This is a genomic window from Herbaspirillum sp. C7C8, from assembly GCF_022627875.1.
Lineage (GTDB): Bacteria > Pseudomonadota > Gammaproteobacteria > Burkholderiales > Burkholderiaceae_D > Herbaspirillum.
Genome location: NZ_JABXGG010000006.1, coordinates 110686 through 168356, shown reverse-complemented (window position 1 = coordinate 168356; position 57671 = coordinate 110686). Strand labels below are relative to the sequence as shown.

General features: G+C 63.5%; 48 protein-coding genes and 2 tRNA genes (2 of these 50 only partly in view). 13 read left to right on the top strand and 37 right to left on the bottom strand.

The features are described from left to right. The 7 genes from hscA to iscR all read right to left on the bottom strand — a co-directional run. On the bottom strand, positions 1 to 1519 hold the 5' portion of the coding sequence (gene hscA / locus HWE01_RS10015; RefSeq protein ID WP_008330355.1) for a Fe-S protein assembly chaperone HscA. The gene continues 347 nt to the left of window position 1, outside the view; only the first 1519 of its 1866 coding nucleotides appear in the window; it begins with the start codon at positions 1517 to 1519; its stop codon lies beyond the left edge, outside the window. Between the two features lie 45 nt (positions 1520 to 1564). Next, a complete protein-coding gene (locus HWE01_RS10010; protein ID WP_008330356.1) occupies positions 1565 to 2191 on the bottom strand; it encodes a LysE family translocator in 627 nt (208 codons plus the stop codon). A gap of 13 nt (positions 2192 to 2204) precedes the next feature. Then, positions 2205 to 2720 (bottom strand): Fe-S protein assembly co-chaperone HscB, encoded by a 516-nt coding sequence (hscB, locus tag HWE01_RS10005; protein WP_175343651.1) that lies wholly within the window; start codon positions 2718 to 2720, stop codon positions 2205 to 2207. 177 nt (positions 2721 to 2897) lie between these two features. Next, positions 2898 to 3221, bottom strand: a complete 324-nt coding sequence (gene iscA / locus HWE01_RS10000) for an iron-sulfur cluster assembly protein IscA (protein WP_006712826.1) — start codon at positions 3219 to 3221, stop codon at positions 2898 to 2900. Between the two features lie 55 nt (positions 3222 to 3276). Beyond that, on the bottom strand, positions 3277 to 3675 hold the full coding sequence (gene iscU / locus HWE01_RS09995; RefSeq protein ID WP_008330359.1) for a Fe-S cluster assembly scaffold IscU: 399 nt from the start codon (positions 3673 to 3675) through the stop codon (positions 3277 to 3279). Between the two features lie 81 nt (positions 3676 to 3756). Then, positions 3757 to 5010, bottom strand: a complete 1254-nt coding sequence (locus HWE01_RS09990) for an IscS subfamily cysteine desulfurase (RefSeq protein ID WP_008330360.1) — start codon at positions 5008 to 5010, stop codon at positions 3757 to 3759. A gap of 17 nt (positions 5011 to 5027) precedes the next feature. Further along, positions 5028 to 5522, bottom strand: coding sequence for a Fe-S cluster assembly transcriptional regulator IscR (gene iscR / locus HWE01_RS09985; RefSeq protein ID WP_008330361.1), 495 nt, complete (start codon positions 5520 to 5522; stop codon positions 5028 to 5030). 338 nt (positions 5523 to 5860) lie between these two features. Between iscR and HWE01_RS09980 the strand changes: the two genes are divergently transcribed. Beyond that, complete coding sequence (locus tag HWE01_RS09980) at positions 5861 to 6628, top strand: FadR/GntR family transcriptional regulator (RefSeq protein WP_008330362.1); 768 nt, start codon at positions 5861 to 5863, stop codon at positions 6626 to 6628. Between the two features lie 303 nt (positions 6629 to 6931). Further along, positions 6932 to 7852, top strand: coding sequence for a 5-dehydro-4-deoxyglucarate dehydratase (kdgD, locus tag HWE01_RS09975; protein WP_241821721.1), 921 nt, complete (start codon positions 6932 to 6934; stop codon positions 7850 to 7852). A 159-nt stretch (positions 7853 to 8011) separates the two neighbouring features. Here the strand turns inward: kdgD and HWE01_RS09970 are convergent, their stop codons facing one another. From HWE01_RS09970 to HWE01_RS09955, 4 genes are all read right to left on the bottom strand, one after another. Then, positions 8012 to 9781, bottom strand: a complete 1770-nt coding sequence (locus HWE01_RS09970; RefSeq protein ID WP_008330364.1) for a methyl-accepting chemotaxis protein — start codon at positions 9779 to 9781, stop codon at positions 8012 to 8014. A 308-nt stretch (positions 9782 to 10089) separates the two neighbouring features. After that, a complete protein-coding gene (locus tag HWE01_RS09965) occupies positions 10090 to 11199 on the bottom strand; it encodes a lactonase family protein (RefSeq protein WP_241821720.1) in 1110 nt (369 codons plus the stop codon). Between the two features lie 84 nt (positions 11200 to 11283). Next, positions 11284 to 12852, bottom strand: coding sequence for a galactarate dehydratase (garD, locus tag HWE01_RS09960; RefSeq protein ID WP_008330366.1), 1569 nt, complete (start codon positions 12850 to 12852; stop codon positions 11284 to 11286). 78 nt (positions 12853 to 12930) lie between these two features. Then, on the bottom strand, positions 12931 to 14271 hold the full coding sequence (locus HWE01_RS09955; RefSeq protein WP_008330369.1) for an MFS transporter: 1341 nt from the start codon (positions 14269 to 14271) through the stop codon (positions 12931 to 12933). A 341-nt stretch (positions 14272 to 14612) separates the two neighbouring features. On the opposite strand from HWE01_RS09955, the gene HWE01_RS09950 reads away from it, so the two are divergent. Then, the gene (locus HWE01_RS09950) at positions 14613 to 15671 is read left to right on the top strand and encodes a permease (RefSeq protein WP_034350702.1); all 1059 of its coding nucleotides are present in this window, start codon (positions 14613 to 14615) and stop codon (positions 15669 to 15671) included. A gap of 14 nt (positions 15672 to 15685) precedes the next feature. On the opposite strand, the gene mnmH is transcribed toward HWE01_RS09950, so the two are convergent. The 8 genes from mnmH to HWE01_RS09910 all read right to left on the bottom strand — a co-directional run bounded on the left by mnmH (position 15686) and on the right by HWE01_RS09910 (position 23431). After that, positions 15686 to 16777: a tRNA 2-selenouridine(34) synthase MnmH gene (gene mnmH, locus HWE01_RS09945; protein ID WP_241821719.1), complete on the bottom strand. Its 1092-nt coding sequence runs from the start codon at positions 16775 to 16777 to the stop codon at positions 15686 to 15688. Further along, positions 16777 to 17811: a selenide, water dikinase SelD gene (selD, locus tag HWE01_RS09940; protein ID WP_241821718.1), complete on the bottom strand. Its 1035-nt coding sequence runs from the start codon at positions 17809 to 17811 to the stop codon at positions 16777 to 16779. Before selD ends, mnmH begins: the two co-directional genes overlap by 1 nt. Positions 17812 to 17928: 117 nt before the next feature. After that, a complete protein-coding gene (locus HWE01_RS09935) occupies positions 17929 to 18801 on the bottom strand; it encodes an NAD(P)-dependent oxidoreductase (protein WP_241821717.1) in 873 nt (290 codons plus the stop codon). A 2-nt stretch (positions 18802 to 18803) separates the two neighbouring features. Beyond that, a complete protein-coding gene (locus HWE01_RS09930; RefSeq protein ID WP_241821716.1) occupies positions 18804 to 19361 on the bottom strand; it encodes an SRPBCC family protein in 558 nt (185 codons plus the stop codon). A 182-nt stretch (positions 19362 to 19543) separates the two neighbouring features. Then, positions 19544 to 21403, bottom strand: coding sequence for a tannase/feruloyl esterase family alpha/beta hydrolase (locus tag HWE01_RS09925; RefSeq protein ID WP_241821715.1), 1860 nt, complete (start codon positions 21401 to 21403; stop codon positions 19544 to 19546). A 351-nt stretch (positions 21404 to 21754) separates the two neighbouring features. Further along, positions 21755 to 21830 (bottom strand) — tRNA-Asn (locus tag HWE01_RS09920). A 181-nt stretch (positions 21831 to 22011) separates the two neighbouring features. Continuing rightward, positions 22012 to 22087: transfer RNA gene (locus HWE01_RS09915), tRNA-Asn, on the bottom strand. A gap of 126 nt (positions 22088 to 22213) precedes the next feature. Then, positions 22214 to 23431: an amino acid aminotransferase gene (locus tag HWE01_RS09910; protein WP_008330389.1), complete on the bottom strand. Its 1218-nt coding sequence runs from the start codon at positions 23429 to 23431 to the stop codon at positions 22214 to 22216. Between the two features lie 421 nt (positions 23432 to 23852). Between HWE01_RS09910 and uvrB the strand changes: the two genes are divergently transcribed. Both uvrB and HWE01_RS09900 read left to right on the top strand, forming a co-directional pair. Continuing rightward, the gene (gene uvrB / locus HWE01_RS09905; RefSeq protein WP_241821714.1) at positions 23853 to 25934 is read left to right on the top strand and encodes an excinuclease ABC subunit UvrB; all 2082 of its coding nucleotides are present in this window, start codon (positions 23853 to 23855) and stop codon (positions 25932 to 25934) included. Between the two features lie 72 nt (positions 25935 to 26006). Then, complete coding sequence (locus tag HWE01_RS09900; RefSeq protein WP_241821713.1) at positions 26007 to 26804, top strand: uracil-DNA glycosylase family protein; 798 nt, start codon at positions 26007 to 26009, stop codon at positions 26802 to 26804. A 25-nt stretch (positions 26805 to 26829) separates the two neighbouring features. Here the strand turns inward: HWE01_RS09900 and HWE01_RS09895 are convergent, their stop codons facing one another. Both HWE01_RS09895 and HWE01_RS09890 read right to left on the bottom strand, forming a co-directional pair. Then, a complete protein-coding gene (locus HWE01_RS09895) occupies positions 26830 to 28833 on the bottom strand; it encodes a methyl-accepting chemotaxis protein (protein WP_241821712.1) in 2004 nt (667 codons plus the stop codon). Positions 28834 to 29305: 472 nt separating this feature from the next. Next, complete coding sequence (locus tag HWE01_RS09890; protein WP_034350705.1) at positions 29306 to 29560, bottom strand: hypothetical protein; 255 nt, start codon at positions 29558 to 29560, stop codon at positions 29306 to 29308. Positions 29561 to 29663: 103 nt separating this feature from the next. Here HWE01_RS09890 and HWE01_RS09885 point away from each other — a divergent pair, with 103 nt between their 5' ends. Beyond that, complete coding sequence (locus HWE01_RS09885) at positions 29664 to 30602, top strand: LysR substrate-binding domain-containing protein (protein WP_034350484.1); 939 nt, start codon at positions 29664 to 29666, stop codon at positions 30600 to 30602. 45 nt (positions 30603 to 30647) lie between these two features. Here HWE01_RS09885 and HWE01_RS09880 read toward each other — a convergent pair whose 3' ends face one another. The 4 genes from HWE01_RS09880 to HWE01_RS09865 form a co-directional block, all read right to left on the bottom strand. After that, entirely contained in the window at positions 30648 to 30965 is a 318-nt protein-coding gene (locus tag HWE01_RS09880; protein ID WP_241821711.1) for a putative quinol monooxygenase, read from the bottom strand. Positions 30966 to 31045: 80 nt separating this feature from the next. Then, a complete protein-coding gene (locus HWE01_RS09875; RefSeq protein WP_241821710.1) occupies positions 31046 to 31966 on the bottom strand; it encodes a metal ABC transporter substrate-binding protein in 921 nt (306 codons plus the stop codon). A gap of 58 nt (positions 31967 to 32024) precedes the next feature. Continuing rightward, positions 32025 to 32912 carry a metal ABC transporter permease gene (locus tag HWE01_RS09870; RefSeq protein WP_008330415.1) on the bottom strand — a complete coding sequence of 296 codons (888 nt, stop codon included), beginning with the start codon at positions 32910 to 32912 and terminating at the stop codon, positions 32025 to 32027. After that, a complete protein-coding gene (locus HWE01_RS09865; protein ID WP_008330417.1) occupies positions 32909 to 33745 on the bottom strand; it encodes a metal ABC transporter ATP-binding protein in 837 nt (278 codons plus the stop codon). Before HWE01_RS09865 ends, HWE01_RS09870 begins: the two co-directional genes overlap by 4 nt. Positions 33746 to 34168: 423 nt before the next feature. On the opposite strand from HWE01_RS09865, the gene HWE01_RS09860 reads away from it, so the two are divergent. From HWE01_RS09860 to HWE01_RS09840, 5 genes are all read left to right on the top strand, one after another. Beyond that, entirely contained in the window at positions 34169 to 34762 is a 594-nt protein-coding gene (locus HWE01_RS09860) for a DUF2796 domain-containing protein (protein WP_241821709.1), read from the top strand. Positions 34763 to 34881: 119 nt separating this feature from the next. After that, positions 34882 to 35616: an ABC transporter ATP-binding protein gene (locus HWE01_RS09855; RefSeq protein ID WP_008330423.1), complete on the top strand. Its 735-nt coding sequence runs from the start codon at positions 34882 to 34884 to the stop codon at positions 35614 to 35616. Next, positions 35613 to 36881, top strand: coding sequence for an ABC transporter permease (locus HWE01_RS09850; protein WP_008330430.1), 1269 nt, complete (start codon positions 35613 to 35615; stop codon positions 36879 to 36881). Before HWE01_RS09855 ends, HWE01_RS09850 begins: the two co-directional genes overlap by 4 nt. A 15-nt stretch (positions 36882 to 36896) precedes the next feature. Continuing rightward, the gene (locus HWE01_RS09845) at positions 36897 to 37667 is read left to right on the top strand and encodes a DUF3299 domain-containing protein (RefSeq protein WP_008330431.1); all 771 of its coding nucleotides are present in this window, start codon (positions 36897 to 36899) and stop codon (positions 37665 to 37667) included. Positions 37668 to 37884: 217 nt separating this feature from the next. After that, entirely contained in the window at positions 37885 to 38142 is a 258-nt protein-coding gene (locus tag HWE01_RS09840) for a hypothetical protein (RefSeq protein ID WP_241821708.1), read from the top strand. Positions 38143 to 39171: 1029 nt separating this feature from the next. Here HWE01_RS09840 and HWE01_RS09835 read toward each other — a convergent pair. The 9 genes from HWE01_RS09835 to HWE01_RS09795 all read right to left on the bottom strand — a co-directional run bounded on the left by HWE01_RS09835 (position 39172) and on the right by HWE01_RS09795 (position 48854). Beyond that, entirely contained in the window at positions 39172 to 39840 is a 669-nt protein-coding gene (locus HWE01_RS09835; RefSeq protein ID WP_034350488.1) for a DUF2026 family protein, read from the bottom strand. A 273-nt stretch (positions 39841 to 40113) separates the two neighbouring features. Then, entirely contained in the window at positions 40114 to 40425 is a 312-nt protein-coding gene (locus tag HWE01_RS09830) for a hypothetical protein (protein ID WP_008330434.1), read from the bottom strand. A 437-nt stretch (positions 40426 to 40862) separates the two neighbouring features. After that, the gene (locus HWE01_RS09825) at positions 40863 to 42062 is read right to left on the bottom strand and encodes a M20 aminoacylase family protein (RefSeq protein ID WP_241821707.1); all 1200 of its coding nucleotides are present in this window, start codon (positions 42060 to 42062) and stop codon (positions 40863 to 40865) included. Continuing rightward, positions 42059 to 43480, bottom strand: coding sequence for a M20 family metallopeptidase (locus tag HWE01_RS09820; protein WP_008330437.1), 1422 nt, complete (start codon positions 43478 to 43480; stop codon positions 42059 to 42061). The genes HWE01_RS09825 and HWE01_RS09820 overlap by 4 nt, the downstream gene beginning before the upstream one ends. 39 nt (positions 43481 to 43519) lie before the next feature. Then, positions 43520 to 44365 carry an ATP-binding cassette domain-containing protein gene (locus HWE01_RS09815; protein WP_008330445.1) on the bottom strand — a complete coding sequence of 282 codons (846 nt, stop codon included), beginning with the start codon at positions 44363 to 44365 and terminating at the stop codon, positions 43520 to 43522. Then, positions 44362 to 45366, bottom strand: coding sequence for an ABC transporter ATP-binding protein (locus HWE01_RS09810; RefSeq protein ID WP_008330451.1), 1005 nt, complete (start codon positions 45364 to 45366; stop codon positions 44362 to 44364). Before HWE01_RS09810 ends, HWE01_RS09815 begins: the two co-directional genes overlap by 4 nt. Before the next feature lie 22 nt (positions 45367 to 45388). Further along, on the bottom strand, positions 45389 to 46309 hold the full coding sequence (locus HWE01_RS09805; RefSeq protein WP_175343630.1) for an ABC transporter permease: 921 nt from the start codon (positions 46307 to 46309) through the stop codon (positions 45389 to 45391). 17 nt (positions 46310 to 46326) lie between these two features. Then, the gene (locus tag HWE01_RS09800) at positions 46327 to 47244 is read right to left on the bottom strand and encodes an ABC transporter permease (RefSeq protein ID WP_008330456.1); all 918 of its coding nucleotides are present in this window, start codon (positions 47242 to 47244) and stop codon (positions 46327 to 46329) included. Between the two features lie 71 nt (positions 47245 to 47315). Next, the gene (locus tag HWE01_RS09795) at positions 47316 to 48854 is read right to left on the bottom strand and encodes an ABC transporter substrate-binding protein (RefSeq protein ID WP_241821706.1); all 1539 of its coding nucleotides are present in this window, start codon (positions 48852 to 48854) and stop codon (positions 47316 to 47318) included. Positions 48855 to 49234: 380 nt separating this feature from the next. On the opposite strand from HWE01_RS09795, the gene HWE01_RS09790 reads away from it, so the two are divergent. Further along, a complete protein-coding gene (locus HWE01_RS09790; protein WP_175343628.1) occupies positions 49235 to 50146 on the top strand; it encodes a LysR family transcriptional regulator in 912 nt (303 codons plus the stop codon). Between the two features lie 204 nt (positions 50147 to 50350). On the opposite strand, the gene HWE01_RS09785 is transcribed toward HWE01_RS09790, so the two are convergent. After that, on the bottom strand, positions 50351 to 51394 hold the full coding sequence (locus HWE01_RS09785) for an autotransporter outer membrane beta-barrel domain-containing protein (RefSeq protein WP_237713554.1): 1044 nt from the start codon (positions 51392 to 51394) through the stop codon (positions 50351 to 50353). A 125-nt stretch (positions 51395 to 51519) separates the two neighbouring features. Here HWE01_RS09785 and HWE01_RS09780 point away from each other — a divergent pair, with 125 nt between their 5' ends. Then, positions 51520 to 52635: a hypothetical protein gene (locus HWE01_RS09780; RefSeq protein ID WP_241821705.1), complete on the top strand. Its 1116-nt coding sequence runs from the start codon at positions 51520 to 51522 to the stop codon at positions 52633 to 52635. A 288-nt stretch (positions 52636 to 52923) separates the two neighbouring features. On the opposite strand, the gene HWE01_RS09775 is transcribed toward HWE01_RS09780, so the two are convergent. Beyond that, positions 52924 to 57150: a S8 family serine peptidase gene (locus HWE01_RS09775; RefSeq protein WP_241821704.1), complete on the bottom strand. Its 4227-nt coding sequence runs from the start codon at positions 57148 to 57150 to the stop codon at positions 52924 to 52926. Between the two features lie 274 nt (positions 57151 to 57424). Further along, a protein-coding gene (locus HWE01_RS09770; protein WP_241821703.1) for a hypothetical protein crosses the window boundary here: on the bottom strand, positions 57425 to 57671 show its 3' portion. It continues 281 nt past the right edge of the window; only the last 247 of its 528 coding nucleotides appear in the window; its start codon lies off the right edge, out of view; its stop codon occupies positions 57425 to 57427.

Sequence of the window (57671 nt, the reverse complement as noted above, 5' to 3'; positions counted from 1 at the left end):
CGTACGAGGGCTTCACGGTGATGGAAGCTTCCACGCCCGAGGTCATCTCGCGCGCCGACACGGCCAGCAAGCCATCGGCATCGACCTGGTAAGTCACGCGGATACGCGCCGCACCGGCCGCCATGGGCGGAATGCCGCGCAGTTCGAAGCGCGCCAGCGAGCGGCAATCGGCCACCAGCTCGCGCTCGCCCTGCACCACGTGGATCGCCATGGCAGTCTGGCCATCCTTGAAGGTGGTGAATTCCTGGGCACGTGCGCAGGGGATGGTGGAGTTGCGCGGGATGACCTTCTCGGCCAGCCCGCCCATGGTTTCGATGCCCAGCGACAGCGGGATCACGTCCAGCAGCAGCCAGTCGTCCCCCGGTGCGCGGTTGCCGGCCAGCAGGTTGGCCTGCACGGCCGCGCCCAGTGCCACCACCTTGTCGGGGTCGATGTTGGACAGCGGATTGGTCTTGAAGAACTCGCCCACCGCACGGCGGATGTGCGGCATGCGGGTGGCACCACCGACCAGGACCACGCCGTCGACGTCTTCCACGGTCAGGCTGGCGTCGCGCAGTGCCTTGCGTACCGGGGCCATGGTCTTGGCCACCAGATGCTGGGTGATCTCGTTGAATTGCGCAGCGGTGATGGACAGGTGCACTTCCTCACCGGACTTCAGGACCGCATCGATCTGTACTTCTTCCTTGCTGGAGAGCAGCTCCTTGACTTCGCGCGCCTTGACCATCAAGAGGCGCGTGTCTTCATCCGACAGCGGCTGCAGCTGGGCTTCGTGGCTGATCCAGCAGAACAGGCGATGATCGAAATCGTCACCACCGAGCGCCGAATCGCCGCCCGTGGACAGGACTTCGAACACGCCGCGGGTGAGCTTGAGGATGGAAATATCGAAGGTGCCGCCGCCCAGGTCATAGACCGCGAAGATGCCTTCGGAGGCATTGTCCAGACCGTAGGCAATGGCGGCGGCCGTCGGTTCGTTGAGCAGACGCAGCACGTTCAGACCGGCCAGTTGCGCCGCATCCTTGGTGGCCTGGCGCTGGGCATCGTCGAAGTAGGCGGGCACGGTGATGACGGCGCCCACCAGATCGTCGCCCAGGGCATCCTCGGCGGTCTGGCGCAGCGTGGCCAGTATCTGGGCCGAGACTTCCACCGGGCTCTTCACGCCGGCCACGGTCTTGATCTGCACCATGCCGGGCTGGTCCTGGAAGTCGTAGGGCATGTTCTCGGCGTGGGCGATGTCCTTCAGGCCACGGCCCATGAAACGCTTGACCGACACGATGGTATTGCGCGGATCGATGGTTTGCGCAGCCTGGGCCTTGTAGCCGATGTGGGCATGGCCATTGGGCAGGTAGCGCACGATCGAGGGCAGCAACACGCGGCCATCGTCATCGGCCAGGACTTCGGGAATGCTGTTGCGCACGGTCGCCACCAGCGAATTGGTGGTACCCAGGTCGATGCCGACGGCCAGACGACGCTGGTGTGGCGCGGTGGACATGCCCGGTTCGGAAATCTGCAGTAAAGCCATAGGATGTGGACTCGTCGTGGAGCGTTGTAGCGATGTGACTCGCTGTTATTCGGGTAAGGCCATCCGGATGCCCAGGCCGATGAAGGCACAGCCTGCCAGGCGATTCAGATGGACGGAAGCGCGAGCGCGACGGCGGAACACGGCGCCGACCGCGCCGGAAAACAAGGCGATGGCGCTGAAGATGACGAAGGCCTGCGCAATGAAGACCAGCGCCAGGACCAGCATCTGCAAGGCTTCATGCCCGGCTTCGCGCTGTACGAATTGCGGCAGGAAGGCGATGAAGAACAGTGTCACCTTGGGATTGAGCATGTTGGCCAGCACGCTTTGCCAGTAGATGCGACGCAGCGGCACGGCGGCAGCGCCCTGCCCGTCGGCGGACAGTGCAATGCCGGCCGAGGCCGAGCGCAGCGTGCGCACGCCAAGATAGGCCAGGTAGGCCGCACCCGCATATTGCAGGGCGTGATAGGCCGGCGGATACGCCTTGATGAGCGCAGCAAAGCCCAGCACGGCCAGCAGCGTATGAAAGATCAGTCCGGAACAGAAACCGGCTGCAGCCACCAAGCCCGCCTTGCGCCCTTGGGCGATGCCGCGCGTGAGTACGTAGAGATTGTCCGGACCGGGGGCCAGGGTCAGCGTCATCGCCGCCAGCAGGAACAGGAACAGATCAGGCATGGAGCATCTCCGGTCAGCCTTCGATCAGGGCGAAGGCATCGCCGATCTCGGCACCAAACTTGTCGAGGAACATCAGCTGGCGCACCAGCTTGCCGGCAGCGACGTAGTCACCGGCATCGAGCAAGGCTTCGATGCGGGCGATCTCGGCCTTCTTCTCTGCCAGCAGTGCGGTATTGAGTTCTTCGAGGGCATCGATGTCCTTGCCGGCCTTGGCGTCATCGAGCGTCTCGCGCCATTCCATCTGCTGCATCAGGAAGGCCGGCGCCATGGCAGTATTGGATTCGGTCTGCAGATCCACGCCGTGCAGCTCGCACAGATAGCGGGCACGCTTCAAGGGATTCTTCAGCGTCTGGTAGGCCTCGTTGGCGCGGGTGGCCCACTGCATGGCCACGCGCTTTTCGGCATCGCTGGCGTGGGCGAACTTGTCCGGATGCGCCTGGCTCTGCACGCGATGGAAAGCCTGCTCCAGCGCCTTCAGGTCGATGGCGAAACGTTGCGGCAGCTGGAACAGGTCAAAGTGGTTTTGCATGTCTGAAAAATAAAAAGCCTGTCGAACTGCAACAGGCTTGGCACATCAGGGACGGCATACGCTGACAGGGTCAAGCCCGGGCGGGAGCAATCACACGGCTGTCACGGTATCGGCTAAGCACTGACCACGCACCGCAAAGCCGGTGCGACGGCATCGACAAGGATCCGACTCTGCAGATCAGATGCGGAAGCTTTCGCCGCAGCCGCACTCGTCCTTGACGTTGGGGTTCTGGAACTTGAAGCCTTCGTTCAATCCTTCGCGGGCGAAGTCCAGCTCGGTGCCGTCGATGTAGGGCAGGCTCTTGGGATCGACAAAGACGCGCACGCCATGCGACTCGAAGACGGTGTCTTCGGAGGATTGTTCATCCACATACTCCAGCTTGTAAGCCAGGCCGGAGCAGCCGGTGGTGCGCACACCCAGGCGCAGGCCGATGCCCTTGCCCCGGCGCTCCATGTAGCGGCTGATGTGTTTTGCTGCCTTCTCTGTCAACGTGATTGCCATGATGCTTGCCTTACGAAATCGAAAACCGCGAGTACCGCTGTCGGAAAAAGGCCGCTCAGGCAGCCTTCTGTTCCGCGCCGTGCTTGGCCTTGTAGTCCTGCACGGCAGCCTTGATGGCGTCTTCGGCCAGGATGGAGCAATGGATCTTCACCGGCGGCAGCGCCAGTTCTTCAGCGATCTGGGTGTTCTTGATGGACAGCGCTTCGTCCAGGGTCTTGCCCTTGACCCATTCGGTCACCAGCGAGGACGATGCGATGGCCGAACCGCAGCCATAGGTCTTGAACTTGGCATCCTGGATGACGCCATCGGCGCCGACCTTGATCTGCAGCTTCATCACGTCGCCGCAGGCCGGTGCACCCACCATGCCGGTGCCCACGGTCTCGTCGCCCTTTTCGAAGGCGCCGACGTTGCGGGGGTTTTCATAGTGGTCGAGTACTTTTTCGGAATAAGACATGTTCTTTGCTCCCTAGATGATGGTTTCGGCCATCGCCCCTGCCCTGCTGCGGCTGCTGGCGATGGCTGGCAGAATCCTGGTTTAGTGGGCCGCCCACTGGATGGTGGACAGGTCCACGCCGTCCTTGTACATGTCCCACAGCGGGGACAGCTCGCGCAGCTTGCCGACCTTGCTCTTGATCAGCTCGATGGTGAAATCGATGTCTTCCTCGGTGGTGAAGCGGCCGATGGTGAAGCGAATCGAGCTGTGCGCCAGTTCATCGCTGCGACCCAGGGCGCGCAGCACGTAGGACGGCTCCAGACTGGCCGAGGTGCAGGCCGAACCGGAGGAGACGGCGATGTCCTTGATGGCCATGATCAGCGATTCACCTTCCACGTAGTTGAAGCTCACGTTCAGGTTGTGCGGCACGCGATGATCCATGTCGCCGTTGATGTAGGTCTCTTCGATCTCTTGCAGGCCCTTGGCCAGGCGGTCGCGCAAAGCACGGATGTGCGCCAGTTCAGTGTCCATCTCTTCACGCGCCAGGCGGAAAGCTTCACCCATGCCGACGATCTGGTGCGTGGCCAGGGTGCCCGAACGCAGGCCGCGCTCGTGACCGCCGCCGTGCATCTGCGCTTCGATGCGCACGCGCGGCTTGCGGCGCACATACAAGGCACCGATACCCTTCGGACCGTAGCTCTTGTGAGCCGAGAAGCTCATCAGGTCGACCTTCCAGTTCTCCAGATCGATCTTGACCTTGCCGGTGGCTTGCGCCGCATCGCTGTGGAAGATGATGCCCTTGGAACGGCAGAACTCGCCGATTTCCGGCACCGGCTGGATCACGCCGATTTCATTGTTCACCAGCATGACCGAGACCAGGATGGTATCCGGACGCACGGCGGCAGCGATCTGCTCGACGGTGACCAGGCCATTGTCCTGCGGCTGCAGGTAAGTAGCCTCGAAGCCCACGCGCTCCAGCTCGCGGAAGGTGTCCAGCACCGCCTTGTGCTCGGTCTTGACGGTGATGATGTGCTTGCCCTTGGACTTGTAGAACTGCGCCGCACCCTTGATGGCCAGGTTGTTGCTCTCGGTGGCGCCGGAAGTCCAGATGATCTCGCGCGAATCCGCGTTGACCAGTTTGGCGACTTCTTCACGCGCTTCTTCCACGGCCTTTTCAGCGGTCCAGCCATACATGTGGCTGCGCGAAGCGGGATTGCCGAACTGCTCGCGCAGGTAGGGAATCATCTTGTCGGCCACGCGCGGATCGACCGGAGTGGTCGCCGAGTAGTCCATGTAGATCGGGAAGTGCGGAGCCTTGATGGTCTCCAGCAGGCTTTTTTCCAGGGGTGCGTTCATAAGGTCCTTGCTCCAAATCAGGCTGCGGCTTGCGGGCGGTGCATCACCACCACGCTCTGCGAGTCGGCGGCACGGTGTTCCGCCGGCTTGGGTTCTTTTTGCTGGTCGACCAGATCCTGGAGCGATACCGAATCCAGGTATTCGACCATCTTTTCGTTCAGGGTGGACCAGAGTTCATGTGTCATGCAGCGTGCGCCGCCGGGATGCGCGGCGCTGTGGCAGTTTTCCTTGCCACCGCACTGGGTTGCATCCAGCGGTTCGTCCACGGCGATGATAATGTCGGCAACCGACACGTCGGCCGCCTTGCGGGCGAGATTGTAACCACCGCCGGGACCCCTCACGGACTCGACGATCTGGTGACGCCGCAATTTGCCGAACAACTGCTCCAGATATGATAAAGAAATTTCCTGGCGCTCGCTGATGGCCGACAGCGTGACAGGACCCTTGCCCTGGCGCAGGGCCAGGTCAATCATCGCAGTCACGGCAAAACGGCCTTTGGTGGTAAGACGCATGAAGTTCGCTCCAGAAACAAATGCACCGGCGGGGCCGGTTACCCTGAATTCCCGAATATTTGAGTCAAGTATAGCAAACCCGAGTAATTCTGTCAGGTACCCTCCCTTTTCCTTCATATCGCCGAAAAGCTGGCCTGGCGCAAAGCGCATGAAAATTCCGCCGAAACTTGTCTGACCTCTTGCGTAAAGTGCGTTACCCTGAGGGCTACGGCTGGTCCTGGCGTCGTCGCTGCTTATCGATCTGGTAAGATGGCGCGACAATGTTCACCTCGCCTGATGCGGACCGACCACAAGCATTGACAAGCCGGTCCGCCAGCGCTCCCGAGAAATAAAACGATATGGATGTTAGCGACACCCCCAATCCGCTGCTGCGCCCTCGCCGCAAACCCCAGAGCCTGTCACAGGAAGTCGTGGCGGCGCTGTCGGCGATGATCAGCAGCGGCAGTCTCAAGCCCGGCGACAAGCTGCCCACCGAATCGGAGATCATGCAGACCCAGGGGGTCTCGCGTACCGTCGTGCGCGAAGCCATCTCGCGGCTACAAGCCGCCGGGCAGGTGGAGACGCGCCACGGCATCGGCACCTTCGTACTGGAGGCCAAGAAGGGCTCCAACATCAACATCGACCCGGCCACCATCACCACCATGCGTGACCTGCTGGCGCTGCTGGAGCTGCGCATCAGCCTGGAAACCGAAACTGCGGGCCTGGCCGCCTCCCGCCGCAGCGATGCCCAGTTGCAGGAGATCCGCGAGGCGCTGGACCTGTTCCACGCCAACCAGAAAAGCGGTGGCGATACCGTGGGACCGGACTTTCGCTTCCACTTCGCCATCGCCAATGCCACCGGCAATCGTTACTTCATCGAGATCATCAGCCATCTGGGCATGGGGGTGATCCCGCGCAAGCGCATCAATACCGCCGAGCTGGCCCATGACCAGCAGGCCAGCTACCTGGAGCGGGTCCAGCGCGAGCATGAAGACATCTTCGAGGCCATCGCCCGAAGCGATGCCGAAGCGGCGCGCGCGGCCATGCGCAATCACCTCACCAACAGCCGCGAGCGCCTGCGCCGCGCGCAGCAGGAAGCCGAATCGGGCAGCACCGGCAGCGCCTGACCTACCGGGCAAGGGCCGATCCGGGCATCTCCGGTCGGCCCGCTCCTTACCGCAGTCCCGTCCATCCTCCAGCCATCGTCCGGCAATACCGCCGACAGCGCCCGGCCGCGTCCTCTTCCGCGTCGGCAGCACCTGCCCTCTCTCTTCCTGCACCAGCGCAAAAGCTCAGAAGAAATTGCTGGCTTTCTGAAATCTTATGTTGTACGATGACTGATATCCTAATCGGATACAAGAAGATCAGAGACAACAATCAACACACTTGCCTCGTTTTCCAACCCATTCCTAACGGCGTCGAGCGAAACCATGTCCCAGTACACACCCCAAGACCTCAAACATATCCTCTCTTCCGGCCTGCTGTCGTTCCCGCTGACGGACTTCGACGAGCAAGGCGATTTCCGCCCCAAGACCTACATCGAGCGCCTGGAGTGGCTGGCGCCGTATGGCGCGAGCGCGCTGTTCGCCGCTGGCGGCACGGGTGAGTTCTTCTCGCTGGTTCCGGGTGAATATTCGGACATCATCCGCACCGCCGTCGACACCTGCCGCGGCAAGGTGCCCATCATTGCCGGTGCCGGCGGTTCCACCCGCGCCGCCATCGCCTATGCCCAGGAAGCCGAACGCCTGGGCGCGCACGGTATCCTCTTGATGCCGCACTACCTGACCGAAGCCAGCCAGGACGGCATCGCCGCCCACGTGGAAGCGGTCTGCAAGTCGGTCAACTTCGGCGTCATCATCTACAACCGCGCGGTCTGCAAGCTCAACGCCGAGACCCTGCAACGCCTGGCCGACCGCTGCCCCAACCTGATCGGTTTCAAGGATGGCATCGGCGAGATCGAACCGATGGTGCATATCCGTCGCAAGCTGGGTGACCGTTTCACCTACCTGGGCGGCCTGCCGACCGCTGAAGTCTATGCGGCCGCCTACAAGGCACTGGGCGTGCCGGTGTATTCCTCGGCCGTGTTCAACTTCATCCCCAAGACCGCCGTCGAGTTCTACGAAGCCATTGCCAAGGAAGACCACGACACCGTCGGCAAGCTCATCGACGACTTCTTCCTGCCCTACCTGGCCATCCGCAACCGCAAGGCGGGTTATGCGGTGTCCATCGTCAAGGCCGGTGCCAAGATCGTCGGCCACGACGCCGGTCCGGTCCGCACGCCCCTGACCGATTGCACCCCGGAAGAGCACGAAGAACTGGCCGCCCTGATCAAGAAGCTGGGTCCGCAATAAGACTCACCTGATCCGACCGGCAGCAACAAGGGAGGGGGCCGCAGGAAACTGCGGCCCCCTCCCCTTTTTACGTGAGATGAAGGAAAGTGCAGGCCCCTGCCGAAAAAAAACCTCCGTAGCCGAAGCGACGGAGGTTTTCGTGAAGGGAAATGCCAAAACTCAGAACTCTTCCCAATCCTGTGCATCGTCCTTGATGCGGCTGCCTGGCGCCGGTGGCGTGGCCTTGGCCGGTTTGGCGGGCGGCAACTTGGGCGCCGCCTTCGGTGTGGCTGCAGCGGACGGCGCGGCGGGCACGGCAGGCGCAACCGGTGCAACCGCAGCCGGAGGCGGCGCCATCGGCGCCGGACGCGGCTTGGCTACCGGGCTGGCAATCTGGTGCGCATCGATCTTGAAGATGCTCACCGCGCCCACCAGGTTGGTGGCCTGGGCCTGCAGCGATTGCGCCGCAGCCGCTGCCTGTTCCACCAGAGCGGCGTTCTGCTGGGTCACTTCATCCATCTGGGTGATGGCGCGATTGACCTGTTCGATGCCGGTGCTCTGCTCGCGGCTGGCCTCGGCGATCTCACCGACGATGTCGGTCACGCGCTGCACGCTGGTGACCACTTCGCTCATGGTGGCGCCGGCCTGCTCCACCAACTGGCTGCCGGCTTCGACCTTCTCCACCGAATCATCGATGAGCGACTTGATCTCCTTGGCCGCCGCCGCCGAACGCTGCGCCAGCGAACGCACTTCCGAGGCCACCACGGCAAAGCCGCGGCCCTGCTCACCGGCCCGGGCGGCTTCCACCGCTGCATTCAGGGCCAGGATATTGGTCTGGAAGGCGATGCCATCGATGACGCTGATGATGTCGACGATCTTGCGCGAGGAATCATTGATGGCCTGCATGGTGTCGACCACCTGCGAAACCACTTCCCCACCCTTGCTGGCGGTGGAGGAGGCCGAATGCGCCAGCTGGTTGGCCTGCAGGGCATTGTCGGCGTTCTGCTTGACGGTGCCGGTCAGCTGTTCCATGGAGGCGGCGGTCTCTTCCAGGGAGCTGGCCTGCTGCTCGGTGCGCGAAGACAGGTCCATGTTACCGGCGGCGATTTCCTTGGCACTGGTATCGATGCTGTCGGAACTGCTGCGCACGCGGCCCACGGTGGTCAACAGCGCCTGCTGCATGCTGCGGATGGCCGAGAACAGGCGGCCAATCTCGTTGTTGTTCTTGACATCCACCTTGGTCGTCAGGTCGCCATTGGCCACCAGGTCCAGCAGGTGAACGGCACGGTTGAGCGGCGTGAGGACGATGTTGCGCAGCATGAAATGCACCCCGATCACCAGGAACAGGGCGCCGATCAGACCGGCGACCACCAGCCAGACCACCATGTTGTATTCGTGCTGGCGCTCGCTGGCGGCGGTGTTATTGAGATCCATGGCCCGCTTCTGGAACTGGTCCAGCGCCTTGGAGAAGCGCGCTCCGGCCGGATTGATCTGCTTGTCGTTGAGCTCCGAATACGCGGCGGTATCGCCCGCCTTCAACTCACCGGCGGCCTTGAGCAGCAGGTCGGAGAGTGCGCGCGCCGATTCGATGAGTTCCTTCTTCACCGCCGGCTCCTCGCCGGCCAGCTCGGACATCTTGCTGAACTCCTCCACGTACTTGAGGCCACGGTCATAGCTGGTCTGGGCGCTCTTGAGGGCGCCCTCGGTGACGGCCGGATCGTTCTTTTCCTTCAGATTGGCATAGGCGCGCGTGAGCGCAGAGCGTGTGCGCGTGGTGTCCTTGTAGGCGTCATTGATGACGATGACATGCTCGGCGATCTCATGCACGTATTCCGTGGCCTGGTTGGCCCGACCCAGCGCAAAGATCCCCACGCCGGCCCCCACTACGATCATGCATGAAAACAGCGCAAGCGCGCTCATCAGGCTGAAGCGAACCGTCAGATTCCGCATTCCCTCTCTCCGCTTAATATTTGTACAACAACAAATGAAATGAACAACCTGGCGCAGACGATACAACAGCGAGGCACGCTTCATATCGGCGGCAAACTGACCAAAACGGCCCCAATTCCCGGTTAGGGCACTCGGCAAACAGGTGCTTGCGTATTGTGCAACGGCAACACCCGGCACTGGCTGTCCTGGATCAAGCCGGCTTCATATGTGACGGCAATCATGTGAAAAAGCTTGTCGGATTTACCTCCGACAAGCTCAAAAAACAACATATTGACGGTTTGAATGCTGAAGAAATCTGCAACCAGGAATCAGGGGGCTGCCGGCAGGTCGATGATCTCGACCCAGTTCGGGTTGCGCCCGAGGGTATAGCGGAAGAGCGGGGTCAGGGCGCCGCTGTCATGGTTGATGGCGTAGCTGGTCAGTCCGGCCTTCTGGCCGACCGCCAGCAGATAGCGCCCCTGCGGATCGATGTTGAAGCCACGCGGCTGGGTTTCAGTGGGAATGTTGAGGATGCGCGTGAGCTTGCCGCTGGCCAGGTCCACGCGATAGCCGGTGAGCGTATTGGAGGTACGCTCGCTGGCATAGAGGAAGCGGCCATCGGGGGTCAGGTGCAGGTCGGCCGCCGCCAGTTGCTCGCTGGTCTTGAAGCCTTCCGGCAAGGCCGAATCACTGCCCTGCAGGGTCAGGGTCCCGGCGCGACGGTCATAGGCGTAGGTGTTGACGGTGGCATCGAGCTCATTGGTCGAATAGACGAAACGCTGGTCCGGCGAAAACACGAAGTGGCGCGGCCCCGCACCGGCCCTGGTGGCCACGGAGGGCGGCGTATTGGGCGTGAGCGCACCGGTGGCCGCATCGAAGCGGTACTGCAGGATCACGTCACTGCCGAGGTTGCTGGCGAAGACGAAGGCATTGGCCGGATCGACCTGCACCGAGTGGGCGTTCTTCCCGGTCGGGATCACAGCCAGCGGCGGCGCCTGCACGGTGCCGTCGCTGGCGATCGCATTGACCGAGATCTTGTTGCCCGAGTAGGACGCCGCCAGCAGATAGCGGCCGCTGCGGTCGGTGGCGATGTTGGCCATGTTGTCGGCCAGCGGCGCCTTGGAAAGGACCTTGAGCTTGCCGCTGCGGGGATCGATGGCATAGCTGACGACCGAATAAGGCTGGCCTCGCAGGGAGGCATACAGGAAGCGGTGGTCCGGGCTGATGGCCAGCGGCATCACGGTGCTGCCGGTATCGACCTGCTCGATCAGATTGACGCTGCCGTCGCCATTGAGCCTGAGCACATAGATGTCCTGGCTGTCGGCGTTGGAGACATAGGCCACGGTGGCCGCATGGGCGTAGCCGGTGGCCAGACTGAGGGCGGAAGTGGCGATGAAGGTGGCAAGACGGGAAGAGGATGGGGAAACAGAGCTGCTCATGCGGTCTCCTGGCGGATCAACGTTGTTGTTGGTATGTGAACGGAAAAAAAAGGACCCGCAAGCAGGTCCCAAGGGAGGATGGCATCAGGTCACCGGCGCCGGGTTGAACAGGGTCAGTGCGTTGTGCAGCTTCCATTGTTCGGCCCAGGTGCGCTTCTTGCCGCTGGCCACGTCCAGCATCAGCTGGAACAGTTCCCAGCCGACCTGTTCGATGGTGGCTTCACCGCTGGCGATGCGCCCGGCATTGACATCCATCAGGTCATGCCAACGTCGCGCCAGATCGTTGCGGGTGGCGACCTTGATGACCGGCACGGCCGCCAGGCCATAGGGCGTACCACGGCCTGTGGTGAAGATATGAAGGTTCATGCCGGCGGCCAGCTGCAAGGTGCCGCAGATGAAGTCGGAGGCCGGGGTGGCGGCGTAGATCAGGCCCTTCTGCTGAAGTTTGTCGCCCGGCGCGAGCACGCCCGAAATCGGGCTGGAGCCGGACTTGACGATGGAACCCATGGCCTTCTCGACGATGTTGGCCAGACCGCCCTTCTTGTTGCCGGGGGTGGTGTTGGCGCTGCGGTCCACGCCGCCTTGCTTCAAGTAATTGTCGTACCAGTCCATCTCGCGGATCATGGCCTGGGCCACTTCCTCATTGACGGCGCGCGAGGTCAACTGGTCGATGCCGTCACGCACTTCGGTCACTTCCGAGAACATCACCGACGCCCCGGCGCGCACCAGCAGGTCGGTGGCAAAGCCCACCGCCGGATTGGCCGTCACACCGGAGAAGGCATCGCTGCCGCCACACTGCACACCGACCACCAGGTCCGAGGCCGGGCAGGTTTCGCGACGGCGCTTGTTCAGTTCGGTCAGGCGTGCCTCGGCCATGGTCATGATGGAGTCGATCATGGAGTTGAAACCGACGTGTTCCGCATCCTGCAGGCAGACCACATAGGGTTCGCCGGCCTTGTGGATGGGGATCATGTTTTCCGGCAGCAGGCGGTTGGGCTGGAGCTTTTCGCAGCCCAGGCTGACCACCATGGCCTGGCCGCCGAAGTTGGGGTTCAGGCTGATGTTGCGCAGGGTGCGGATGGGGATGCCGGCATTGGGCGCATCGATGGCCACGCCGCAACCGTAGGTGTGCTCCAGCGCCACCACATCTTCCACATTGGGATACTTGGGCAGCAGCTCGGCGCGGATGCGCTTGACCGCATGCTCCACCACGCCGGCCACGCATTGCACGGTGGTGGTGATGGCCAGCAGGTTGCGCGTGCCCACCGAGCCATCGGCATTGCGGTAGCCCTCGAAGGTATAGCCTTCCAGCGGCGGCTGCGGCGCCGGTTTCCTGGTGGCGATGGGCAGGTTGTCGAGTTCGCGCGCCGGCGGCATCTGCACCAGCGATTCCTCGATCCAGCTGCCCTTGGGAATATCACGCACGGCATAGCCGATGGCCACGTCGTAGCGCACGATGGCTTCGCCCTGCTTGAGATCGCGCAGGGCGATCTTGTGCCCCTGGGGCACACGGTCGACCAGGGTCAGACCGTCGGGGAACACGGTGCCGGCGGGCAGGCCGCCGTCATTGACGACGATGGCGACATTGTCAGTGTCGTTCATCATGATGTAACGCGGAGTGAATGCCTGGCTGGCGACGGTATCGGTGCTCATGCTAAGTCCCAAAACGACAGAATGCTGCAATTGAATGGAAAAGGCGGCCACTGCCGGAGCGGCCGCCGACAAGGCGGATCAGGCGTCCTTGAGTTCGACGCGCTTGATTTCCTTGACGATCACAAGATAGCTGATCACGGTCACCAGCGCATTGATGCCCACGAACACCAGGGCACCGGCGAAGGAACCGGTTTGCTTGACGATGTAACCGATCACGATGGGGGTGGTGATGCCGGCCACGTTGCCGAACATGTTGAACAGGCCACCGGACAGGCCCACGATCTGCTTGGGTGCGGTATCGGCCACCACGGCCCAGCCCAGCGCGCCCACGCCCTTGCCGAAGAAAGCCAGGGCCATGATGCCCACCACCATCCACTGCGCCTCGACGTAGTTGCACAGGATCATGGTCATCGACAGCAGCATGCCGCCCACGATGGGGATCTTGCGCGACCAGGTGACCGACATGCCGCTCTTGATGAGACGGTCCGAGATCAGGCCGCCGACCACGCCGCCGATGAAGCCGCACACCGCCGGGATCGAGGCCACGAAACCGGCCTTGAGAATGGACATGCCACGCTCCTGCACCAGATACACCGGGAACCAGGTCAGGAAGAAATAGGTAATCACGTTGATGCAGTACTGGCCGATGTACACGCCCAGGAGCATGCGGTTGGACAGCAACTGGCGGATATATCCCTTGCCCTTGGTGGAGGGAGCGGCGACCTTCCTGTTGTCCATGTCGACCAGGCCGCCACCGGATTCGATGTGCTGCAGTTCGGCCTGGTTGATGCGCGGATGATCCTTGGGGCTGTAGATGACCCGGCCCCAGACCATCGCCAGCAGGATGCCGACCACGCCCATGACGGTGAAGACGTGATGCCAGCTGTAGCTGTGCACGATCCAGGCCATCAGCGGCGTGAAGATCACGGCTGCGAAGTATTGCGCCGAATTGAAGATGGCCGAGGCGGTGCCGCGCTCCTTGGTCGGGAACCAGGCCGCGACGATGCGACCATTGGCCGGGAAGGACGGTGCCTCGGCCAAGCCCACCATGAAGCGCAGCAGGAACAGCGCGATCACGGCCGAAGCGGTACTCATCCAGGTCACACCGGCCTGCAGGAAGGTGAAGAAGGACCACAGGGCGATGCTCCACATGTAGATCTTCTTGGAGCCGAAGCGGTCCAGCAGCCAGCCGCCCGGCAGTTGTGCCAGCACGTAGGCCCAGCTGAAGGCAGAGAAGATGTAGCCCATGGTCACCGGGTCCAGCGACAGTTCGGTCTTCATCGCCGACCCGGCGATGGACAAGGTGGCACGGTCAGCGTAGTTGACCGTGGTGACGACGAACAGCAGGAACAGGATCAGATAGCGGATATGGGTGGGCTTGACCGCCCCAGCGCCGCCGGTGGTGTTGCTTTGCGCCAATTGAATTCTCCAGGTCTCTCGCCATCCATGCCGCCCACCGGCCCCGCGCAGACGCCGCGGGAAAACGGACGTACTGGCGTGGAGCCTGCTGGGCGGGTCTCTTGGCGTATTGTTGTGCTTTGAATAGGGTTGTTATAAGACGTCATACAACAGCAAGCGCAGTATAGCAGGACGCCAACCGGACGCAAGCGCTGAATGCGCCCGGTACGATGGTTCTCGTGCGGTGGGCATGGAGCTATTGCGTCGGGGGGGGACGTTGTATGACCTGTCCCTTCGCCGCGCTGACGAAGCGGCGCGGCGCAGGTATCATGCGCGGACTCTTCATTTCGCCAAGATTTCCCATGACACCCTCTTCCACCATCTCGCGCGGCAATTCCGCCTGGCTCAAGCCGCTGTTGTTCGTCCTGGTGGCCGCCATCGGCCTCTATTACGTCAAGTGGTCGCCCTACTATCTGAAATCCTTCGTGGCCGCCGACAAGCACAGCATTGGCGCCTCCATCCTGGGCAATGCACCGGCCGCACCGTGGTCGGCGGCGCTGGAATATGCCGGCGTCTACTTCCTGGCCATCTGGAAAGCCGCCGTACTGGGCGTGTTGCTGGGCTCGCTGGTGCAGGTGCTGGTGCCGCGCGACTGGCTGCTGCGCGTGTTCGGCCGCGCCGGCCTGGGCTCGACGCTGCGCGGCGGGCTGTTCGCCCTGCCGGGCATGATGTGCACCTGCTGCGCCGCCCCGGTAGTGGCGGGCATGCGCCGTCAGCAGGTCTCGGTCGGCGCCGCGCTGGCGTTCTGGATCGCCAACCCGGTGCTCAATCCGGCCACGCTGGTGTTCATGGGATTCGTACTGGGCTGGGACTTCGCTGCGCTGCGACTGGTGGCCGGTGTGCTGCTGGTGGTGGGCGTGTCGCTGATCGCGCAGCGCGTGGCGCAAGCCGAAACACTGCCGCAGGCGGCACTGGATGCGGTGGCCGCTGCCGAATACGAACCGATGGACGATGGACGTCACTTCCTGGTCCGCTGGGCCAGCAAGCTGTGGCAATTGTTCTGGACCACCATGCCGGTCTACATCGTGGTGGTGCTGGCGCTGGGCGCAGCGCGGGTGTGGCTGTTCCCGCAGGTGGATGCCGGCATGGGCAACAGCCTGCTGTGGATCGTGGCGCTGGCGGTGGTGGGCACGCTGTTCGTGATTCCCACGGCGGCCGAAATCCCCATCGTGCAATCGATGTTGTCCCTGGGCATGGGCGTGGGCCCCGGCGTGGCGCTGCTGATGACCCTGCCCAGCATCAGCCTGCCTTCGCTGCTGATGCTGCGCACCTCCTTCACGCCCAAGGTACTGACCACCGTCACGCTACTGACCATCCTGATCGGCGCGGTCAGCGGGATGGTGGCCGTGGTGCTGCTGTAATGCTGTAAGCAGGCTCAGGGACGATACTGCCGCAGGAAGTCGACCACCTCGGTCTGCTTCCCTGCGAAGAGCAGGCGCGAGCCTTTGGACTCGCGCTGGAAGGCATAGATGGGATCGTAGTATTCGGCCAGCAAGGCATCGATCCAGGCACGGTGCAAGTCGACCACGCCGTCTTTCTCCTGGCGCGCCAGCGCCGTTTCCATCATCTGCAACAGGCGGCGGTAGCGCTGGTCGCCCAGGCGCTTGACCAGCTTGCCGAGCGCGGCCAGCAGATGGGCGCGATAGCGTTCAAAACCGTGGCGCGGATCCAGCGTCACGTACTCCTCGCACAAGCCACTGACGTAATCGCGCAGGATGCGCTCAACGCGCCCTTCCCGGCTGTCTTCCAGCCATACCATGGGCAGGCTCTGCATGCGCTGGTGCAAGGCCAGCGGCAAGGCGCAGGCGCCGATCAGGCGGCTCTCGTCTTCCAGCGCGAACCAGTGGTGACCTTGCGCCTGCAATTTGATGAGGGCAATGGCCAGGCGGTGCTCGAAGTCGATGGGCGCAGGCTGCGGGCTGGCGCGCTTGCCGAAACTGGAGCCGCGATGATTGGCGTAGGCTTCCAGGTCCAGGGCATTGTCCAGCTGCAGCAGCACGTCGGTCTTGCCGCTGCCGGTCATGCCCCCCACCACCACGAAGGCGCATTCGGCCAAAGCCTGGTCGATGGCTTGCATCAGGAAGTGCCGCAGCGCCTTGTAGCCGCCGGCCACGCGCGGATAGGCGATACCAGCCTCACTGTTCAACCATTGCTGGGTGATCTGCGAGCGCAGCCCGCCCCGGAAGCAGTACAGGCAGCCTTGCGGATGCGCCCGTGCAAACTGCGCCCAGGCGGCGATGCGTTCCTCCTTGACTGATCCGCTGACCAGTTGATGGCCCAGTTCGATGGCCGACTGCTGGCCCGCTTCCTTGTAGCGCAGGCCGACCTGATGGCGCTCGCTATCGTTCATCAGCGGCAGGTTCACGGCGGTCGGAAAGGCGCCCTTGCCGAATTCCACCGGCGCCCTTGCATCCAGCATGGGCGTATCGGCGAGGAACAGTTCACGGCTGGGCTGCAGATCGGCCATCAAAGCACCTCGACCGCGTAACGCTGTCGTTCCACCAGTTCGCCGATAGGCGCCAGTTCCAACCCCAGCGCAGCGGCGGTGGCGAGAAATTCCGGATTGGCTTCGGGCCGCACTGCCACCAGCAGGCCGCCGCTGGTCTGGGGATCACACAGCAGATTCTTCTGGGCTTCGCTGAGCGGGCTGATCTTGCTGCCATAGCTCTCGACATTGCGTCCGGTACCACCCGGCACGCAGCCTTCGGCCAGGTAATAAGGTACGCCCGGCAGGCTGGGCACCCGCGCGTGCTGGATGCGTGCGCTCACGCCGCTGCCTTCGCACATTTCCACCAGATGGCCCAGCAGGCCGAAGCCGGTCACATCCGTCATCGCAGCCACGCCCGCCAGCTTGCCGAAGCGGCTGCCGGGCTGGTTGAGCTGGCACATCCAGTCGCGTGCCGTGCCGACGTCTTCAGGGCGCAGCTTGCCCTTCTTCTCGGCGGTGGTGAGGATGCCGATGCCCAGCGGCTTGGTGAGGTACAGCAGGCAACCGGCGCTGGCGGTGTCGTTGCGCTTCATGTGGCGCTTCTCCACCACACCGGTCACGGCCAGGCCAAAGATGGGTTCCGGGGCATCGATGGAATGACCACCAGCCAGCGGGATGCCGGCCGCATCGCAGGCCGCGCGGCCACCGCGCACGACTTCGCGCGCCACTTCCGGCGGCAGCACGTTGACCGGCCAGCCGAGGATGGCGATGGCCATGAGCGGATCACCACCCATGGCGTAGATATCGCTGATGGCATTGGTGGCGGCGATGCGGCCGAAGTCGAAGGGATCATCGACGATGGGCATGAAGAAATCGGTGGTCGAGACCACACCGCGTTCTTCATCGATGGCATAGACGGCGGCGTCGTCGCGGGAGGCATTGCCTACCCATAGTTTGGGATCGAGATGCTGGGCGCCGCTGCCGGCGAGGATGACGTCGAGCACCTGCGGTGAAATCTTGCAACCGCAACCGGCGCCATGGCTGTATTGGGTCAGACGAATCGGGTCGCTCATGGGAAAGTCCTGGCTGGTCGGGGGGATGCCGATTCTAGCAGCGATTGCGGCTCGCACACAGCAGCCCGGGCGACCTTGCGGGAGGGCATCACTACCCGCGCCCGCAAGTGCAGCGACTCAATGGCCCGCAGCGCGCGCCAGTTCGATCACCGCCGTCATGTTCTGCTCGCCCAGCCCCTCGGCCCGGGCCTTGCTGAACACCTCCAGCGCAGCCGTGAGGGCGGGGGCCTGCTGCGTGGAGGTGGCCAGTTGCAAGGTGTAGGCAAAGTCCTTTTCGATCAGGCTGATGGGGAACTGCGGGGCATGATTGCTGCTCAGCATCGCGCTGGACAGATAACCCGCCACCGGCGCCCACGCCGAGGTACCGGACATGGCGGCCAGCGTTCTCGGGACATCGGCACCCTGCGCCTCCAACAGCGCGATGATCTCCGCCAGGGCAGCAACCTGAATGCCCAGCAAGGCATTGGTGGCCAGCTTGGCCAGCGCTCCCTGGCCCAGCGAACCGACATGATGGATGGCGCCCCCCGTGACTTGCAGCAGCGGGCGGACACGCTCCAGTACCTCGGCTTCGCCGCCGATCAGGTAAACCAGTTGGCCGGCTTCGGCCTGCGGGCGCGAACCCGACACGGGGGCTTCCAACAGAGCGGCGCCGGACTGGCTCACCTGCTGGCCGAGCGTGCGTACCCACTGTGGTGTCAAGGTAGAACTCTCGATGGCGATGGCGTCGCCCCCCAGCGCCGCCAGCGCACCCTGCGCGGGGTCCAGCCAGACATCGCGCGAGGCAGCGTCGTCACGCAGCATGGCGATCACGAACTGCGCACCTTGCGCGGCCTCGCGAGGCGTGGCCGCCAGCCGCGCGCCCGCCGCGGCCAGCGGCATCCCGGCGGCTGCAGTGCGATTCCAGACGGTCACCTCATGCCCGGCCTTGAGCCAATTGGCGGCCATGCGGGAACCCATGGCGCCCAGGCCCAGAACGGCGATGCGGCTCATGTTCACTTCTCCTGCGAATTGGCGGCACGGGCGGCGCGGGCCGCACCAACCAGGCCGTCCAGCCAGTCCTGGTGACCATTGATCATGGGATTGGGCTTGGCGGCGCTCAGTTCGGCCGCCGGCTTGCCCTTCTGGGTCTCCTGCGTCAGGATGCGCACGCGACCGCCGTCCAGGTCTTCCACCAGCCAGGCGTGATGCACATCCAGGCGTCCATCAGTGCCGACCTCGCCGGCCCAGCCATGCCACGCCACGCGGCCAGGCTGGCCGGCAACGGGCGCAACGAACTCATTGCATTGCGCCTCTACGGGAAAACCGAAGGTCTCGAAATAAAAACGGTCACCATCGGCCAGCTCGGGGCCCTTGCCATCATAAAAGCGGACATTGGCCGAGTTCGAATAATAGGTCGGCCAGTGCGCCGGCGTGCTCAGCAACGGCCATACGTCGGCCGCAGTGAGGCCGGCCACGATTACCTCGTTGGAGCAGAAGTTTTCAGTAGTGCCGGGCAGGTAGCCCTCGGGCCAGATGATCGCGTTTTGCTGAGCGCAAGTCGATGTCGTCATGTCGTTTCCTTCAATAGAAATGGGGAGGGACGCGCACCTTGCTGGCAGCGCGTCTGCTTGAGCAAGCATGATGGCCAGCGCGCAGAAATAAATCCAATCCCATTTTCTTATTTTTGATATCAGGCCATCTGATATCAGGAATTCGTGACGGCAATCGACCCCGGCATTTTTCGCCGATGCGCTCAGGGCGCCGGCTGATAAGGCACAAAGAAATCCGCGCCCGCCCAGTCGGGCAATGCAAATGCAATCGGCGCACCCTGACGGAAACTGCTGGCCAGCGACGGGTCACCATGGCCATCCCAAACCGCCGTGTAGGGCCAGGGGTAGACCGGCCGTGTACGCACCGTGGCCGCCGAGGCCTGTGCTGCCGCGCCCAGCGCCGCAGCCTGCGCACCGGGCGCGGGTGCTGGACGCGGCCACATTGGACCTGGACCACCTGGACCACCTGGACCACCTGGACCACCTGGACCACCTGGACCACCGGGACCGCCTGCCCTTGGACCGCGATGACCATCCTGAGCACCAGCACCACGCGGTGCACCGAAATCGCTGGCCGCTGACGCACTCGCCTGGCGCGCCGTGATCGCGGCCGGTGCGATGTCACTTTCGACCCATTGCATCATCGGCGTGAGCAGGTCAATCAGGTCCGGCCCTTCTCCATTGGCGCAGTGGTACATGCCCGGGATGACGTACAACCGAGCAAAGCGGTCAGCCTGGGAGGCTCCCATGGTCTTTTGCAATGCGGTGTAGTAGGCAATGCTATTGAGCGGAGAGATATGGGGGTCCGACCAGCCGTGCCAGATGATCAGCTTGCCGCCCTGGGCAGCAAAGGCCGAGAGATCTGGATTGGTCGCATCCAGCAGAGGATGGCGCGCGCGCAGGCGGTCGAAGGTAGGCAAGTCGAAGCGCATCTGCTGCAGCGTGAAGCTGGTCGGCACGTCGCTCTCGAAGGCCATATTGCGCAATACGGGCAAGCTCACCATTTCACTGAAGATGCGGTCCTCGCGCGAGCGCGGCACATAGACGCCAGCCCAGGCCAGTTCCGATCCGTATTGCGGGCCTCCTACGATCAACGCCCGTCCGGTCGCCGGATCGCGGGGCCCTTCGTAAAACTTGCGGACCACAGCCACTTCCTCGGCACTGAGGCATTGGCTCCGATCCTTGGCATCGGCCGGGCACTGGACGGTGGCCGGATCGAAATGGCAAGCCAAGGGGTTGGCGATCAGGCCATCCTTCAGGCCGTCGAGCTGGTCACACGCCGCAAGCACCGCACGATGCAGAACGAGCAGGCGGTCGGCCAGCAAAATCGGCTTGCCATCGCTGCCGGTATTGGCGACCGCTTGCCAGGCATGGAAAATCGCATTCTGTGCGAGGAAATTGATGGCACCGGCACCGGCGATGATGCCGTTGAAATCATCTGGATAGCGCTGCGCTTCCATGAGTGCCTCGCGGCCTCCATCGGAGCAACCACTGAAGTAGGCAAAGCGCGGCGCCTGGCCGTAGAAGGCCTGGATCAGCGCCTTGGCCGCGAGAGAGGTGAGGTGCTGGGCGCGATAGGCGAAATCGGCGCGCTTGACCGGATCCCGTCCGAAGGAGCCATCCTGATCCTGGTGCCCCATGTCGGTGGCCCCCAGAACCATGCCGCCGCTGGCCAGCGGCACACATCCCTCAGCCGCGCCGACGTTGCCGGCGATACTGCCGCACAGGCCGCCACAACCGATCTGCAGGTAGCGCTGACTCCACCCTTGCAGTGGCAGTTGCAAGGCCACGGTGATGGCCGGGGCCAGTGTCGCCTCAACGGCACAGACAGCCTGGCCGTTGCGATTGGTGGTCTGCACGGCCGCCGTCACCCGGCTGCCTGGGCCACCGATGGGCACCAAGTCGAATGCCGTCAATGCTGCGCAACTGCTCTTGGGCGCGACTGCTGCCAGAGGCTGCAGTCCCTCGCCGGCCGCACGGGAGCTCAATGGCAGGAGCGAGGCCAGCAGTCCAATGAGCACCATCAGGCCCAGTCCGGCCAACCGCAAAGAGGGGAGTTTCATTCTGGAGAGCATGAAAAATATCTTTCGTTAGGAGCGAAGCAGGCAATGCTTCAGATGAATGACGGGCGCTAGGCTGGTTGGCACGGGCGTGATTTTTTTGTCATGATAAATGCTACCTGTGTTCAACGCCGCGCGATTAACACTCCCTTACGCACTGCGGAGGGAAAGGCCCTATGGCAGGAGGTCCAGGCTACGCACGCGGCCACAGCTTCGCGATGATTTTGCCTCACGCCCGCAGGCAGCCCATGTGGCGGTAGAGCTTTGCGCAGGAGATGGCGGGTGAGCCGCCGTTACTGGTGACGCAGAAGACGAAAAAAAGCCCCGCAAGAAACTTGCGAGGCTTTCGTATTCTGGCTCCCCGACCTGGACTCGAACCAGGGACCTGCGGATTAACAGTCCGTCGCTCTACCGACTGAGCTATCAGGGATCAATTGAGGGCGCGATTATGAACGATTTTTTTCAGATTTACCAGAGTGTAAAACGAAAATTTTTTACATCGTTCTGCATCGTGGCGGCATAGCCCTGCCGCTCTTTTGCGCGAGACCAAACAAGCAGCCTCACACTAATTGAAAAGGCCCCGCAATCACTTGCGAGGCCTTCGCATTCTTTGGCTCCCCGACCTGGACTCGAACCAGGGACCTGCGGATTAACAGTCCGTCGCTCTACCGACTGAGCTATCAGGGAACAGCTGAGAAAAAGATTATGACGTGGTTTTTATTTCATGTCAAAACTTTTTTCAGGGATAAGGACGTTTCTCATAGGAGAAAGTCCCTCACGCGCCCCTCTTCCGAAAGAGGGGCGCGCAGGTCCTTACAGCACCTTGGCAATGGCGTCGACCACCACGTCGATGTTCTTGGTGTTCAGTGCCGCCACGCAGATGCGACCGGTGTCGACGGCATAGATCGAGAACTCGTTGCGCAGGCGTTCGACCTGGGCCTTGGTCAGGCCGGAGTAGGAGAACATGCCGCGCTGCTTGATGACGAAATCGAAGTCATGGCCGGGCGCCTTTTCCTTCAGCTTGGCCACCAGCAGTTGACGCATTTCGCGGATGCGTACGCGCATCTCGGCCAGTTCGTCTTCCCACAGCTTGCGCAGTTCGGGCGATGCCAGGGCAGTGGCGACCACCTGGCCACCGTGGATCGGCGGGTTGGAGTAGTTGGTACGCACCACGCGCTTCAGTTGCGACAGCACGCGGGCCGCTTCTTCGGCGCTGGCCGCAGCGATGGACAGCGCGCCCACGCGTTCGCCATACAGCGAGAAGGACTTGGAGAAGGAGTTCGACACGAACAGCGGGCCACCGGCTTCAGCGAAGCGGCGCACCACCTGGCCGTCTTCGGCAATGCCGTCGCCAAAGCCCTGGTAGGCCATGTCCAGGAAGGGCACCAGGCCGCGCGAGGTCACCACTTCGATGACCTGGGTCCACTGGTCGTCGGTCAGGTCGGCGCCGGTCGGGTTGTGGCAGCAGGCGTGCAGCAGCACGACCGAGCCGGTCTTCATGGTCTTCAAGGCCTCCAGCATGCCGGCGAAGTTCACGCCGCGGGTGGCCGGATCATAGTAGGGATAGGCGTTGACCTTGAAACCGGCCATCTCGAACAGGGCACGGTGGTTTTCCCAGCTCGGATCGCTGATCCAGACTTCGGTGCCGGCCGGCGAGAAGTGCTTGAGGAAGTCGGCACCCAGCTTCAGGGCCCCGGTACCGCCCAGAGCTTGCACGGTGATCGCACGCTTCTCGGTGACCACGGCGCTGCCGGCGCCGAAGACCAGCTCCTGCACGGCGCGGTCATAGGTGGCCAGGCCGTCGATGGGCAGGTAGGTACGCGGGGCCAGCTTGGCTGCCAGTTCCGCCTCGGCTTTCTTCACGCATTCCAGCAGGGGGACCTTGCCGTTGTCGTCGTAGTACACGCCCACGCCCAGGTTGGTCTTGGCCGGGTTCTGGTCGGCGTTGTAGGCTTCGGTCACGCCCAGGATGGGGTCGCGCGGCGCCATTTCGATGGCGGAAAACAGGGAGGCGGAGACAGGTGCGTTCATCGTGATAACATGAAAAGTTAGCTGCAACAAAGCGCTGCAGAAGGAAATGGGTGCACAGGGAGAGATTCGGATGTGCACCTTTTTGCAACACTGCATTCTAACAAATGTGGATCGCCAATCACAGACACAGACTGGCTCAAATGCCTGCTGAATCTGCATGAAACCATGTTCAATCGACATGACCCCTACCGCGCCAGCCGCCCTTCCCCTATGGATGAGCTGCCCGCTGACGCCGTTTTGCGTCCGGTTTTGCCAGACGCGCCGGTACGGGTTACGTCTTGAACTTACACATCCTGGCAGCATTTGATGAATATTCACGCCACCACCTTGCCTGTGTGCAATGCCCTGTCTGCGGGCACTGCCGCGCTATCCTGCACCGTGGCGGCCCATCGGAACTCGCGCGACAAAGGCAACCCCAACCATGGCTGAACTGACCCCCATCAATACCGAGCTGGACGAGAGCAAGTTCGTCACCTTCCCCGACTCGCCCTTCAAGCTCTACCAGGTGTTCCCCCCGGCGGGCGACCAGCCGGCGGCCATCGACAAGCTGGTCGAGGGCGTCCACGACGGCCTGTTCTACCAGACCCTGCTGGGCGTGACCGGCTCGGGCAAGACCTACACCATGGCCAATACCATTGCCCGCCTGGGCCGCCCGGCCATCGTGTTTGCCCCCAACAAGACACTGGCGGCACAGCTCTACAGCGAGTTCCGCGAGTTCTTCCCGCACAATGCGGTGGAATACTTCGTCAGCTACTACGACTACTACCAGCCCGAAGCCTACGTGCCCCAGCGCGACCTGTTCATCGAGAAGGATTCCTCGATCAACGAGCACATCGAGCAGATGCGCCTGTCCTGCACCAAGTCGCTGATGGAACGGCGCGACGTGGTGATCGTGGCGACTGTCTCGGCCATCTACGGTATCGGTAACCCGAATGAATACCACCAGATGATCCTGACCCTGCGCGCCAAGGACAAGGTCTCGCAGCGCGACGTCATCGCCCGCCTGATCCAGATGCAGTACACCCGCAACGAAGTGGACTTCGGACGCGGCACCTTCCGCGTGCGCGGCGACACCATCGATGTCTTCCCTGCCGAACATGCCGAACTGGCCGTGCGCATCGAGACCTTCGACGACGAGATCGACAGCCTGCAACTGTTCGATCCGCTCACCGGCCGCGTACGCCAGAAGATCCCGCGCTTCACCATCTACCCCGGCTCGCACTACGTGACGCCGCGTTCCACCGTGCTGCGCGCCATCGAGACCATCAAGGAAGAACTGGCCGAGCGCCTGGAATTCTTCCGCAAGGAAAACAAGCTCATCGAAGAACAGCGACTGGAACAGCGCACCCGCTTCGACATCGAGATGATGACCGAGATCGGCTTCACCAAAGGCATCGAAAACTATTCGCGCCATCTCTCCGGCGCCAAGCCGGGCGACCCGCCGCCAACGCTGGTGGATTACCTGCCCAAGGACGCCATCATGTTCCTGGACGAATCGCACGTGCTGATCGGCCAGTTGAACGGCATGTACAACGGCGACCGTGCGCGCAAGGTGAACCTGGTGGACTACGGCTTCCGCCTGCCCTCGGCGCTGGACAATCGCCCTCTGAAGTTCGACGAGTTCGAGAAGAAGATGCGCCAAACCATCTTCGTCTCGGCCACCCCGGCGGACTATGAAAATACCCGCGCCGACCAGGTGGTGGAACAGGTGGTGCGCCCAACCGGTCTGGTGGACCCCATCATCGCCGTGCGTCCGGCCACCACCCAGGTGGACGATCTGATGCAGGAGATCAACGACCGCATCGCCAAGGATGAACGCGTGCTGGTGACCACACTGACCAAGCGCATGGCCGAGCAGCTGACCGAATTCCTCTCCGACAACGGCATCAAGGTGCGCTACCTGCACAGCGACATCGATACGGTCGAGCGTGTGGAAATCATCCGCGACCTGCGCCTGGGCACCTTCGACGTGGTGGTCGGCATCAACCTGCTGCGCGAGGGCCTGGACATTCCCGAAGTCTCGCTGGTGGCCATCCTGGATGCGGACAAGGAAGGCTTCCTGCGTTCCGAGCGCAGCCTGATCCAGACCATCGGCCGCGCCGCCCGCAACCTCAACGGCATGGCCATCCTCTATGGCGATGTGGTGACCGATTCCATGCACAAGGCCATCACCGAGACCGAGCGCCGCCGCGCCAAGCAGCTAGCCTTCAACCAGGCCAATGGCATCGTGCCGACCGGTATCAAGAAGGAGATCCGCGAACTGATCGACGGCATCTTCAATCCGGCCCAGGCGCGCACCGAAATGATGGTGGCCGAGGAGAAGCGCAACTACGAATCCATGAGCGAGAAGCAGATCAGCAAGGAGATCAAGCGCCTGGAAAAGCAGATGCAGGAACACGCCAAGAACCTGGAGTTCGAGAAGGCCGCCGCCGCGCGCGACCAGTTGCAACTGTTGAAGCAGCAGCTTTTCGGTGCATCGGGCAGCGATTCGGCGGTGGCCTGATCCTGCGGGGAGGCTGGTCGGGCGGTATACAATGCCGCCACTTTATCGATATGGCCGTTTGCCTCCCCTTTCATGTCTTCCGTTTCCGCCCTCCCCGCTGCCCTGCTGGACCTGATCCACACCGCCCATCCCTCCTGGCATGCCGCCCTGCGCGCCGGCCTGGAGGCGATCCGGCAAGGCGATCCGGCCTACCTCCCCGCCCTCGCGCAGGATGATTACCTGCCCACGGAAGGCCGCCTGTTTGCCGCCTTCACGCAGCCCATGAGCCAGGTGCGCTACGTGCTGGTCGGCGAAGGTCCGTACCCGCGCGCAGCCAGCGCGACCGGCGTGTGCTTCATGGATGGCGCAGTCGGTTCACTGTGGTCGGAAAAGGGCTTGTCCAAACAGGTCAATCGCGCCACCTCCCTGCGCAATTTCATGAAGATGCTGCTGGTTGCCGACGGCGCGCTACAGGCTGGCCAGACCAGTGGCGACGCGCTCGCGGGTATTTCGGCCCGCGCACTGGCGCCGGGCTCGGGCAGCATCCAGACCCTGGCCGACCTGCAGGACAACCTCACCGCGCAAGGTTTCCTGCTGCTCAATGCCAGCCTGGTGTTCCGCACGCACGTGGCGCCGGTAAAGGATGCCAGGGGCTGGAAACCGTTCTTCGAGACGATATTGCGCGCCCTGGCCGAGCATGGCCAGGCGCAAGGCAAGCCCCTGCCCACGCTGGTCCTGTGGGGCAAGATCGCCGAACAGCTGAGCGGCCTGCCACTGCTGGCGTCCTTCCCGCGTGCGGTGGCCGAGCATCCCTACAATCTCAGCTTCATCGAGCACAGCGGCATGCAGCAACTGTTTGCACCCATGCAGCTGCTGAAGAAACGGGCCTGAACCGGCCCGCTTCGCCCTTGCTCGTTCAGAACTCTTCCCAGTCGTCGCCCCCGCCGCTCTTGGGCGCTGCCTTCGGGGCGGCAGGTGGCGCCGGCTCGGCAGGCAGTGCGGGCTTGGTGGCAGGCTTGACTTTGAGGGGCACCGGCTTGGGCGTGATGTTGAGCGGTGCAGGACGCGGCGCCGCAGCGGGCTGCGCAGCAGGATGAGGCACCGGTGGCGGCGTCGTTGCCGCGGACCCGCCACTTTCATCCAGCTTGAATCCGGCCACCACGGCGGCCAGGTGCGCCGCCTGCTCCTGCAGGGATTTGGCTGCGGCTGCCGCCTGTTCCACCAGGGCCGCATTCTGCTGGGTGGCTTCATCCATCAGGGTGACCGCATTGCCCACTTGGGTGATGCCGGTACTCTGCTCCTGGCTGGCCGAACTGATCTCGCCGACGATGTCGGTCACCCGGCGCACGCTGGAGACCACTTCATCCATGGTCGAGCCGGCCTGCGCCACCAGCTGGCTGCCAGCTTCCACCTTTTGCACCGAGTCATCGATCAATTGCTTGATTTCCTTGGCAGCCGTGGCCGAGCGCTGCGCCAGCGAACGCACTTCGGAAGCGACCACCGCAAACCCGCGCCCCTGCTCACCGGCACGGGCCGCTTCCACGGCGGCGTTCAAGGCCAGGATATTGGTCTGGAAGGCGATGCCGTCGATGACGCTGATGATGTCGACGATCTTGCGGGAAGACTCATTGATGGAACTCATGGTACTGACCACCTGGCCCACCACGGTGCCGCCATGCACCGCCACGTCCGAGGCCGACACCGCCAGCTGGTTGGCCTGGCGGGCATTGTCGGCGTTTTGCTTCACGGTGGAGGTGAGTTCTTCCATGGCCGAGGCGGTCTCTTCCAGCGAACCCGCCTGCTGCTCGGTGCGGGCGGACAGGTCCATGTTGCCGCTGGCGATCTCGCTGGAAGAAACCTTCACAGACTCGCTGGCGCGCCGGATATCGAGCAAGGTCCGCGAGATCTTGTCGGCAAAGTGATTGAAGGCGCGCGAGATCTGCGCCAGTTCATCCTTGCCGCTGGTGTCGAGGCGGCGCGTGAGGTCGCCGTCGCCCGAGGCGATCTCGTCCATGGCATTGCGCACCACGCCCAGGCGGCGCAGCAGGCGTGTGATGGTGTAGCTCAGCAGTACCGCGGCCGCCACAATGGCTGCCACCGCCAGCACCACTGCCAGCGCCATCAGGGCGGAAATGGCATGGGTGGCCTCACCGTAATCCAGCGCCACCACCAGCGACCAGTCGGTGTTGTCGATGGGTTGCGTAAACAGCAGATAGGGCAGCCCGCCGATGGTGGCACGGCCGCCCTGCTTCATCCCGGCCAATGAGGCAGCCGACAGATTCTGGTCGAGCGCCGAGACCGGCTTCAAGGCCAGCTCCTTGTTGGGGTGCGTGATGATGAGGCCATCCTTGCCGACGATGAAGGCGAAGCTGGACGGCGTGGGCTTGATGCCAGCCACGGTGCGCACCACGTTGTCCAGCTGCACGTCCGAGCCCAGCACCGCCTGCAAGCTCCCCTTGTCGATGACCGGCTCGGCGAAGGTCACCACCAGCTTGCCGGTGGTGGCGTCCACATAGGGTGCCGTCAGGACCGGCTTGCCGGCCTCGACCGCCTGCTTGTACCAGGGCCGCGCGGTCGGATCATAACCGGCCGGCATCGGATGCAAGGCCAGCATGCGCTTGTCGGGGTAGCCGATGTAGGCATCGTCGAAAGAGCCGGCCTCCTGGGCCGCCGCGACGATGGGCAGGACATCGCTCTGTTTGAGGGCCTGCTTCATGGCGCCGGTGATGATGCGCTTGCTGCGCACCCACTCGGTGATGTTGGCGGCGTGGCTTTCGGTGAGCTGGCGGGTCTGGGTGGAAATGGCGCTGAGCGTATCGCTGCGAACGGTATAGATGTTGGCAGCACTGAGAACAATCATGGCCACCGCTACGATGAGTACGCAAATGACGATCAGCCGGGCGCGAAGTGAAGACAACATGATGGACTCCCCTGGTAGAAGCAATGAAGCGGAACTTACAAGAACAGCAACATCTTTCTTTTCCCCGTAACAAATATAGCAGCGCTGCACTACCGCGCGATGTCATTTTTGTTAAGAAGAAAATGTCCGTGCAGGTCAAGCTGACCTGTCTTCCAGAGAGCAGACACCGGTAAACGACAAATCCCCGCAACAGCGGGGATGAGGGATTTCAACGCAGCGTGCGCCTGACCATGCTGGGGGCGCTGTCGGCCAGGAGGCCGCCGTTGCGGATACTACGGAAACTGCAGAGAGTGCCGGACCAAGCCGGCCGATGCGGTGGCAGGGTCTGCCTCTGTGGGCGACTGCTGGCTGCCTGTTGCGGCCCCGGGCGGGCGGAGCCGGTCTCTTCATCATCGTCTTCAGGCGCATCAGGCCTGGTCATACAAGATATTTCAGCTACTGCGGTACTGCATGAAGCTTGCCGCGACGGCGCTCAGATCTGCGATTGCAGCTTCCAGACGGCGTGCAGGTGGCTGTGGTCCAGCTGGCGCAGGCGCACTTCCATCTCGAAGTGATCGGTCACACCTTCGAAGTAGGCGGCGTCGTTCAGCTCGGCAGCATCATTGCGCACCGGCTTCAAGGCGTGGGCAGAGATGACTTGCTGGACAGCAAACTTCACCAGCTCGACCAGGGAGCGCAAATTGTTAGAAAAACCGGCATCTTTTACCAATATACTGACGTTGTTCACGATGAATTCCTTCTGTTTGACGTTTGGGTGATTGAAGAATAAGGTCGCCCCAGGCTTTTGCAAAGCAACATTTTCCGTCACCACTATAAGTTTTTCTTACAGCATGTCTTCATCCTTACCCCCGCTCAAGGCCCTCAAGGTGTTCGAAGCGGCAGTCCGGACGCGGAGTCTGACGCTGGCAGCCCATGAACTGTTCATCACCCATAGTGCGGTCAGCCAGCAGATCAAAACGCTGGAAGAATATTTCGAACAACCGTTGTTTTTACGCCAGTCGCGTGGTGTGGAACCCACGGAAGCGGCTCTGGCCTTCTATGCCGAGGTCAAGGCCAGCCTGGACCGCATCGCCCTGGCGGCCGAACAGCTGTCGCTGGCCGGCAAGAGCCGCGTGGTGCGCATGATCGCCGCGCCCTCGGTGGCGATGCGCTGGCTGATTCCGCGCCTGTCGCAGTTCCAGATCGACAATCCGCGCATCGAGGTTCGTGTCACCACCACCATGTCGGAGTATTTCGAGGATGTGAAGGATCCTTTCGACGTCATCATCTGGCGCAGCCCGCTGGAGCGCAGCGGCTATGACTGCGTGCGCTTCCTGGATGACGTATCGGTGCCGCTGGCCTCGCCGCACTTTCTGGAGACGCACCCGATCCGGGTGCCGCGCGATTTCGTGGAGGTGCCGCTGATCCACCTCTCCAGCCGGTCGGCGGCGTGGTCGCAGTGGCTGGCCAAGGCCGGGGTGGCGGTGCGGCGCAAGATGCCGGGGACGGTGTATGAACATTCCTTCCTGAGCCTGCAAGCGGCCGCTACTGACCAGGGCGTGGGCATGGGCACGCTGGCGCTGGTCGATGACGACCTGGCCGCAGGCCGGCTGGTGCGGCTGTTTCCGGAGATCGTGCTGCATGGGGAGGGTTACCACATGCTCTATCGCAGCAGCGCCGACACCAATCCGGCACTGAAGACCTTCATCACGTGGTTGAAGCAGATGGGCCAGGCATCGTCGTTCGATCCGCAGCAGACCTGGCCGGCGGATTTCCCTGGCGAATACTGAGGGAGTCCGTCCCCGCATCGCGCACGGGGACGAAAGCGGCGGGGATCAGTCCGCCGACTTGAGCACATGCACCTTGCGATCCGCGATCAGGTCCTTGGACTTCTCGCGGTAGTCGGTCATGTGCGGCAGGGTGAAGTGCAGGCGCAGCGCCTCTTCATCCTTCCACCTCTCGACGAAGGCGAAGGTATCCGGCCCCATCGGCGCCTGGTTGGGACCGAAGCCATCCACATCCACCACCAGTCCATATTCGATGCAGCCAGCCTCGGCGCGCACGGCGGCCAGGTTGGCACGGGCGATGGCCAGCAGCGCTTCACGCTGGCCGGGCTTGGCGGTGATGATGGCGACGACGGTAACGGTGCTCATGCGGGAATTCTCCTGTGCAAGATGACAGACGCCGTCAGGGCAACGGCGCGGGGCCACCAGCATACGCGATTCGGGCGGTCTTAGTTCAGGCGGATCTTTTCCAGCAATTGCGTGATGTTGTAGCGCATCAGCGAGAGGTAGTCCGGTGCCGGGCCATCCGGCTTGGAGAGCGCATCGGCATACAGCTTGCCACCGGGCGCGGTGCCGGATTCACGGGCGATCTGCTGCAGCAGCTTGGGATTGCTCATGTTCTCGAAGAACAGGGCCTTGATCTTTTCACTGCGGATCTGGCGGATCAGGGTGGCGATGTCGCGGGCGCTGGGTTCGCTGTCGGTGGACACGCCCTGGGCCGCCAGGAAGCGCACCTTGTAACGGGCACCAAAGTATTCGAAGGCATCATGCGAGGTGATGACCTTGCGCTTGGTGTCCGGGATCTGGCTGAACTGGCGCGCAGCCCAGGCATCCAGGTCCTGCAGCTTGCTGATGTACGCCTCGCCATTCTTGCGGTAGATCGCAGCGCCGGCCGGGTCCAGCTTGGCCAGGGCAGTGACGATGTTGCGGGTGTAGACGATCACGTTCTGCGGGTCTTGCCAGGCGTGCGGGTCATCCTTGCCGTGATGCTCATGGTCATGGCTCTCTTCGTCCTCTCCCACGCGCTCGCGCGCCTGAATGCCGGCCGAGGCCACCACGATGGGGCCTCGGTAGTTGGCCGATTGCGCCAGCCGATCCATCCAGCCTTCGAAACCGAGGCCATTGACCACGATCAGTTTGGCGCGCGAGACCGCCTTGATGTCGTCCGGGGCCGGCTGGAAGACGTGGGCATCTTCATCCGGGCCGACCAGGGTGGAGACGGCGACGCGATCACCGCCGACATTGGCGACCACGTCGCCCAGGATGCTGAAGCTGGCCAGCACCGGGATGCGCTCGGCAGCAAGCGCCGGCAGGCTCGCTGCCAGGGCCAGAGCGGCCAGCAGCGCTGAAAGGGGACGAAACAGTTTCATGAACACTCCGGGGAAAGAGAAACGGAAGAACGCGGAAAAAGACAGGAAAACCGAAGCCTCACGCCTGCAGATGCGGCCGCCGCAACAGGCGCGGTAGCCAGCCGCGTGGGGCCAACAGCAGCGAGGCGGCATACAGCACGCCGGCGCAGACGATGATGACGGGGCCGGAAGGCACCGAGGCGTAATACGAGATCAGCAACCCGGCATAGCCGGCCAGCATCGCCTGCAGGACGCTGTTGCACAGCTGGGCCGGCAAGGTGTCGTGCCACAGTCGCGCCGAGACCGCCGGCAGCATCATCAGGCCCACCGCCATCAATGTGCCCATGGTCTGGAAGGAGGCCACCAGGTTCATCACCACCAGCATCAGAAACACCTGCTGGTAGATCGCCCCGCCGCTGCGCCCGCCCCCCACGGCCATGTAGGAAGGATCGAAGCTCTCCAGCAGCAGCCCGCGATAGAGCGCGGCGATGCCCAGTACGCTGGCACTGGCCACGCCCGCAATGAGCACCAGCCCCTGGCTGTCCACGCCCAGCACATTGCCGAACAGGATGTGCAGCAGATCGAGCTGGGTGCCGTGGCGCGAGATCAGGATCACACCCAGCGCCAGGGCCACCACGTAGATGGCGGCCAGGCTGGCGTCTTCCTTGAGTTCGGTATGACGACTGATCCAGCCAGCCACGGCCACCACCAGCACACCGGCGGCAAAGCCGCCAATGGACAAGGCCGGCAACGACAGGCCAAAGAAGATGAACCCCACCGCCACGCCCGGCAGCACGGCGTGACTCAGGGCTTCGCCGAACAGGCTCATGCGGCGCAAGGTCAAGAGCACGCCCAGGGGCGCACTGCCCAGCGCCAGGGCAAAGGCGGCCACCAGAGCGCGGCGCATGAAGGAAAATTCCTGGAACGGCGCTATCGCCAGGGCCTGCAGAGTCGAGAGTGCGCTCATGACTGGCCTCCCGGGGTGGCAGCCGGGTGCGTGTGCGAATGCGCATGTGAATGATCGTGCGCATGTTCGTGCATCCTCGACAGGGCCAGCACCTCGGCTTCGCTCACCTCGCACACGCCGGCATGTTCATCCACCGCCTCGGCCATGGCGCGGGCACGTTGCAGATTCTCTTCGCACATCACTTCCGCGGTGTCCCCCCAGGCCACCACGTTGCGCGCCAGCAGCAGGGTCTGCGGGAAGGCGCGACGCACCTGGTCATGGTCGTGCAGCACCGCGATCACGGTACGGCGCTCGGCGTGCCAGGCCGAGATGATGCGCAGCAAGTCGCCGGTAGTGCGGGCATCGATGGCATTGAAGGGTTCATCGAGCAGGATCACCTCGGCATCCTGCAGCAGGATGCGGGCAAACAGCACGCGCTGGAACTGGCCCACCGAAAGACTGGAGACCGGGCGCGCCGAAAAGCCGTCCAGCCCGACCGCCGTGAGCGCCTGCACCGCGCGCTGGCGCATGGCGGCGTCGATGGCGCCCCAGTTGCCCTTGGCCTGCCAGTATCCCAGCAGCACGCAATCGATCACGGTGATGGGGAAGCTGCGGTCGATCTCGGCCTGCTGCGGCAGGTAGGCGATGCGACGGGCATCCACGTGCGTATGGACGCGGCCGTCATTGCAGCGTACCAGGCCCAGCATGGTCTTGAGCAGAGTGCTCTTGCCGGCACCATTGGGGCCGACGATGGCCGTCAGCGAGCCGCGCGCAAAGGCGCCGTTGACGTGGTGCAAGGCCGGATGGCGACGATAGCTCACCGTCAGGTTGTCCAGAGAGATGGCGGCATCCATGTCAGCCCTCCCCCAGCGCCCAGTGCACACCCAGCCACAACAGCAGGACCACGGGCACGACGGCCAGCACGCGCTGCCACCAGGGACTGGCGAGCACGCCTTGTTTCATGAGGATTCGAGAGAAAAACGACACGGCAGGCAATCTGAAAAGAAGCAACACGGGCACCGGACAGCGCGGCCAGCAGCGCTGGTTTCGGCGTACTCGCCCTTGGGCGCAACCGAGTTGCAGAAACAGGGAAAGCAGGCATTATAATGCAACCCTGTTGCAGAATGTAACAACACTGCAAATCCGGTCGTTGTCCGGGGCACAATGCCGGACGGACGGCGGATCTTCAGCCCATGTTTGCAGTCTGTCTTCCAGCGTTGTCGACTTGCCGCTCCCCCCTTTGAATTCTCTTTACAACAAGCACAAGAAAGCCGCCCATGTTCCGATCCCGTCCATCGTTTCGACTGATTCCTCTCGTCCTGTTGTCGCTGGCCAGCCTGCCCGTGCTGGCGGCCGATGAAGGCCATGACCATCATGGCAACCATCCCGCCCACGTGCATGGAGTGGGCAAGCTGGACGTGGCACTGGAAGGCAATACCCTGACCCTGCACCTGGACAGCCCGCTGATCAACCTGGTCGGCTTCGAACACGCGGCCAACAGCGGCAAGGACAAGGACACGGTGCGCGCAGCCGTGAAGAACCTGCGTGATGCGAACCGCATGTTCGCCACCGACGCCGCCGCCCAGTGCAAGCCGGCCGAGGTGCAGCTGGAGTCCGCCGTGCTGCCGCCCGCCCTGCTGGGCGAGAAGACGTCCGCCAGCAGCGAAGCGGCCCCCACCGATGGCCATGCCGACCTCGACGGCGACTTCACCCTGGTATGCGCCAGCCCCGGCGCACTCGCCACGGTGGATGTGAGCGGCTTGTTTGCGGCCTTCCCGGGCTTCCACCGTATCGACGTGCAACTGGTCACCCCCAAGAAGCAAGGCGCGGCGCAACTGGTTCCGGGCAGCGCACTGATCCCCATGAACTGATGCCGGGGGCCGCCGGGGCCGGTTCCCCGGCGCGCCAGTCAGGCCACTGACAGGCAGCGGCGCTATGATCGGCGGTAAAGTCACGTCCTGGCGCTTCTGCGATTTTCCTTCATGTTGTCATGACTATTCCTGAACGTTCTTCCCCGGTCGCCGCGATTGCCATGCGCGACCTGCGCTTTACCTGGCCCGGCCAGGCGCATCCGGCGCTGGTGTTGCCGCATTTCCAGGTGGCGCCTGGTGAACATGTCTTCGTCAGCGGCCCCAGCGGCAGCGGCAAGAGCACCCTGCTGGCGGCCATCGGCGGCATCATCGTGCCCCAGGCCGGCACCGTGGAAGCGTTGGGGCAGCCCTTCCATACGCTGTCGGCGGCACAGCGCGACCGCTTCCGGGTGGATCACATCGGATTCATCTTCCAGCAGTTCAACCTGTTGCCTTATCTTTCCATCCTCGACAACGTGCTGCTGCCCTGCCAGTTCTCGGCCTACCGCAAGGCGCGCGCCGCGCAGCAGGGCGCCGATCTCAAGAGCGTGGCGCAATCCCTGCTGAGCGCGCTGGACCTGGCGCCGTCGCTGTGGTCGCGTCCCGTGACGCAGCTGTCCATCGGCCAGCAACAGCGGGTAGCGGCGGCGCGCTCGCTGATCGGCCGGCCGGAGATCATCGTTGCCGACGAGCCGACCTCGGCCCTGGACAGCGACCGCCAGCAAGCCTTCCTCGACCTGCTGCAGCGCGAGTGCGCTCAAAGCGGCGCGGCGCTGGTCTTCGTCAGCCACGACCAGCGCCTGGCCGTACGTTTCGAGCGCCGCATCGCACTGGAACAGCTCAACGAGGCTGCCCGTCCCGAGGAGGCCGCATGAAGCTGCTCTTGCGCCTGGCCGCGCACAGCGCCTGGAACCGGCGGTTCACGCTGGGCCTGATGCTGCTGGCCATTGCCCTGTCCACCACCATGCTGCTGGGCATCGAACGGGTACGCCATGAAGTGCGGGCCGGATTCTCGCAATCGGTATCCGGTACCGACCTGGTAGTCGGCGCCCGCACCAGTCCGATCCAGCTGATGCTGTACGCCATCTTCCGCATCGGCGGTGCCACCAACAACATGGGCTGGGACAGTGCCCAGACCCTGGCCCGCAATCCGGCGGTGGCCTGGACCATCCCGATCTCGCTGGGCGATTCGCACCGTGGCTTCCCGGTACTGGCCACCAATGGCGATTACTTCACGCATTTCCGTTATGGCAGCGGTCAATCCCTGGTGCTGGCCAAGGGACGGCCCTTTACCGGGGTCTTCGATGCCGTGCTGGGGGCCGATGTGGCCGAGAAACTGCACTATCACCTGGGCGACGTCATCATCCTGGCCCACGGCATGGGCGGCATGGGCCTGACCCAGCACGCCGACAAACCCTTCAAGGTGGTAGGCATCCTGGCGCGCACCGGCACCCCGGTGGACCGCACGGTGCATATCGGCCTGGATGGCATGCAGGCTATCCACCTCGACTGGGAAGGTGGCGCACCCTTGCCGGGCGTGCATATCCCGGCCGAATTCGTGAAGAAATTCGACCTCACCCCGACCAGCATCACCGCCGTACTGGTGGGCCTGAAGAGCCGCGCGCGGGTCTTCGCCGTGCAGCGCGCCATTGCCGACGGCGACGGCTTCAAGGAGCCGCTCATGGCCGTGCTGCCGGGGGTGGCGCTGGACCAGCTCTGGGACGTGGTCGGCATCGGCGAGAATGCCTTGCTGGTGGTTTCGGGCATGGTGGTGGTGGTCGGCCTGGCGGGGCTGGTGGCAGCGATCCTGGCCAGCCTGGGCGAGCGGCGGCGTGAGCTGGCCATCCTGCGCTCGGTCGGGGCGCGTCCGCTGGACGTGTTGTGGCTGCTCTGCGTGGAGGGCCTGGGCGTGATGCTGTGCGGCGTGCTGGCAGGGCTGTTGCTGCTGAGCGGTCTGATCTGGGTGCTGGGGCCGATGCTGGCCGAGCAGTTCGGCATCGCCCTGCGACCGGCATGGCCGGCGGCCGGCGAATTACAATTGCTGCTTTGGACCGTGCTGGCCGGACTGGTGGCCAGCCTCTTGCCGGCCTGGCGGGCCTATCGCCTGAGCCTGTCGGACGGCCTGACCCCAAGAATCTGATCTGGAAGCACTGACATGAAGACTCTTTACTGGATGGGCGGCATCGTCGCCGCCGGCCTGCTGGTGGGCAGCGGTGTGCGCCTGCTGGCGCACGACGATGCGCGGGCGGCGCCGGCACCGGCCTCTGCCGGAGCATCCGCCACCGTCGCCGGTGGCCCGCTGGCAGGTGCCGTCCCGGCCGTGACTGCGCGCGCCGACAGTGGCAGCACCGTCGCCGGCGTAAGCGACGCCGCCAGCGGCCAATACAAGGTCGGTGACCACCTGCAGCAAAGCGCGGCCGTCACCGAAAAGCCCTATCAGGCCTCGGGCAAGATGGTCAACGGCTTCCAGGAGATCGCCTGGGAATCGCTCATCCCCAAGAACTGGGACCCGATGGCGCCCTTCAAGGGCCTGAAGCTGGACCAGATGACCGATGATGACCCGCGCGCCGATGCCGCGCTCTGGAAGGCCAAGAAATACTGGAAGGAGGCCCCCGTCGATCCATCCATGGAAGGCAAGCCGGTGCGCCTGCCCGGCTTCGTGGTCTCGCTGGACCGCGAAGGCGAGGCGCTCAAGGAATTCCTGCTGGTCCCCTACTTCGGCGCCTGCATCCACGTGCCGCCACCGCCGGCCAACCAGATCATTCACGTCAGGAGCGTCAAGGCCGTCAAGAACGTGCGCACCATGGATGCGGTATGGATCAGCGGCGTGCTCAAGGTAGAACGCTCGGATTCGTCCATGGGCGCCTCCAGCTACAGCATGAAGGCCGTCAGCGTCGAACCCTACAGCGCCCCCGACCAGGGCTGACGACCACACGGCGGCGTGCTCTGCTGCGCCGCCGCTTATCCCCAGTTTCCCCCAGTTGTCCCAGCCTGTTTCCAAGACCTGCCGCAGGCAGGTCTTATCCACATTTTACGGGGGCAAGCTTGTGGACAAGGCTTTGACAAGCCACCCAAACCCTTGATTCTTCTACATTTTTCGACTCCGCTTCGGCAACGCGCAGAGTTGGGGCAGGCCGACGGCGATGAGGCTCGTCTCTGCATCGCGTCTGGCAACTTGCCCGGATATCCACATTTTTTGGGTGCAAGCCTGTGGAGAAGCACTGGGCAAGTCGGACAAGGCATTGATTGCAAAGGACTTTCCGCTGCCGCAGCAAGGCGCGGCAAAAAGAGGGCAGGCAGACGTCCGGGAACGCCGCCTCAGGAGCGGCGACGATATCCACATTTTCTGGTGGCAAGCTTGTGGAGAAGCCCTTGACAAGCCCATCAAGCCATTGATTTGAAACAACTTTTCAATATCGCAACAGAGTGAGGCAAGCAGCCCCAAAACCTGGCACCTCCCCCCTTCGGACACGGGCCACGGAACATTTCGGCAGGATATCCACACTTTTTGGGAGCAAGCCTGTGGACAAGCACTTGAAAAGCCAGACAAGCCTTTGATTACAAAGGAAATTCACGCTCAGATGCAAAGTCGTGCACTTTGTTGGCGGGCCGGGCGCTCCGCCGCAAAGCCGCGCCCAGACTGGCCGAGCGCGGCGATATCCACATTTTTTGGTGGCAAGCCTGTGGAAAAGGCCTGGACAAGCCACTCAAGTCATTGATTCCCAACGATTTTATGTGAAGTAACAAGACGCAGGCAGGGCCCGGGATCATGCCGGCCTGGCCCGGATATCCACATATTCTGGTGGCAAGCCTGTGGAAAAGCGCTGGGTAAGCCATCCAAGTAATTGATTGCAAAGGGAATTCATCACCAGAGCAGCCGATGGGCAAGCGCCGTGCAAGGGAGGACGGAACGGAGGAAAAGCGATGGGCAGACTCCAGTCATGGAGCCTGCCCGGAAGGGAGGGACGCACCCCGCGCCGCGCACCGGCAAGCATGCACTTGCCGGGAAGGGAGGACCGCGACTTCCATCACGTGTGCGACCTGCCGGGTTACGACGCCACTGTCCGGCCTGGGCGTGAAGCATGAAGCAAGGAGAAACTGGCTGATCCGAAGAAAAAAACCTGCGATGCGCTCGCATCGCAGGCAACAACATCTGCACGGAGTCAGAGGAGACAGGCGCAAGTCTAGTGGCCGCGTATGACCTCCCCATGACAGTGCACAGGGAGATGAAGAAAAAGGACGAAGAGAAGAAAAACGGAAAACGGAAATGTCACGAAGCCGTCATAACGACGAACTATAGTGCGAAGCTTAGTGCGGTACATGCAACCGATATGTATGACCGCATGGTGTGTTGGACATCTGTCCAGCACACCCTCCTTTCGGAGGCGTCCGCCTCCATGACATTTCCCTCAAGAACTGGCTGAACGGTCTTACCAGACCCCATCAATGGCGGTGGCTTGCAACTTGATGCGCGAGACTTCGCCATCACTGCCTTGCAGGGCCAGGTCGTCCGGCATCGCCTTGGGCGGCTTGCGGAACCATTCCAGGCACAGTTGCGAGAGATTGGTGAGGGCCTTCTTGGCCATGAACTGCTGCAGCAGTTCACGCGTGAGTTCGAGATTGGAGGCCAGGAAGAAATCCCCCGGCCGGACCAGCGCCTGCACGCCCGCGCTCATGCGCTGCAAGTCCTTCTGGAACATCTGGCGCGGCACCGGCAGCGGATGGCCGGCCGAGACCAGCAATTCCTGGAACAGCGGCGCCATGAAGTCCAGCACATAGCCGTCGCATTGCACCCAGGCATGGAAGGCGTCCTGATGGCTGGCCACGCTCTGGCCGTCTTCGCCCAGGGTGCCGAAGGACAGCGCACCACCGCCGTCTTCACGAATCAGGTAGAAGGCAGCGCCGGCCACGGGGAAGGCGTTGCGCTTGTAGAACTTCTTGAGGATCTGGGCGGCAGTGACGGAAAAGAAAAAACTGGCGGCCGGGATATCGGCTTCCACGCTGTGCAGCACGGAATGGATGACGCGGAAGATACGTTGATAATCGGCCAGGGGAATCAATGGGCGCAAATTCTGCGCGGAGGAATGTGAGCTTTGCATGGGCGCTATTTTCTCATGGAAAAGAACGGGCAAGCCGCTAAGCCGCTTCACGGGAATGCCGGACTGCGCAGTCCCGATGCGTGACGCGCTTTGGAACAAAAGCGGTTTCACGACTTGCCGTTCCACCCTCAAGAGATCTTTGCTGCTCAAACTCTGCTGCTACTGCTACTGCTACTGCGATGCCGGAAGAACTACCCCTAGTCCCTGCAGCGGCACGACTTCACTTCCCCACCCCACTACTTCACTTCCCCCACCATCCCTCACCCCGGGCATTCAATCCTGCTTCTTCGGCTCCTGCATGAAACAGGTGCAATCGACATCGTGATACTGTGCGCAATGCTGCAGTGACGGGCGGGTCAGGCCGTTGTTGAACAGCGAACGGTCTTCCGCATCCACCGTCACGTAGCGCAACGCCGAGGCCATCACCTGCTGGTCGCGCTGGTCGACGTCGTCCAGCGACACTTCCAGCCGGCCCCATTCCTTGTCGGTCTTGACGAAGAGGTACATCAGGACGGTACAGAAGACCAGATAGCTGATGAACATGAGGGTGATTTCACCCGGTACGGGTTCGGTAACGAAGGACATGGCTGGCTCCAATGGCAAGATACTTCGGCAAGGTCTTGCGTGCCAGTCACGACCCCACCGTGATGTCGGGAGTCCGGAGCACAGACCGTGTTTCATTGGTTCCCATGGTAGTGGCCCCGCTTGACTGCGAACATCGGGGAATTCCTGAGCCCGCAACGCCACTTGCCAGCTCGACAGCAGCCTGGGCTCGGGCTTTGTGGCGCATCAAGCTCTGCCATGCGCCGTGAAAGTTACGTGAATTTCAAGCCCGCGTGCTGCAGGGAAACAGCCTGAAAAAAAACCCGCCAGGCTTGCGCGCGGCGGGTTCAGACTCGAATTGTCCAAGTCCAAGGACGTCTGAGGAGACACCCCCAATGTACCGGGCCATGCTCCTGCTGAAAACGAAGCATTCGTCATGCGCTTATGCTGTTGACGCATAAGCCGCCCGACGCCCCCTCTCAGCCGGCCTTGACGGGCAGCCAGCGCTCCACCAGCCGGGTCCAGAAAGCCGCTCCTACCGGGATATTGGCATCATTGAAATCGTAGCCTGCATTGTGCAGCATCGGCCGTCCCTGCCCGTTGCCCACGCGCAAGAAGCAGCCGGGCCGCTGCTGCAGGAAGTAGGCGAAGTCTTCGCTGCCGGCAATCGGACCGAAGGGGGCGATCACCTTGTCGGCACCCACCAGTTCCTCGGCCACGCCGCGGGCAAACTCGGTCTCGGCCTCGCTGTTGACCAGCACCGGATAGCCGCGCAGATACTCGATCTCGGCACCGGCACCATAGCTTTCGGCATGCAGGGCCACCAGCGCGCGGATGCGCTCTTCCAGCAACGCGCGTACCTCGGGCTTGAAGGAGCGCACGCTCAACTCAAGCGTGGCGAATTCCGGAATCACGTTGGACGCCTTGCCCGCATGCAGGCTGCCCACCGTCACCACTGCGGTCTCCATGGGATCGACATTGCGCGAGACCACCGTCTGCAAGGCCATCACCAGGCTGGCGGCGGCCACCACCGGATCGACCGACAGGTGCGGTCGCGCCGCATGGCTGCCGCGACCGACGATGCGGATCTTGACGGTATCGCAGGCCGCCATGAAGGGGCCGCTCCTGAACATGAAGGTCCCCGCCTCTACCCCCGGGTGATTGTGGATGCCGAAGACGGCATCGCAGGGGAAGCGCTCGAAGAGACCATCGGCCAGCATCTTCTGCGCCCCGCTGTCAAAACCGGCTTCCTCGGCCGGCTGGAAGATCAGGTGCAGCGTGCCGTCGAAACGGCGCGTGCGCGCCAGGTGCTTGGCCGCGCCCAGCAACATCGCCGTATGGCCATCGTGGCCGCAGGCGTGCATGGCACCGGGCTTGACGCTGGACCAGGCCAGGCCGGTTTCCTCGTGGATGGGCAAGGCATCCATGTCGGCGCGCAGGCCGATGCTGCGCGCACTGCTGCCGGCCCGCAGCGTGGCGACCAGGCCATTGCCGCCGATATGGCGGGTGACCGCGTAGCCCCATTCCTGCAGGCGCGCCGCCACCAGGGCAGCGGTATCGACTTCCTCGAAGGACAGTTCGGGATGCTGGTGCAGGTGGCGGCGGATGCCGGTGATTTCCTCGTGGATGTCATGCAGGTCGGCGACCTCGCAGAGGTCCTGCTCGTGGGGGTGACTCATCGTTTCTCCGTGGGGGATGTGCGTCGTGCCAGCACTTCGCGGCCCTGCTCGGCCAGGTCCCAGAACAGGCCCGCCATCAGTTGCAGCGACTCGCGCGACACGCTGGCCAGTATATGCTCGTTGGGCGCATGCTGTGAGCAGGCCGGATAGGAGTGCGGCACCCACAGCGTGGGCAGGCCCAGGGTTTCGGAGAAGACGTCATTGGGCAGCGAGCCGCCCAGGTTGGGCAGCAGCGTGGGCGTCTTGCCGGTGCTCTCCTGCAGCGAGGCCAGGCCCCAGCGTACCCATTCATCGTCCGGATCGAGCCGGGTGGCGGCGAACTGCACGCCCGACAGCGCCACCTGCACATCGTCATAACCATGTTCATCCAGATGCGCGCGGATGTGTTCGATGAAATGCGCATCATCGCTGCCGACCACGAAGCGAATCTGGCAATGCGCAGTGGCGCGTCCGGGAATGGCATTGACCGGGGCTTCCGGATTGCCGGTCTTGAAGGCCAGCACCTCCAGCGTGTTCCAGCCGAAGACACGTTCGGCCGGGGTCAGGTCGGGCTCGCCCCAGTCGGGATCGATCTCGGGATCGGTCGGACCGCCGCCCACCTTGACGCTGGCCAGCGCCTTGCGCACGCTCTGCGGCAGCGCCTCCGGCAGCAGCGCGGGGACGCGGATGGCGCCGCGCTCGTCGACCAGGCAGGCAATCGCATTGGCCAGGCGCACGCCGGGGTTGCGCAGCAGGCCGCCCCAGTTGCCCGAGTGGTGGCCACCATCACGCAGATGGCAGGTCAGGTCGAAATTGCAGCCACCGCGCGAACCCAGGAACATGGTCGGGGTAGGCGCATTCACCCGCGGACCATCGGAGGCGATGAAGAGATCGGCCTTCAGGCGTTGCGCATGCTGGCGGCAGACTTCGTTGAGACCGGGCGAACCGGTCTCCTCGCCCATCTCCAGGATCAGCTTGACGTTGTAGCCCAACTGCCCGCCGCGCACCTTCATGACTTCTTCCAGCGCCGCCAGGTTGATGGTGTGCTGGGCCTTGTTGTCGGCGATGCCGCGCCCGTACCAGCGCTCGCCTTCGACCACGATCTCCCAGGGCGAGAGACCGGCACGCCACTGATTGTCATAGCCGCGCACCACATCGCCGTGGCCGTAGGTGAGCAAGGTGAAAGCCGCCCCCTCCTCGACGCGCTCGGCGATCAGGAAGGGGCTGCCGCCAGGCAGCGGATTGTCGATCACCTCGCAGACAAAGCCCAGTGTCTGCAGAGAAGGCATGATCTCCTGCTGCAGATAGTCGTAGAGGATGGGCAGGCTGGCCGCTTCCTGGCTTTCGGTACGGATGGCTACGCGGCGCTTCAGGGTTTCCATGAAACGGCCGTCGTCGAAATAAGCCTGTACGCCGGCAATGGCTTGTGCTCTGCTCATGCTGCTGCTCCTTGGTTTTTTTCAGATTCGTTCATGTTCTCAAGCGGCTGCCGCCAGGGCCGGAATGCCCAGGCCCGGATCGGGCGTGAGCGCCGAGGCCAGCAGCATGCGGGTATAGGGATGCTGGGGATCGCTGAAGAGTTGTTCACGTGAGGCCAATTCCACGATGCTGCCCTTGTTCATCACGGCGACCCGGTCCACCAGATGCTCCACCACACCGAGGTCGTGGCTGATGAAGAGATAGGTCAGGCCGAATTCGGCCTTGAGGTCCAGCAGCAGGTTGAGAATCTGCGCCTGCACCGACACATCCAGCGCCGAGGTCGGTTCATCGCAGATGAGGATGTCGGGCCGCAGGATCAGTGCCCGCGCAATCGCCACCCGCTGGCGCTGACCGCCGGAGAGCTGGTTGGGATACTGCGTGTGCGTGCGTTCGGGCATGCCGACCAGATCGAGGATCTGCCTGACCTGGCGGCTGCGCTCGGCGGCGCTGCCGATGCCGTGCAGCTTGAGCGGCAGGCCGACGATCTCGCCCACGGTCTTGCGCGGATTGAGCGAGGAATACGGGTCCTGGAAGATCGGCTGGATATGCCGCGCATGCTGGCGGCGCTCGGTCGGATCGACTTCCTGGCCGTTGATGAGCACATTGCCCGAGGTCGGTGCCAGCAGGCCCAGCAGCATCTTGGCCAGGGTGCTCTTGCCGCAGCCGGATTCGCCGACGAGACCGAGGGTTTCGCCACGATACAGACGCAGCGAAACATCATCGACCGCCTTCAGTTGACCCGGTGCCTGGAACAAGCCGCGCTTGAGCGGATACACCTTGGTCAGCGCGCACAATTCGAGCGCGATATCGTCCAGCGGCGGCTGGGGATTCAGAGAGGCACTCATGCCGCCACCTCCAGTGCCGACACCGGCACATCGAGCTTGAAGCAGCGCGCCTCATGCGACAAACCGGGACTGCCCTGCTGCACCATCGGCGGGTCCTGTTCGCAGCCGCTGTCGGCCAGGGTGCAGCGATTGCGGAAGGCACAGCCGCTGACCTGCCCGACCAGGCTGGGCACCACCCCGGGAATGGCTTGCAGCCGGCTGCCCGGCAAGGTCTTGCCGCGCACCGGAATGCAGTTGAGCAAGCCGCGCGTGTAGGGATGGCGCGGCTGTGCAAAGAGTTGCGCCACACCGCTGGTCTCCACCACCTGCCCCGCATACATCACCGCAACCCGGTCGGCGATGCGCGAGACCACGCCGAGGTCATGCGTGATGAAGATGACGGCGGTGCCGAACTCCTGCTGCAGCTCGCGGATCATGCGCAGGATCTGCGCCTGGATGGTCACGTCCAGTGCGGTGGTGGGTTCGTCGGCGATGATGAGGTCGGGACTGCACATGAGCGACATGGCGATCATCACGCGCTGGCGCAGGCCGCCCGAGAGCTGGTGCGGATACTGGCGCAGGCGGTCTTCGGCGTTGCCGATGCCGGTCCGGTGCAGCAGGTAGAGTGCCCGCTCGCGCGCCTCGGCGCGCGTCACGCCGGGCTGCTGCAACATCGCCTCGCACAGCTGGTTGCCCAGCGTATAGGCGGGATTGAGCGAGGTCATCGGCTCCTGGAAGATCATCGCCATGCGCTTGCCGCGCAACTGCATGCGCTGCCGTTCGCTCATGCCATTGAGGTCGGCACCATCGAAGAGGATGTGGTCGGCGCTGCATTGCGCCTTGCGCGGCAGCAGACCCATCAGGGCCAGCGAGGTCATGGACTTGCCGCAGCCGGACTCGCCGACCAGGCACAGCATCTCGCCACGGCTGACCTGGAAATCGATGCCGCGCACGGCATGCAGCATGCCGTTCTCGGTGGGCAGGTCCACCTTCAGGTTCTTCACGTCCAGCAATACACTCATGGGGTTCTCCTTGCGTGACGGATCAGTTGCGGCCATCGGGTGCGTTGACATCGCGCAGGCCATCGCCGACCAGATTGATTGCCAGCACCAGCAGCGCCAGCGCCACACCTGGAATGACGATCACCCAGGGCTTGAAGAACATGTAGGTCTTGCCCTCGGCCACCATCAGGCCCCACGAGGGCGTGGGCGGCTGCACGCCCAGTCCCAGGAAGGACAGCGTGGCCTCCAGCAGGATGGCGTGGGCCATTTCGAGGGTGGCGACCACGATGAGCGCCCCCATGATGTTGGGCAGGATCTCGCGCACCAGGATGTAGGGTGTGGAGGCACCGATGGCCTTGGCTGCCGCGATGAATTCGGCGTCGCGCAACTGCTGTGTGGCCGAGCGCGTCACCACCGCGAAACGATCCCACAGCAGCAGCCCCAGCAGCACGATCACCACCTTGAGGGAACCGCCCACCAGCGAGGCCATGGCCAATGCCACCAGCACCACCGGCATGGCCAGCCGCGTGGTGATGAGATAGCTGATGACGGCATCGGTGCGTCCGCCGAAGTAGCCTGCCAGCACGCCCAGCGTCGTGCCGATCAGCCCCGAGATCAGGGCCGCGGCAATGCCGATGGTCAGTGACACGCGCGCACCGAAGATCAGGCGCGAGAGATAGTCGCGGCCCAGCTTGTCGGTGCCGAGGATGTGTTCCCAACTGCCCTGGGCCTGCCACACCGGCGGGATCAGGCGCGCGGTGACGTCCTGGTCGAAGGGATCGTGCGGCGCCAGCAACGGCGCAAAGATTGCCGCCAGCACGATCAGCGCCAGCACCAGTGCGCCCAGCATGAGGCCGCGATGGCCCAGCAGGCGGCGCAGCTTGCGGCGCCAGGCGGGCAAGGGCGGCAAGGCGGTCGTGAGCATGGGGGTGGCGGGCAAGGTAGAGGAGGTGGTTGCGCTCATGGGGTCTCCTGGCAGGATCAGCGGGTACGGATGCGCGGGTCCAGCAGCGCATTGATGACATCGGCCAGGAAGGTCAGCCCGATGTAGAACATGGCGATGATCAGCACGACCGCCTGCACCACCGGATAGTCGTTGCGCGAGATGGCATCCCACGCCAGCTGTCCCAGGCCCTGCATCGAGTAGACCGATTCGATGACCACCGAGCCGCCCAGCATGAAGCCCAGCTCCACGGCCGCCAGCGCCACCACCGGAATGACGGCGTTGCGCAGTGCATGCTTGAACACCACCCGCGCCCGGGAGAGTCCCTTGGCGCGCGCCGTGCGGATGTAGTCCGATCCCAGCACTTCGAGCATGCCCGAACGCGTGAGCCGCATCATGGCCGGCATGGCGTAATAGCCCAGGGCCACGGCGGGCAGGACGAAGTGCTGCCAGCTGTCGTTGCCGGCCACCGGCAGCCAGTGCAGGGTCACGGCGAAGATCAGGATCAAGGTCAGCCCGAACCAGAAACTGGGCATGGCCTGGCCAACCACGGCGATGAGCAGCGCGGCGCGATCCAGCCAGGTATCCCGATAGAGCGCGGCCAGCACCCCTAGCGGAATGGCGGTCAGGATGGCCAGCAGCAAGGCGCTGCCACCGAGCTTGAAGGTGATGGGCAGGCGTTCGGAAATCATTTCCATCACCGGCCCCTGGAAGTAGAAGGACTTGCCGAAATCGAGCTGCACGGCACGTCCCAGCCAGTCGAAGTATTGCGTGGTCAGCGGACGGTCCAGACCGAACTGGGTGCGCACCGACTCGACCTGGGCGGCGGTGGCTTCCGGCCCGGCGATGGAGACCGCCAGGTCACCCGAAAGATGCAGCAGCGTGAAGCTGACGACGGACACCGTCAGGGCCACGCACAAGGCGATGGCCAGGCGGCGCAGGAGGTAGATCAACATGGCGGTCCTTCCTTGCGGAGACTGGGCGGACGATGTCAGGAACGGCGCACGCAGAGCGTGCGCCACCGGGCTTACTTCCAGGAAGCTTCGTAGAAACGCGGCAACTCGTCCGGATAACCCTGGAACTTCAGCTGCGAATTGAAGGCATAGAAGGTCGAGTAGGAAAACATCGGCGCCACATACGCCTGTTTTGAGATCAGCTCCAGGGCCTTGCTGTAATTGGCCTTGCGCACCGCCGGATCGATCGAGGTATCGGCAACCTGAAGGAACTGCTGCAGTTGCGGATCCTTGGTGATGTCATCGGCGCCCCCCTTGAAGTAGACACCGGCAAAAGCCGAGGTATCGTTCATCGAGAACGAGCCCCAGGAATAGAAGCTCATGGGGGTCTTGCCGCTGCGGTATTCGGTCTGCAGGGCGGCGAACTTCATGTAATGCAGGCGGGCGCGGATGCCGACCTTGCGCAGGTCGCCGATGATGGCTTCGGCGATTTCGCGCTCGCGATAGGCATAGATGTCGGTATCAAAGCCGTTCGGATAGCCGGCTGCTGCCAGCAGTTCCTTGGCCTTGGCCGGGTTGTAGTCGTACTTGATGACGGCATTGCTGTCACAGCCGAACTGGGTACGGAAGCAGGCGGTGTAGACCGGCTGGCTGCCGCCACGCATCAGGTTGTCGGCATAGCCCTTGCGGTTGATGGCGTAATTGACCGCCTGGCGCACGCGCAGATCCTTGAAGGGTGAATTGGGCGCCGAGGTGCCGGTGGTATCCAAGGTGATGAAACCGACGCGCATGGTCTCGCCGCTTTGCACGGTCAGCTTGGGGTTGGTCTTGAGCGCATCGGCCTGGTCGGGCGGTACCCGCCAGATCCAGTCGATGGCACCGGTCATCAGTTGCGCGGCGCGGGTTTCCGGATCGGGAATGACCACGAACTTGATGTTGCCGATCGAAGGCTGGCCCTGCGGGCTGTCCTTGAAGTAGTTGGGGTTCTTGACCAGGGTCACGCCCTGCCCTGGCGTGACGCTGGTGACCTTGTAGGGACCGGTGCCGATGGGCGCCTTGGAGAAACCTTCCAGCCCGACCTTCTTGAAGTAGGCCGCCGGATAGATCGGCAGCGGACCGGCCAGGTATTCGAGCGCGGCGGGGAAAGGCCCCTTCAGGTTGATGCGGACCTGATAGTCGCCGAGCTTGTCGACGCTCTTGATCCAGTCGGTATTCTGCCGCGTGACCGCCTTGGATTCGGGCGAAACCACATAGTTGAAGGTGAACACCACATCGTCGGCGCTGAACTTGTCGCCGTTCTGGAATTGCACGCCCTGGCGCAGGTCCAGCACCAGCGCGGTGGGCGATTCCCATTTCCAGGAGGTCGCCAGTTGCGGCTTGTACTCGTTGGTCTTGGGATCGCGATAGATCAGCGTATCCCAGATCAGGTGCGCCAGGATCACGCCTTCGCGCAGGTTGTTGTGATACTGGCTGATGTTCTCGACTTCACTGTCGGAGGCATAGACCAGAGTGTCATTGGCCTTGTTGGCATGCGCAACCGAAGCGCCCAGCGCCCCCGCCACCAGTACCGCGCAGCGCGACCAAGCCAAGAGAGATGTGTGTAGTGCGTTCATTCCTGCCCCTTCGTTCGAATAAGACAAATTGGAACCCATTTCATCAATAGGCGAGCCTGCCTGTTGATGAAATGGGTTCAAGAAAAACCGCGACATCGAGGGGCATACTAGGCTAGGATTTATCGATGCCACAATCATCAAATTTCTAAGCCTGCGTTGCCGATACCAGAACGCAAAAATGCTGCACCACAATGTGACCACCCTGGCAAAAGTCGCATCCCTGCTGGGTCGCGGGGCGTGGAGCAGGTGCAGCATCGCGGTGCGCCGGGATACTGGCGGTGCTGCACCAAAGGCGTGAAGCACGCACCAAATAAAGCGGGAAATTATTTGCCGGGGCCATGGCCCTGGTCAGATCTGGTCAGACTGGAAGGAATCTCGGGATGAAATCACAGCAACTGCAAGACACTGCCTTGCGCTACTTCCTGGAAGTGGTGCGATGCGGTTCCATCAGCGAAGCATCGCAGCGTCTGAACGTGGCCAGCTCGGCCATCAGCCGCCAGATCAGCAGTCTTGAGGAAACGCTGGACACGATTTTGTTTGAGCGGCGTCCGCGCGGGATGGTGCTGTCGGCGGGCGGCGAGATGTTGGCTGCGCACGCGCGCAAGATGGCGCTGGAAGCCGACCGCGTGGTCGCCGACTTGCAGGCCTTGAAAGGCTTGCGCAGTGGACGCGTGCGGCTGTCGGCCTCGGAGGGTTTTGCGATCGATTTCCTGCCGCGGCTGATCAACGCCTTCCAGCAGCACTATCCGGGCTTCGTGTTCCAGCTGTTCGTGGGGGCGCCGGCGGTGGTGTCGCGCCAGGTCCGCGAGGGCAATGCCGATATCGGGCTGACCTTCGCACGTCTGCCGGAACCGGAAATCAAGGTGGTGCACCGCCAGCCCGGCCCGATTGCTCTGGTGATGCGCAACGAGCATCCGCTGGCGCGTTTCCGCCAGGTCTCGCTGGGCCAGCTCAAACCCTATCCCCTGGCTCTGCCCGACCCGACCACGACGCTGCGCCAGTTGTTCGACATCGCCTGCAGCCGTCAGCAGGTGGTGATCGAACCGGTCATGACCAGCAACTATATCCAGTCGCTGCACAACTATGTGCTGGACAACGATGCGCTCTCCATCACCGGCGACGTCACCGTGCGTTACCGCATCGAGCGCGGCGAGCTGACCATGCGACCGATCCGCGATTGCCCTAACGACGGCCGCTTCGTGGAAGTGCAGACACTGGCAGGACGGACCTTGCCGCGCAGCGTGGAGATCTTCCTCGATTATCTGGTGGCTGAACTGAGCAAGGATTTGTGAGCGCTTGTCGCGGGCTTCCAGCCCAGCCCAGCCCGTTTGATGTCATGCCGAACAAACGGACGCTGCCGGCCCATGCGGATCAGTACCCGGCCCGGTTCCGCCGGCGGCACAACGAGTCCTGCAAACGCCAAGCGGCCGCTACAAGTGCGGCCGGCTTGGCGGGTTTCAAAGTGTCAGGGTTTCAGCGTATCAGTGCATGAATCATCAGAAACGCCAGCCTGCCTTGACTGCTGCAGACTTGTTGATGAAACCGCTGCGCCCTTCGGCATCGATGCGCAGAGAGATCTCTGCCGACTTCGGCAGCTTGAAGCGATAGCTCACGCCGCCCTTCAACAGCCAGGGGGAGTGCGCGGGGCCGGGCGTGGTGAAGGCCTGGCCGGGTGCCCCCGCGTAGGTGGCCACCAGATCGTCACGACCGTTGATGACATCGTAGCTGACCCCGAGGTAGCTGCTGATCTGCGACGATGACGTCAGGGTGTAGTTCAGTCGTGCACTGGTACCGAGCAAGAGTGCTTCGCTGCGCTTGCCCTGTACCGACAGGTTCAGCGCCCCTGCCCCGCTCTCGGCGTAGGACGGGCTTTGCAGCCGCGTATAGTCGATCTGCAGGGCAGGTGCCAGACTCATTGCTTCACTCAAGGGCAGCGTGAATGATACGTTTGCGCCCAAATGCGCATGCCAGCTGTGATAGTGGCTGGTGGCGATGCGGTTGAGACCACCGAAGCGCATCTCGCGCGACAGACGATTGCCGTTGCGACCCAGATCAGCCTGCCAGGTCAGTGCCAGTTCGCCCAGCGGGACGTTGCCGTAGAGGGCCAACATATTGGACTCGGTACGACTGCGGCTGCCGGCACCGGTGATGGCGGTGTTGCCGCTGGCCCGGGTGCTGGCGTAGGCGTAAGACAGGCCGACGCGTCCGCGCTCCAGTTCCATTTCGGCGCCGGTGGCCATACCCCAGGTACTGGCGCTGAAACCGGGTTCACCGTTGCGGTCATCCTGGTTGGTGCGCGACTCGAAGGGCATGAGCCAGACCTGACGATCGCGAGCCGCCTCGCCCGAAGACAGCCCGCTGCCCAGACCAGCACCACCGACATTGCCGGCCTCGTTGCGGGTAGCGATGACGCGATTGAGGGACGTCATGCTGCCCCGGATGGCGCTCGTACCGACATTGCTGGGCAAGGTCTGGCTGGCGGCGCGGCGCACGCTGCCAGCGTCAGGCAGCCGACCGAGCGCTGTGGCAACCTGTGCCATATCGCCACTGGACGGACGCAGGATCTGCTGGCCCAGCACCGGCGCAACCGGCGCTGCTGCAGCGGCGGCGAGGGTGATGGGTGATGGGCGGACGGCGGGCGCTGCTGGTGCTCCCTGTGCTCCCTGTGCTGCCTGTGCTGCCTGTGCTGCCGGAGCTGCCGGAGCTGCTGGTGCAACCGGTACTCGCTGTGCTGCTGGCGCTGCCTGTGCTGCTGGTGGCTTCGGCATCACTGACGATGCAGGTGCGGCCGATGCCGCTGACGCACCCTGTGCCGCCGGAGATTCCTGTGTCGCTGACGACGCCGGTGCGGCCGATGCAGCTGATGCTGGCGCTGCCTGTGCTCCCTGCGCTGCTGGTGGTTTCGGCATCACTGACGATGCAGGTGCGGCCGATGCCGCTGACGCTCCCTGTGCCGCCGGTGATTCCTGTGTCGCTGACGACGCCGGTGCGGCCGATGCAGCTGATGCTGGTGCTGCCTGCGCTCCCTGTGCTGCTGGTGGTGTCGGCGTCACTGACGATGCAGGTGCGGTCGATGCGGCTGACGCACCCTGTGCCGCCGGTGATTCCTGTGTCGCTGACGACGCCGGTGCGGCCGATGCAGCTGATGCTGGTGCTGCCGACGATGCAGGCGCGGTCGACGCAGCCGATGCTGGTCCTCCCTGTGCTACTGCTGATTCCGGAGCCGCTGACGACGCCGGTGCGGCCGATTCAGCTGATGCTGGTGCTGCCTGTGCTCCCTGTGCTGCTGGCGGCTTCGGCATCACTGACGATGCAGGTGCGGCCGATGCGGCTGATGCTGGGGCTCCCTGAGCTACAGCTGATTCCGGTGCCGCCGACGATGCAGGTGCGGTCGACGCAGCCGATGCTGCTGCCCCCTGTGCCGCTGGTGATTCCTGTGTCGCCGACGTTGCAGGTGCGGCCGATGCGGCTGATGCTGGTGCTCCCTGTGCTACTGCTGATTCCGGTGCCGCCGACGATGCGGGTGCGGTCAACGCAGCCGATGCTGCTGCCCCCTGTGCCGTTGGCGATTCCTGTGTCGCTGACGATGCAGGTGCTGGAGAGTTCACTGGCGACTCCTGTACTGCTGTCTCTGCCGGCGACTCCGACACCGCTGGTACTGCCAGTTTCACATCCGCGAGCAACGCCGTCTGCGCGCCCACCGGCACACTCAAGGCCGGGCCCAGGGTCAGCAATATGGCAGCATAGAGACGGTGCTTACGCAGAGCGGCAGGCGGCATGATGCAGGCACGATTGTGCTGCTTCTTTTGATTCATCATCTTACCTTCCTCGATCTTGGGCGAGGCCATCGGGAAGCTAGACCCATCCCCCGCCCTTGTTGTTATCCCTCCCTGCGTACCGGTTGAACCGGTTTTTGTAGGGAGGCATTGTCGAGGGGCACTGCCTTTCTGGACATTGTCTTTTGGTGCTAGCCAGGATGCAGCACCATGCGCCTTGATGCCTTGCGCGAGAATGGAAGGAGAGCGAGAAGCCGCCCTCAGCCAGGCTGCTGAGGGCGGCCGCGTGCAGATCAGAAGCGCCAGCTGGCCTTGAGCGCTGCGGACTGGTTGATGAAACCGCTGCGACCTTCCGCATCCAGGCGCAGCGAGATATCGGTGGCGGTGCTCAACTGGTGGCGATAGCTGATCCCCGCCTTGAACAACCATGCAGAACGTGCCGCACCGGGTGCGCTGAAGGCTTGGCCCGGCGTCCCGGCATAAGTGGCCACCAGTTCGTCGCGCGCGTTGATGACATCGTAGCTGGCACCGACATGGGCGCTGATCTGCGAAGCCGTCGTGAGCGCATAGTTCAAGCGCGTACCCACACCCAGCAACAAGGCCTGGCTGCGCTTGCCCTGCACCGCCAGGCTCAGATCGCCTGCCCCGCTCTCGGCGTAGGACGGACTTTGCAGACGGGTGTAATCAAGCTGCAAGGCCGGTACTACGCTCAATGCTTCACCCAAGGGCAGCGTATGCGATACGTTTGCGCCCACGTGCGCACTCCAGCTGTCGTAGCGGCTGCTGGCCACGCGGTTCAACCCGCCGAAGCGCAGCTCACGTGCCAGGCGGTTGCTGTTCCAGCCGGCGTCGGCCTGCCACGACAGCGCCAGCTCACCCAGCGGGACGCTGCCATAGACGGCCACCATGTTGGATTCGATACGGCTGCGGCTGCCGGTACCGGTGATGGCGGTGTTGCCGCTGGCACTGGTGCTGGCATAGGCGTAAGAAAATCCAATGCGCCCGCTGCCCAGCTCCACCTCGGTGCCCGCGGCCATGCCCCGGGTGCTGGCGCTGAAACCGGAGTCGCCATTGCGATCCCCCTGGTTCGAACGCGATTCGAAAGGCATGAGCCAGACCTGGCGATCGCCACCGGCCTCGCCATAGCCCACGCCGCGCCCCGCACCGCCCATACCGCCGCCAGCATTACCCGCATCAATGCGCGTGGCAATGACGCGATTGAGCGAAGCCAGGGTGCCACGGATGGCGTTGTCGCTGATGTTGCTGGGCAGGGTCTGAGCGGCGGCGCGCAGAACGCTGGTGGCGTCGGGCAGACGTCCCAGTGCAGTGACGACCTGCGCCATATCGGCGCTGGAGGGACGCTGGATCTGACGGTCCAGCACCGGCGCCACCGCAGCCGCAGCAGTGGCGGCAGCGACTGCCATCGGAGTACGCACTGCCGGGGCTACTTTGACTGCGGGTGCTGGCGGTGCTGCCGGTGCTGGCGGTACCACTACGGCCGCCGCTGCAGGCACGCTCGCGGTGGAGGTGCCGGATGCCGGTGCACTGACCACCGGCATGTTCGGAGCAACTGCACTGGAAGCAGGCGCGCTCGTTGCCGGTGTGCTCGCGGCAGGTGTACTGGAAGCAGGCGCACTCGTTACCGGTGTGCTCGCGGCAGGTGTACTGGTAGCAGGCGCGCTCGTTACCGGTGTACTCACGGCAGGCGTACTGGTAGCAGGCGCACTCGTTACCGGTGTGCTCGCGGCAGGTGTACTGGTAGCAGGCGCGCTCATTACCGGTGTGCTCGTGGCAGGCGTACTGGTAGCAGGCGCGCTCGTTACCGGTGTGCTCGTGGCAGGCGTACTGGTAGCAGGCGCACTCGTTACCGGTGTGCTCGCGGCAGGTGTACTGGTAGCAGGCGCACTGTCTACCGGTGTACTTGCGGCTGGTGTATTGGACACTGGCGTGCTCTCCGCCGCTACACTTGCGGCAGGTGTGGTGGTGGCCGATGTGTTGGTGACAGGAGTAGCGGAGGCAGGTGTACTGGTCACAGCTGCGCTCGCCGCCGGTGTACCGGATTCAGATGTGCTTGCCGGCGTAGCGGCCGGCGCGAGCGTGTCATGGACCAGCTTGTCGATACTCACCGCACTGACGATATCGAGGTCCACGGCGTTGCTCGTCACCACGGGGTGAAAGTCGAACAGCAGCGAATTGTCCGAAACGTTCAGGCGCGGGGCGCTGAGGCTGCCGGCCGTGACCACGCCAGCCAGCTTCTGACCGTTGTTCAGCGTCGCAGCCTTGGCCACATCGACCGCCATCGCGGCGCCCGAGGCGAAGCTGGCCGCATCGGTCACCACCAGCTTGCCGTATTGGGTGGCGCTGGCCACGCCTATCGTCAGGGTCTGTCCCGCCGTCTGGACGTAGCCTGGCACGCTCAGCGTGCCGGCCGCGATCGTCGTATTGCCGCTGTAGCTCACCGTACCGAGCACGCGCAGCGTCCCCTCGCCCTGCTTGACCAGGCTGCCCGGCGCGCTGCCATCGGCAATGCCGTTGTTGAGCGTGAAGGTGAAAGCCTGAGTATCGATATTGCCCGTACCGCTGATGCGCACCGCATTGGCCAGGGTCAGACTGTCAGCGGCGGCGCGCAGGGTGGTGCCATCGCCCATGACCAGCGCGCCGCTGCCCAGCGCGGTGGATGAGGCCACGCCCAGCGTGCCGCCTTCCAGGCGGGTTCCGCCCGAATAAGTGTTGTTGCCCGACAGGGTCAGGCTGCCCTCGCCGGTCTTGACCAGGCTACCCACGTAGTCGGCATCGGTCTTCTTGCGCACGGCGTCGAGGTAGGCGGTCTGGCCGTTGTAGTTGCCCAGGGCCAGGTTGGCCGCGACGGTATTGGCATCGGTGGAGAGCATGTAGGTCAGCAATTGCTCCTTGCTCAGCAAAGGCCCGCTGCCGGACTGCTTCAGAATGGCGGCCGCCAGCGTGTTGGCGGTCACGGCCTTGTCGGCGTTCTGGAAGGCGGTATTGTCGGCCTTGCTCTTGCTGGCCTGATAGGCGGCGTTGAGTCGGGCCCGCGTCTGCACCAGCGCCAGGGCCGCATCGTAGTCACTGTCGACCTTCGCCGTGACGACCGCAGTGGCACTGTCGAGCGTCGCTTGCAATGTGGAGGGAGACAAAGCCTCCCAGGCGGCCAGTTGCGCCTTCTCTTCGCTCTTGCGCTGGATCAGCGCGGCTTCGGAAATGTCGTTGCTCCAGGTATCGGCCTTGCCTGCACCGATCCTGGCATTGAAGACGCCCAGCAACTGGCCGGGGCCGTAGAGAGCCTTGTTCAGATCCGGCAAGCCCCAGCCAAACATGGCGTTGGGAGCATCGGCCGGACCATCGCCGAGATGCTTGGCCGTAGTCAGCAGAATGGTGCGAATGGCCTGGTTGTCCAGCTCCGGATAACGCTGCATCAGCAGGCCCAGCGCGCCCGTCACGTGGGGGGCCGCCATGGAGGTGCCGGAGGCGTTGACCAGGGAGGTATCGGAGGTGATGTTCAGGCTGGGAATAGTCGAGCCCGGTGCGGATACGCACCAGTACCTGGCCAGACCGCACTGGTTGGAAAAACTGGGCAGCGCCGAACTGGCATTGACCGCGGCTACCGCGATCCAGTTCTGCTCCAGCTCCGGCCTGAAATACGGCAACGCCGAGCGGATGTTGACGTTGGCCTTGCCGGTATTGCCGGCGGCCCAGACCATGAGCGCATTGGACTCTTGCGCCACGTCGGCGGCCGCATCCAGCCAGCTCTTCTTGCCGCCGCCCTGCAGGCGCTGGTAGGAGGCCGCCACGCCGCCGATGCTGCCGAAATCATCGCGTGAATCGGGGCTGCCCCAGCTGCTGTTGATCACGCGCACACCCGCGCTGGCGAGATTGCCGTAGGCCGCCTTGAAGTAGTTGTAGTCCATGTTCACGCCATAGACCGAACTGTCGGTGCCGTTGGTATTGGTGATGTAGTAGTCGCTGTCGAACGCCACGCCCAGGAAACCGGCGCCATTCTTGGATGCTGCGATGGTGCCGGAGACATGGCTGCCGTGCTTGTCGTTGAGGGAGCTCAGGGCACCGGTGGTGCTGAAGGCGTCACCAGCCTTCCAGGGCTGAGTGCCGTCCTGGTATTGCGATCCATCGTTGGCATAGGTCCCCACGACGGCCAGCGGCGTGGCGTTGCGGCCGACGAATTCGGCATGGGTCAGCAAGAGCCCCGAATCGACCGAGCCCAGCTTGATGCCCAGGCCGGTGTAGCCCGCCGCATAGGCATATTGGGCATTCATGGCGCCCAGGCCCCAGTTGGTCTTGAACTCCTTGTTGTCGGCCCAGCTGGCCACGGCCGCTGCCGCATCGGTGCTGGTGCTGCCGTCATAGTTGACATAGCTCTGCGCCATCGCCGGCACGCTCAGGGCCGGGCCCAGGGTCAGCAATACGGCAGCATACAAGGCTTTTTTCTTGAAGACGGCCGGTGGCATCGGCGCGACTTGATGTAGCGACTTCTTGTTCTTCTTCATCTTCCCTTCCTAGGTCGATCGTGTGGAATTGGCCAGGAGATCGGGAATGCTTGCCCGCCCCCGCGCTGCGTGTCGTCGCCCCGGATGCCGGCTGATACCGGCTTTTTGTAGGGGCGCATTGTCGGGGGCCGACCAGGTTCTGCACATTGTCTTTTGGTGCTGTTTGCACGCAGACAATGTGCTGTTTTTGGCATCACGCCAGGGCGTGATCAGAGGAAGGAAAAGACAAAAAAAGAAGCGCAAGCCAGCTCAGCCGCGCTGACCGCAACCTGCTTCAGAAACGCCAGTTGGCGCGGATCCGATAGCTCACGCTGGCCTTGAATGGCCAGGGCGGACGCGGCGTTCCGGGCACGGCCTCGGTCAGGGCGGCCGGGCCGTCGCGCTCGGCAAGGAGCTCGAAGCGACTGGCCGGATGGTGACTGCGTGGCGGCAGCGCACGCCCGCCGGAATGCAGCTGCGTGAGCACGCCTGACAACGAACGTTGACCAGGCTGGCCCGGCAGGGACAGATCCAGATCAGCC

What these genes read in the sequence shown, in the direction of transcription:
- HWE01_RS10010 (WP_008330356.1), bottom strand. Translation starts at nt 2,191, where the DNA reads ATGCCTGATCTGTTCCTGTTCCTGCTGGCGGCGATGACGCTGACCCTG.
- hscB (WP_175343651.1), bottom strand. Translation starts at nt 2,720, where the DNA reads ATGCAAAACCACTTTGACCTGTTCCAGCTGCCGCAACGTTTCGCCATC.
- iscA (WP_006712826.1), bottom strand. Translation starts at nt 3,221, where the DNA reads ATGGCAATCACGTTGACAGAGAAGGCAGCAAAACACATCAGCCGCTAC.
- iscU (WP_008330359.1), bottom strand. Translation starts at nt 3,675, where the DNA reads ATGTCTTATTCCGAAAAAGTACTCGACCACTATGAAAACCCCCGCAAC.
- HWE01_RS09990 (WP_008330360.1), bottom strand. Translation starts at nt 5,010, where the DNA reads ATGAACGCACCCCTGGAAAAAAGCCTGCTGGAGACCATCAAGGCTCCG.
- iscR (WP_008330361.1), bottom strand. Translation starts at nt 5,522, where the DNA reads ATGCGTCTTACCACCAAAGGCCGTTTTGCCGTGACTGCGATGATTGAC.
- HWE01_RS09980 (WP_008330362.1), top strand. Translation starts at nt 5,861, where the DNA reads ATGGATGTTAGCGACACCCCCAATCCGCTGCTGCGCCCTCGCCGCAAA.
- kdgD (WP_241821721.1), top strand. Translation starts at nt 6,932, where the DNA reads ATGTCCCAGTACACACCCCAAGACCTCAAACATATCCTCTCTTCCGGC.
- HWE01_RS09970 (WP_008330364.1), bottom strand. Translation starts at nt 9,781, where the DNA reads ATGCGGAATCTGACGGTTCGCTTCAGCCTGATGAGCGCGCTTGCGCTG.
- HWE01_RS09965 (WP_241821720.1), bottom strand. Translation starts at nt 11,199, where the DNA reads ATGAGCAGCTCTGTTTCCCCATCCTCTTCCCGTCTTGCCACCTTCATC.
- garD (WP_008330366.1), bottom strand. Translation starts at nt 12,852, where the DNA reads ATGAGCACCGATACCGTCGCCAGCCAGGCATTCACTCCGCGTTACATC.
- HWE01_RS09950 (WP_034350702.1), top strand. Translation starts at nt 14,613, where the DNA reads ATGACACCCTCTTCCACCATCTCGCGCGGCAATTCCGCCTGGCTCAAG.
- mnmH (WP_241821719.1), bottom strand. Translation starts at nt 16,777, where the DNA reads ATGGCCGATCTGCAGCCCAGCCGTGAACTGTTCCTCGCCGATACGCCC.
- selD (WP_241821718.1), bottom strand. Translation starts at nt 17,811, where the DNA reads ATGAGCGACCCGATTCGTCTGACCCAATACAGCCATGGCGCCGGTTGC.
- HWE01_RS09935 (WP_241821717.1), bottom strand. Translation starts at nt 18,801, where the DNA reads ATGAGCCGCATCGCCGTTCTGGGCCTGGGCGCCATGGGTTCCCGCATG.
- HWE01_RS09930 (WP_241821716.1), bottom strand. Translation starts at nt 19,361, where the DNA reads ATGACGACATCGACTTGCGCTCAGCAAAACGCGATCATCTGGCCCGAG.
- HWE01_RS09925 (WP_241821715.1), bottom strand. Translation starts at nt 21,403, where the DNA reads ATGAAACTCCCCTCTTTGCGGTTGGCCGGACTGGGCCTGATGGTGCTC.
- HWE01_RS09910 (WP_008330389.1), bottom strand. Translation starts at nt 23,431, where the DNA reads ATGAACGCACCTGTCTCCGCCTCCCTGTTTTCCGCCATCGAAATGGCG.
- uvrB (WP_241821714.1), top strand. Translation starts at nt 23,853, where the DNA reads ATGGCTGAACTGACCCCCATCAATACCGAGCTGGACGAGAGCAAGTTC.
- HWE01_RS09900 (WP_241821713.1), top strand. Translation starts at nt 26,007, where the DNA reads ATGTCTTCCGTTTCCGCCCTCCCCGCTGCCCTGCTGGACCTGATCCAC.
- HWE01_RS09895 (WP_241821712.1), bottom strand. Translation starts at nt 28,833, where the DNA reads ATGTTGTCTTCACTTCGCGCCCGGCTGATCGTCATTTGCGTACTCATC.
- HWE01_RS09885 (WP_034350484.1), top strand. Translation starts at nt 29,664, where the DNA reads ATGTCTTCATCCTTACCCCCGCTCAAGGCCCTCAAGGTGTTCGAAGCG.
- HWE01_RS09880 (WP_241821711.1), bottom strand. Translation starts at nt 30,965, where the DNA reads ATGAGCACCGTTACCGTCGTCGCCATCATCACCGCCAAGCCCGGCCAG.
- HWE01_RS09875 (WP_241821710.1), bottom strand. Translation starts at nt 31,966, where the DNA reads ATGAAACTGTTTCGTCCCCTTTCAGCGCTGCTGGCCGCTCTGGCCCTG.
- HWE01_RS09870 (WP_008330415.1), bottom strand. Translation starts at nt 32,912, where the DNA reads ATGAGCGCACTCTCGACTCTGCAGGCCCTGGCGATAGCGCCGTTCCAG.
- HWE01_RS09865 (WP_008330417.1), bottom strand. Translation starts at nt 33,745, where the DNA reads ATGGATGCCGCCATCTCTCTGGACAACCTGACGGTGAGCTATCGTCGC.
- HWE01_RS09860 (WP_241821709.1), top strand. Translation starts at nt 34,169, where the DNA reads ATGTTCCGATCCCGTCCATCGTTTCGACTGATTCCTCTCGTCCTGTTG.
- HWE01_RS09855 (WP_008330423.1), top strand. Translation starts at nt 34,882, where the DNA reads ATGACTATTCCTGAACGTTCTTCCCCGGTCGCCGCGATTGCCATGCGC.
- HWE01_RS09850 (WP_008330430.1), top strand. Translation starts at nt 35,613, where the DNA reads ATGAAGCTGCTCTTGCGCCTGGCCGCGCACAGCGCCTGGAACCGGCGG.
- HWE01_RS09845 (WP_008330431.1), top strand. Translation starts at nt 36,897, where the DNA reads ATGAAGACTCTTTACTGGATGGGCGGCATCGTCGCCGCCGGCCTGCTG.
- HWE01_RS09840 (WP_241821708.1), top strand. Translation starts at nt 37,885, where the DNA reads ATGAGGCTCGTCTCTGCATCGCGTCTGGCAACTTGCCCGGATATCCAC.
- HWE01_RS09835 (WP_034350488.1), bottom strand. Translation starts at nt 39,840, where the DNA reads ATGCAAAGCTCACATTCCTCCGCGCAGAATTTGCGCCCATTGATTCCC.
- HWE01_RS09830 (WP_008330434.1), bottom strand. Translation starts at nt 40,425, where the DNA reads ATGTCCTTCGTTACCGAACCCGTACCGGGTGAAATCACCCTCATGTTC.
- HWE01_RS09825 (WP_241821707.1), bottom strand. Translation starts at nt 42,062, where the DNA reads ATGAGTCACCCCCACGAGCAGGACCTCTGCGAGGTCGCCGACCTGCAT.
- HWE01_RS09820 (WP_008330437.1), bottom strand. Translation starts at nt 43,480, where the DNA reads ATGAGCAGAGCACAAGCCATTGCCGGCGTACAGGCTTATTTCGACGAC.
- HWE01_RS09815 (WP_008330445.1), bottom strand. Translation starts at nt 44,365, where the DNA reads ATGAGTGCCTCTCTGAATCCCCAGCCGCCGCTGGACGATATCGCGCTC.
- HWE01_RS09810 (WP_008330451.1), bottom strand. Translation starts at nt 45,366, where the DNA reads ATGAGTGTATTGCTGGACGTGAAGAACCTGAAGGTGGACCTGCCCACC.
- HWE01_RS09805 (WP_175343630.1), bottom strand. Translation starts at nt 46,309, where the DNA reads ATGAGCGCAACCACCTCCTCTACCTTGCCCGCCACCCCCATGCTCACG.
- HWE01_RS09800 (WP_008330456.1), bottom strand. Translation starts at nt 47,244, where the DNA reads ATGTTGATCTACCTCCTGCGCCGCCTGGCCATCGCCTTGTGCGTGGCC.
- HWE01_RS09795 (WP_241821706.1), bottom strand. Translation starts at nt 48,854, where the DNA reads ATGAACGCACTACACACATCTCTCTTGGCTTGGTCGCGCTGCGCGGTA.
- HWE01_RS09790 (WP_175343628.1), top strand. Translation starts at nt 49,235, where the DNA reads ATGAAATCACAGCAACTGCAAGACACTGCCTTGCGCTACTTCCTGGAA.
- HWE01_RS09785 (WP_237713554.1), bottom strand. Translation starts at nt 51,394, where the DNA reads ATGGCACAGGTTGCCACAGCGCTCGGTCGGCTGCCTGACGCTGGCAGC.
- HWE01_RS09775 (WP_241821704.1), bottom strand. Translation starts at nt 57,150, where the DNA reads ATGAAGAAGAACAAGAAGTCGCTACATCAAGTCGCGCCGATGCCACCG.